The sequence below is a fragment of the Stenotrophomonas nitritireducens genome, from assembly GCF_001431425.1.
Taxonomy (GTDB): domain Bacteria; phylum Pseudomonadota; class Gammaproteobacteria; order Xanthomonadales; family Xanthomonadaceae; genus Stenotrophomonas; species Stenotrophomonas nitritireducens.
In genome coordinates this window covers 1-55,479 of record NZ_LDJG01000021.1, presented here as the reverse complement: position 1 = coordinate 55,479, position 55,479 = coordinate 1, and the positions used below count along the sequence as shown (strand labels likewise).

Below are 55,479 nucleotides of genomic sequence, written 5' to 3'. Positions count from 1 at the left end.
AAGGAGATCAGCACCGCCGGGCCGGCCTTGTCCGCGCCCACGCCGATCAGGGTGTAGATGCCGGTGCCGACGATGGCGCCGATGCCCAGCGCGACCAGGTGGGGCCAGCTCAGCGAAGGTATCAGCCGGCGGCCTTCCTCGTGCTGGGTGAGCTGGTCGATGGATTTGCGCCGGAGCCAGGACTGCATGCGGACCTCGCGGTTCGTGGGTATTCGGGAAAGGGGCCGAGTTTCGCCGAACGCAGCGCAGCAAAGCCAGAAATTCCGCCTGCTTTCATGGGGTTTGGCGATGGGCGGTAGCCCGGATGACGGATCCGGCACAAAAAGCCGCCCGCAGCGGCGTTTGTGCGCACGCTGGCGGCCCGCAGGGGTTCCCGCCATCGAAGGCGGAAACGGAACATGCTGCCCCGCGGCCCCCGCGGACGATGCCGCAGGTAGCTTGCCTAAGGGGTTCGCGGCGATGCCCCGGTGCGGACCAGCCTTGTATCCAGGCGGCAACGGAGGACGCAGGCGTGGGGCTTGCCCCACCCAGGGCCTTCCCGATGAAGCGCCGTGCCTACGCGGCGCGGCGCGGATGCGCCAGCAGGTAGTCGCGCAGGGCCACGGCCTGGTTGTGCCCGGTATCGCGGGCGCCATACACCAGCGTCACCGGCCCGGCCGCCAGCGCGTCGCGCAGCGGCGCCAGCGACCGCGGCTGTGCGGCCAGTTCCCGCCAGTAGCGTTGCCGGAATTCGTCCCAGCGCTCGGCGCGGTGGTCGAACCACTGCCGCAGTTCGTTGCTGGGCGCCACTTCCTTGAGCCATTGCGCCTGCAGGCGCTCGTGGCTGACCCCGCGCGGCCACAGTCGATCGACCAGGAAACGCTGGCCGTCGTCGGCCATGGCGGGTTCGTAAGCGCGTTTGCAGTGGATGAGCATGCCGACCTCCGCAGCGCCGGAGCGTTTCAGCTTTCCAGCCCCAGCCGTATCCCGAACGCGATCAAGCATACGCCCACCGCCCGCCGCAGCCACACGCCCACGCGCGGGTAGCCGGCCAGGCGCCGGGCGATGAACTGGCCGCCGAAGATCAGTACCGAGCACCAGCCCACGCTCAGCACGGCGATCAGGCCCGCCATCAGCGCCAGGGTCAGCGCGCCGCGCTGCGTGGCCGGGTCGATGAACAGCGGGAAGAAGGCCATGTAGAACAGGATCGCCTTGGGATTGAGCACGCCGACCAGCAAGGCCTGCCGGAACCAGCGCCGGCCGTGCTGCAGCGGTGCCGCGGCGCCGGCGGCCGCGGGTTCGCGCAGCAGCTGCACGCCGACCCAGACCACGTAGGCCGCGCCGACATAGCGCAGCCCGGCGAACAGCAGCGGATGCGCCTTCAGCAGGGCGGCCACGCCGGTGGCGGCGATGGCGATCAGGATCTGGTCGCCCAGCATCAGCCCGGCCAGCGTCGCGTAACCGGCGCGCACGCCGCCGCGCGCGGTGGCGGTGAGCAGGGTGAAGGTGCCCGGCCCGGGCAGCATCAGGAACAGGATGACGGCCACCACGAAGGTGCCCAGGTCGTTGATGCCCATCCACGGCATGGCGATCGTCCGGTCCGGCTCAGTGCGCGCGCTGCGCGGCCGGATGTACCAACGCCGGTCCGTCGCGGCGAGCGTCGGCATCGTCGGCAGCGGCACCTGCGGCGAGGGTCCACGAAGTCGCCGCAGCGAACGGCGGCCGGGGCAGGAGACGGGAAGGCGAGGGCTTCATGGCGGAACGGGACACGCGTGGGGAGCACATGATCGCAGAAGCGGCGCAGCCGTTGAGACGCGCGGGGCTACACTTCGTTCCATGCAAACCGAAACCCTGATCCTGGCCGGCCTGCTGCTGGTCGTCATCGCGCTGCAACTGGCGCTGCTGCTGCGTCGTTCCGGCAATGCCGCGCTGGAAAACGCGCTGCGCGAGGAGCAACGCAACGGCCGCGGCGAACTGCGCGAGCAGCTGGAAGGCATGTCGCGCCAGCAGGATGCGCGCATGGACGGCTTCAGCCGCAATCTCACCGACCTGTCCACCCGCACCGACCAGCGCCTGGACCTGCTGCGCGACAGCCTCACCGACGACGCGCGCAAGGGCCGCGAGGAAAACGCCCATGCCCGCCAGCAGATGGCGCAGCTGCTCGATGCGCGCCTGCAGGACGTGCGCGGGCAGCTCGACGCCTTCGGCCAGCAGCAGCAGGCGCGCATGGAACTTTTCGCCAAGCAGCTGGCGGCGCTGCAACAGGCGCTGCTGGAGGAAACGCGCAACGGCCGCCAGGAGAGCGGCGATGCGCAGCAGCGCTTCGGCGAGATGCTGGGCCAGCGCCTGGCCGAGCTTACCCAGCGCAACGAACAGCGTATCGCCGAGATGCGGCAGACGCTGGAAGCGCGGCTCAAGGACCTGCAGGACGGTAACGACGGCAAGCTCGAGCTGATGCGCCAGACCGTGGACGAAAAGCTGCAGAGCACGCTCAACACGCGCCTGGACTCGTCGTTCAAGCTGGTTTCCGAGCGGCTTGAACAGGTGCAGCGCGGGCTGGGCGAGATGCAGCAGCTGGCCACCGGCGTGGGAGACCTCAAGCGCGTGCTGAGCAACGTCAAGAACCGCGGCGGCTGGGGCGAGGTGCAGCTGGACAACATCCTCGAGCAGACCCTCACCGCCGAGCAGTACGCGCGCGGGGTGAAGCTGCGCCCGGACGGCAACGAGATGGTGGATTTCGCGGTGCGCCTGCCCGGCCGCGGCGGCGACGAGGCGCCGGTATGGCTGCCGATCGATTCCAAGTTCCCGCGCGAGGACTACGAGCGCCTGCTCGACGCGCAGGAAGCCGGCGACCAGGAAGCGGTGCGCGCCAACGGCAACCAGCTCGAACGCGCGCTGCGCGTGCAGGCCCGGTCGATCTGCGACAAATACATCGTGCCGCCGCACACCACCGATTTCGCGGTGATGTTCCTGCCTACCGAAGGGCTGTACGCCGAGGCGATCCGCCGCCCGGGGCTGGTGGACGTACTGCAGCGCGAACACCGCGTGGTCATCGCCGGCCCCACCACGGTCACCGCCCTGCTCAACAGCCTGCAGATGGGATTCCGCACCCTGGCCATCGAACAGCGCTCGTCGGAAGTGTGGAGCCTGCTCGGCGCGGTGAAGGGCGAGTTCGGCAAGTTCGCCGGCATCCTCGAGAAGGCCGAGAAGCAGATCAACACCGTCGGCAAGAGCCTGGGCGATGCCAGCCGCAAGACGCGCACCATCGAACGCAAGCTGCGCGGCGTGGAATCGCTGTCCGCCGACGCTTCGCAGGCGCTGCTCGGCGAACTCGGCGGCGATGACGAGGGCGAGGAACAAGGGACCGGGTCCAGCGACGCCTGACCGGCGTGATACCGGTTTATGCTGGCGCTCCCTTCCCCCTCAGGAACCACCATGACTGCTTCCGTGCGCGACATCCCGCTGACCACCATCGACGGCGCCCCGGCCACGCTCGGCGACCATGCCGGCAAGGTGCTGCTGCTGGTCAACGTCGCTTCCAAGTGCGGCCTCACCCCGCAGTACGAGGGGCTGGAGAAGCTCTATCGCGAAAAGAAGGGCGCCGGGCTGGAGGTGCTTGGTTTCCCGGCCAACAACTTCAACGGCCAGGAGCCGGGCAGCGAGGACGAGATCAGGCAGTTCTGCTCGCTCACCTACGACGTGACCTTCCCGATGTTCGCCAAGATCAGCGTCGCCGGCGCCGACGTGCACCCGCTGTACCAGCAGCTGATCGCCGCGCAGCCGGCCGCCAGCGGCGAAGGCCCGATGCGCGAGAAGCTGGCCGGCTTCGGCATCGAACCCAACCCGGCGCCGGGCATCCTGTGGAACTTCGAGAAGTTCCTGGTCGGCAAGGACGGGCAGGTGATCGGCCGGTTCTCGCCGGATACCACGGCCGACGACGCCGGCCTGCGTGCGGCGATTGATGCCGCGCTGGCGGTCTGAGCCCGCTCCGCGCAAAGGCCGGGGATGGAAGCCGCTGCCGCCAGGCAGCAGCGGCCGGTTCCAGGGTGCCACAACGGGCAACAGGCAGAGAGGTGATTGAAGGATGACAACAGGCAATTCCGGTGGATTCGCGGTTGGTTAGTTCACCCTGGCGCTCATCAATGCCGGCCTCGCCCAGGGCAAGGGACGCAGCGGCATGAACTGGGGGCTGCTGTCGCTGATCCTCGGGCCGATCGCCACGCTTCTGCTGGTGCTGCAGCAGCCCAGGCGCCAGGAAGGCGGCTGACCCGCTCCAGACTCCGGCGCCGATCCAGAAAAAGCCCGGGTTTCCCCGGGCTTTTTCCATCTATCGCTGGCAGCGCGCTCAACGCCCCCAGTCGGGCATCGGCATCGCATCGACCGGGATGGTGGTCTGCTCGTCGTCCTCGTGACGGCGGCGGTCGCGGCGCAGATCCTTCTCGATCTGGTAGTTGCGGCGCTGCAGCCAGGCGTCGCGGGTCAACGCGTACTCGTCCACCGCGCTGTCGCGGATGTCGTCCAGCGACAGCAGCTGCACGCGGGTGTCCACCAGCTGCAGGCCCTGCAGGCCGATGCGCAGCTTGTCCATCTCGATGCGCCGCAGCGGCGACAGCGGCGTGTCGCCGGCCAGGCCGAACACGTCGCGCACGGTGCGCGGGCCGAAGAACGGCAGTTCCACGTAGCGCGACTGGCGCCAGCCCCAGGTACCCAGGGTCTGCCCGAAGTCCTCGCTGCGGCGCGGCACCATGGCCTTGCTGGCCGGGTCGAACAGGCCGCCGATGCCGAGGGTGGAGTTCATCAGGAAGCGGCCGAGCGTGTCCCAGGCGTCGTCGGCATGGCCCTGCAGCAGCTGGTTGACCATGGTCAGCGGCGAGCGCAGGTTGCTGAAGAAGTTGCTCACCCCGGTGCGCGCCACGCGCGGCACCACGTGCACGTAGGCGGTGGCCAGCGGGCGGGCGATGCCACGGTCTACCGCCAGGTTGAAGCGGTGCATCTGCCGGTTGTACTTCTCCCACGGATCGTAGGCCGGCGCCGTGCCGTTGCCCGCGCCGGGCTCGGCGGTCGGGCCGCCGTACAACGCGGCGAAGTCGTCTTCGGCGTCGGTGGGCGCGGCGGTGTCTGCGGTGCCGGCATCGGTCGCCTGCACCGGCGCGGGCGTCGCGGTTGCCGCGTCCGTGTTGTCGGCGACCTGCGGCACTTCCGGTACGGGCGCGGCGGGAACCGGCTCCTGCGCGGTCGCGGGCTGTTCCGCGGCGACGTGGGTAGCGGCCGGCGGCGCGGTCCCGCGCACGGGTTTGCCGGCGCAGGCGCCGAGCAGGAGCGCGGCGGCCAGGAGGGGGAGGGTGCGGAGGAGGTTCATGTCAGCGTTCCGCCGGGGGAGGCGTTGAAATCCAGGTCCGGCGACAGCCGGTAGGCCGCCCGCAGTTCGTCCAGCCCCGCAGGCGTGCCGACGATGGTAGCGTCGCCATTGTCGCGCAGGCGTGCAGCCAGTTCGGCCAGCAGCGCCACGCCGGCGCTGTCCACGCGTTCGACGGCCTGCAGGTCGAGCCGGCGCGACTGGCCCGCCTGGCGGACCAGCTGCGGCCACAGCGCCACTACCGCGGCGCGGTCGAGCGTGCCGGCCAGGTGCAGCGCGTCGCCTTCGACGCGCGCGGTGGCGTCACTTGCCACGGGGCGCCGGGCCAGCGTTGGCCTGCATGCTGCCGCTGCGCAGTTCGGCCGCCACGTCCTTGATCGACTTCTGGCGCAGCGGGGCGTCGAACTGGTTCTTGAAGGTCTGCACGTAGGAGATGCCTTCGATCATCACGTCGAAGATCTTCCACTGGCCGCCGACGTCGCGCATCAGGTACTCGACCGGGGTCGGCTCGCTGCCGGCGCGCACCAGTTCGGTGGACACCTTCACGCCGCGGTTGCCCGGCAGCGCGGCCTCGCCCTTGTAGCGGAAGCTCGGCTTGCCCTGGATGTCGAGCAGGGTCGAGCCGTAGCGCGCCATCAGGTTGTCGGCCATCGCGTCGGCGAACAGCTTCACGTCGGCGTCCGCGGCGCCGCGGCCATGCACGCCCAGCACCAGGCGGGCGGCGTAGTCGCGGTCGAAGCCGCGGCTCAGCTCGCTGTCGATGAAGCCGCGCAGCGCGGCCGGATTGGCGCGGAACTCGGCGCGGCGGGTCTCCAGCGCGGACAGGATGCGAGAGCTGGCGTCGAGCACGGTGCGCGCGGCGGCCGAGGGCTGCGCGGCGGTGGCCGCCGGGCGCGCCTGCGCCATGGCCAGCGTCGGGGCCGCGGCCAGCAGGGCCGAGGCGAGCACGGTGGTGAGCAGTCGGGTCTTCATGATTACGGCTCTTCCTTGGAGGGCGTGTCGTGGGTGCCCGGGGCGGGCTCGGAGGCGTTGTTGCCGCCACCGCTGAACATGTACTTGCCGACAAGCTGGATCAGGTCCACCGCCGGCTGGGTGAACACGATTTCGTCGCCGGACTTGAGCACGTCCGGATCGCCGCCGGGCTGCAGGCCGATATAGCTCTCGCCCAGCAGGCCGCTGGTGAAGATGCCGGCCGAGGTGTCGGCGGGCAGGTCCTTGAACTTGCCGTCCAGCGACAGGGTGACGATGGAGTCGTATTTAACGGGGTCCAGCTGAATATCGGCCACTTGGCCGATGGTCACCCCGCCGACCTTCACTGGCGCCTGCTTGCGCAGCTGGCCGATCTGGCTGAAACGCGCCTTCAGTACGTAGTCGCCGCCGCCCATGCCGAAACGCTGGTTGGTGGAAGCCACCGCCAATACCAGCAGCGAGGCCAGCGCCAGCAGCAGGAAGGCGCCGACGGAGAATTCGAGTCGAGGTCCACGGATGGCCATGTTTTTGTCTCACTCCTGATCCAGCAGATGCTTCGTCGGTTCGGGCGAAGCGGGTTGTTCGTCAGATCCCCGCACAAGGATGTGCGGGCTCTTGCGAGGGACTCGCATCAATGAAACATCAGTGCGGAAAGCACGAAGTTGAACATCAGCACCAGCAGCGAGGCGTTCACCACCGCGCGGGTGGTCGCCACCGAGGTGCCTTCGATGGTGGGTTCGGCGTGGAAGCCGACGTAGGCGGCGACCAGCGCCGCGGTGCCGCCGAAGATCGCCGACTTGAGCAGGGCCACGGCGAAGTCGTCCCAGAAGTCGACGCTGCCGCGCAGTCCCGACCAGAACGTGCCGTTGTCCTGGCCCAGCACCTGCACCGCCTCGAACCAGCCGCCGGTGATGGCCAGCGAGCAGAAGATGCCGGTCAGCAGCGGCACGGTCAGCACCGCAGCCCAGAAGCGCGGCGCCACTGCCTTGGCCACCGGGTCGATGGCCATCAGTTCCAGCGCCTTGATCTGGTCGGTGGCGCGCATCAGGCCCAGTTCGGCGGCGATGGAGCTGCCGGCGCGGCCGATGAACAGCAGCGCGGTCAGCACCGGCGCCAGTTCGCGGTACAGCGACAGGCCGAGCAGGGTGGACAGCGCGTCGGCCGCGCCGAACGTGGTCAGGGTGCGGTAACCCTGCAGGGTCAGCACCAGGCCGACGAAGGCACCGCCGACGGCGATGATCGGCAGCGAACGTGCGCCGATCTTGTAGATCTCGCGGGTCAGCTCGGCCAGGAAGTCGCGGGTCGGCAGCGAGCCGCGCAGCACCGTCAGCGAGAACAGGCCGGCGCGGCCCAGCGAGCGGATGGAAGAAGCGAACGGCATCAGGCAACCCTCGCGCGCGGGGCGGCATCGAACGGGATCGGGCCATCGGGCTGGCCGTGCAGGAACTGCCGCACCAGCGGGTCGGTGCTGGCCTGCAACTGTTCCGGCGTGCCGGAGAAGACGATGCCTTCGTTGGCGATGACCAGCGCCTGGTCGCAGATCGGCAGGGTCTCGTGCACGTGGTGGCTGACGATGATGCTGGTCAGGCCGAGGCTGTCATTCAGGCGCTTGATCAGGCTCATGATCACGCCCGAGGCGATGGGGTCCAGCCCGGTCAGCGGCTCGTCGTAGATCATCAGCGGCGGGTCAAGCGCCAGCGCGCGGGCCAGCGCCACGCGCCGCGCCATGCCGCCGGACAGCTCGCGCGGCCACGCGTCGGCCGCGGCCAGCAGGCCCACCGCGTGCAGCTTCATCCGCACCAGCCGCTGCAGCACCGGTTCGGGCAGGCGGGTATGGGTGCGCAGCGGCAGCGCCACGTTCTCGGCGACGGTGAGGTCGGTCAGCAGGCCGTTGCCCTGCAGCAGCACGCCGACGTTGCGGCGCATCTCCAGCAGCGCGCGGCTGCCGTGCGGGATGTCCTGCCCGAACAGGCGCACGTGGCCGGCGACCGGGCGCAGCTCGCCGGTCAGCGCCGCCAGCAGCGTGGACTTGCCGGTGCCCGAGGGGCCGAGCACGGCGGTGATGCTGCCGCGCGGCACGTCCAGCGAAACGTCGCGCAGGATCGTGCGCCCGCCGCGGTCGATGCGGACGTCGGACAACTGCACCAGGGGCGTCCGGGGAGGGGACATGGCGGCCTTTAACGGAAAACCAACGTAGCAGGATTATCGGGTCCGCCTGAACAAAAGAGAACTGGACCGTGCAGTATTGTCGCCGGGCCGGCTCCGCGCGTCAGTGTCCATGGGCGGAACGCCCAGTCCTCCCCATGTCACTCCACGCCGCTCCGGCGCAGGTCGCGCAGCGACCCCGGCTCGTCGGTGAAGGCCACCACGTCGCGCAGGCTGGCATGGATGCGCCGCACGTAGCCCAGGTCGTTGAGCAGCGATCCGGCCTGCAGGCCGTCCAGGTGGTCCTGCTTCACTGCCGCGAACAACCGCTGGCGGAACGCCGCGTCGAACTGCGCGGCCTGGCGGTCGAGGGCTTCGAGCCCCTCCTGCCGCGCCTGGCGCCCTGCGGCGCCCCCGGCCGGCAGCTGCGCGATCCGGCGCAGGCCATGCAGCTGCCCGAACAGGTGCCCGCGCAGTTCCACATAGGCCGCGCGCAGCGGCGAATCGGCATCCTGCAGGCGCTGGCCGAGGTTCTTCTGCAGGTGCTTGGCGTCCTTGACCGCATCGACCATCCGCGCCGCCACCGCCTGGCTGCCCGACCAGAAGCGCTGGTGGTCGGCATCCAGCACTACTTCCAGGCGGCCCATGAAGCGCAGCAGGTCGCCATAGACGCCCTTCACCCGCTGCTGGTACAGCGTCTCGGCATCGCGGCAGCTGCCGTCGGGGCGGGCTTCGAGCAGGGTCGGGTCGGGCGCGCCGGCATCCAGCGCTTCCACGGGCAGGCACAGGGCCTGGCAGATCACCTCCACGCTCAACCCGCCCAGATGCTCCAGCTCCAGAGCGACCGCCGCCGCCGCCGCGTCGGCCGATTCCAGCGCCTGGTCGCTGAGGTGGCGCGCGCGCACGCGCTCGATGCCGCCGCCGGCGATCGTGTCGCTGCGTTCGGGCAACCAGCGCCGCAGCGCCTGCGCGAGCCGGCCCTGCCATGGCCAGAACAGCGCCACCCCGCCGGCATTGAACAGGGTATGGAACAGCGCCAGCTGCAGCAGCGGGTTGCCGCCGAACCCCGCCAGCCCGGCCAGCCCCGCCACCAGCCAGGTCAACGGCACCAGCAGCGCGAACGCCAGCAGCGCGGTGACCATGTTGAACAACACGTGCGCCAGCGCCAGCCGCTGGCCGCTGCGGTTGCCGCCGAGCATGCCGACTGCCGCCGTGCTGACGCTGCTGCCGACATTGGAGCCGATGGCGATGGCCAGGCTCTGCTCCAGCTGCAGCTGCCCCGAGGCCAGCGCGGCCAGGGTCAGCATCAGCGTCGCATGGCTGGACTGCAGCACCACCGTCAGCAACAGGCCGCCGAGCACGAACAGTGCCATCGCGCCCATGCCGCCGCCGCCGCGGGCGGCCAGATCGAAACCGCCGCCGAAGCCGTCGAACCCGGCCTTGATCTGGTCGATGCCCAGGAACACCAGCGCCACGCCCAGCACCACGCGCCCGGCCGCCTTGCCGCGCTCGCCGGCGATCCCGGCCAGCACGCCGAACACCAGCATCGGCAGGGCCAGCGGCGACAGGCTCAGGTTCTGTCCGGCCAGCGCCAGCAGCCAGATGCCGCTGGTCGCGCCGAGGTTGGCGCCGAAGATGATGGCGATGCCGCCGGCCAGCTGGATCAATCCGGAGCTGATGAAGGCGATCGCCAGCAGCGATACCAGCGTGCTCGACTGCAGCGCCGCGGTGCCGGCCACGCCGAACAGCAGGCCGCGCAGCGGCGTGGAGGTGCCGCGTGCCAGCAGCCGTTCCAGGCTGCCGCCGGCCAGCTGCTTCAGCCCTTCCTCCAGTATCTGCATGCCGAACAGGAACACCGCCAGCCCGGCGCACAGCTGCAGCCAGGCGCCGTTGTGCCAGAACGACCAGGCCAACAGCGCGGCGGCGGCCAGGGCCAGGAGGATGCGCAGGTTCACGGTTCGCCGGCTTCCATCGGTGACGGGGCCGCGCATTATCGGCGCGCGGCGGTGCTGGCGCATGCGCGGTCGCGCCGGTTGCGACCGCGCTCCGGCACAATGGCGCGGCCATGCCCGACGCCACCGCGGACTTCCGCCTCTACCACTCCAACGCGCTCGACGTGCTCGCTTCGCTGCTGGCCCATGCGCTGCGCGAGCCTGCGCCCGGGCAGCCGCTGCTGGCCGCCGATACGGTGCTGATCCCGCAGGTGGCGATGCGGCGCTGGCTGCAGTCCACGCTCGCGGCCGAGTACGGCATCGCCGCCAACCTGGAATTCCTCACCCCCGGCGAGTTCGTCGCGCGCGCGCTGAAGGAAAACGTGCCCGGCGAGCAGGACGACCTCGGCGCCGCCGGACTGCACTGGCGGCTGTATGCCGCGCTGAACGACGAGGCGACGATGCGGCTGCCGGCGCTGGCCGGGCTGCGCGCCTGGCTTGATCGCGACGATCCGCTGCGCGCGTGGTCGCTGGCCGCCGAGCTGGGCGGCGTGTTCGAGAAGTACCAGGCCTGGCGCCGCGACTGGCTGCTGCGCTGGGAGGGCGGCGCCGATGCCGACGACCCGCAGGCGATCCTCTGGCGCCGCATTGCCGGTGGCCACCAGCATCGTGCGCGCCGCATCAACGACTACCTGGCGCGCTTCGAGGGCGCCGGCCAGCCGCTGCCGCGCGGCCTGCCGTCGCGGCTGTTCGCCTTCGCCACGCTCAACGTCTCGCCCGACGTGCTGCGGGTGATCGCCACCCAGGCGCGGGTCGGCACGCTGCACTTCTACCTGCCCACGCCCACCCGCGCCTACTGGGGCGACCTGCAGACCCTGTCCGAGCGCCTGCGCGGCGGCATGGACGATCCGTTCGGCAGCGCCGCCGGCGAAAACCCGCTGCTGCAGGCCTGGGGCGCGGCCGGGCGCGATTTCATGGCGGTGCTGGGCAGCTACGAAGTTGTGCACCCGTCCGGCGAGATCGCCGCCTATGCCGACCCGGAACAACGCACCGGCAGGTCACTGGACGAAGGCGGCCTGCGCGACAGCCTGCTGCACCGGCTGCAGGCCGACCTGTTCCACCGCCGCGCGCTGCCGCCGGCGCCGCTGCGCCCAGCGCTGCGGCTGGACGACCCCAGCGTGCAGATCCACGCCTGCCATACCCGCCTGCGCGAGATGCAGGTGCTGCACGACCAGCTGCGCGCGCTGCTGGATGACCCGCGCTTCGACCCGCCGCTGCAGCCGCGCGAGATCGCGGTGCTGGCGCCGGACATCGACCCTTACGTGCCGTACCTGGAATCGGTGTTCGGCGGCCGCGGCGCCGGCGAGGGCCATATCCCGTGGGCGCTGGCCGACGCCAGCCCGCTGCAGGGCGAACCGCTGGCCGAGGTGTTCGTGCAGCTGCTGGGCCTGCCGGTGTCGCGCTTCGGCCTCAACGAGATCCTCGACCTGCTTGCCAGCCCGCCGCTGGCCGCGGCCGCCGGGCTGGACGCGGCCGCGTTCGAGCGCCTGCACGGCTGGCTGCAGGCCGCCGGCGCGCGCTGGGGACTGGATGCCGCGCATCGCGGCCAGCACCAGGCGCCGGCCGACGATGCCTGCACCTGGCAGTTCGCGCTGGACCGGCTGCTGCTCGGCCATGCCAGCGGCAGCGACGACGACCTGGCCGGCGTCGCGCCGTGGCCGGAGCTGGAAGGCAGCGCGCTGGCCGCGCTCGATGCGCTGATCCGCCTGCTGCGGGTGCTCGCCCGCCACCAGAAGACGCTGGCCGAGGCGCTGGCGCCCGCGCAGTGGCGCGAACGCCTGCTCGGGCTGCTGGATGCGCTGCTGCCGGAAACCCCGGCCGAGCCCTCCACCCAGCGCGCGCTGGAGCGCCTGCGCAAGCTCGCCGACGAATTCGCCGAGGAAGCCGGCAAGGCCGGTTTCGACGCGCCGGTGCCGGCCGAGGTGGTGCGCGCGCATTTCGCGACGGTGCTGTCCGAAGCCGATACCCGCGCGCCGCTGCTCACCGGCGGCGTCAGCTTCGGCCGCATGGTGCCGATGCGGCTGCTGCCGTTCCGCGCGATCTGCGTGCTGGGCCTGGACGATGGGGACTTCCCGCGCCGCGACCCGGCCGCGGGGCTGAGCCGGCTCACCGCCGAACTCGGCACCGCGCGCCGCCGCCACGGCGACCGCTCGCTGCGCGAGGACGACCGCTTCCTGTTCCTGCAGCTGCTGGCCTCGGCGCAGGAGGTGTTCTACCTGAGCTATCTCGGCGCCGATGCGCGCGACGGCAGCGTGCGCGAGCCTTCGGTGCTGGTCAGCGAGCTGATCGACGCAGTGGCCGCCTGCCACGCCGATCCGGCGGCCGCGCGCAGGGCCATCGTCGTGCGCCATCCGCTGCAGCCCTTCGCCCCGGCCGCGTTCGGCGGCGACGGCGAGCCGCGGCGGTTCAGCTATCGCCGCCAGTGGCATCCGGCGGCGGGCGCGGTTGGTGGGCAACGCCAGCCGCTGGCGCCGTGGTCGGCCGGCGAACTGGCCGCGCCGCTGCCGGACGTCCTGCAGGAACCGACCCTGTCGCTGGATGCGCTGCGCCGTTTCCTGGCCGACCCGGCCGGGCAGTTCCTGGAACAGCGGCTGGGCCTGCGCCTGGGCGGCGGGATCGAGGCCAGCGACGACATCGAACCGCTGGTGCTGCCCGAACGCGGCCGCGAGCATTCCTCGCTGCAGCAGCAGGTGCTCGCCGCCCTGCTGGAAGGCCGCGGGCAGGGCCTGTACGAGCGCCTTCGCGCGCGCGCGCTGCTGCCCTCCGGTGCGCTCGGCCGGCAGCAGTTCGAGCAGCTGCTGGGGCGTATCCGGCCGTGTGCGGAGACGTTCGCGCACTGGTACGACGGCGCGCCGCTGCAGTCGCAGCGGCTGGAAGTGGCGATCGACGGCATCACCGTGCACGGCCGCATCGCACAGATTCATCCACAGGGCCTGGCGCGCCTGCAGGCCGGTGCGCCGGGCGTGGCCTGGGTGCTGCGCAGCGGGCTGGACTGGCTGCTGGCCAATGCCGCCGGCATGCAGCAGCCGTTGCTGCAGTTCATCGAGGATGGCGATGGCAGCTTCGGCCCGCACGTCCTGCCGCCGCCGCCCGTCGCACAGGCCAAGGACGCCCTGAAAGCCTTGCTGCAGCTGCGTTCGCAGGGGCTGCAGGCGCCGTTGCCATTCGCCCCCTATACCGGCTGGGCGATCTACAACGCCGATCCGGACAAGCGCGAAAAAGCCGCGCGCGAGAAGTGGTACGGCAGCGAACGCAGTTGGGGCGAGCGCGACGGCGAAGCCCTGCAACTGGCCCTGCGCGGCGCCGATCCGTTCGCCGACGCGGCCACTACCAACAGATTTATCCACAACAGCCTGTCGATATTCACCGCGCTGCGCGAGGGCCGGGTACTGGCCCGGACGGAGGTGCAGGCATGAACGCCGCCGCGCCCGTGGCCGACCCGTATCTCGACCTGCCGCTGGACGGCCTGCGCCTGATCGAGGCCAGCGCCGGCACCGGCAAGACCTTCACCCTGGCCACGCTGTTCACCCGGCTGGTGGTCGAACAGGGCCTGCGCATGGGCCAGATCCTGGCGGTCACGTTCACCGACGCGGCGACGCAGGAACTGCGCAAGCGCATCCGCGAGCGCCTGGACCTGGCCGCGCGGCTGGCGGACACCGCGCCGGCCGAAGGCGACAGCCCGGAAGCCGTGCTCACCCGCGCCATCCTGCACCGCCACCTGCAGCAGGGCGCGGAAAGCGCCGCGCAGCTGGCCCGGCGCCTGCGCATCGCCGCCGAGGAAACCGACCTGGCGGCGATCTTCACCATCCACGGCTTCTGCACCCGCGTGCTGGGCGAACACGCGCTGGAGAGCGGCCACAGCTTCGCCGCGCCGGAACTGCTGACCAATACCCGCCAGCTGCATGCCGGACTGGCCGCCGACCTGTGGCGCCTGCATGCCGGTCGCGGCGAGTCGCTGGAAGCGCTGCTGGGCCTGTGGAAAACCCCCGAGGCGCTGGCCGCCGACCTGCCGGTGCTGGTCGCCGACCTGCCGCTGCTGCCGGCATTGCCGCCGGCGCCGCTGGAAGAGGCCCGCCCGCTGCGCGACGCCGCCGCCCGGCGCCTGGCCGAAGGGCTGGCCACGCACGGCGAGGCCTACCTGCAGCAGCTGCGCGCCGCGCTGGAAGGCGGCGTGCTCAACAAGGCCAGCTACAAGGCCGACTGGATCGAGCCGCTGTTCCAGCAGCTGCTGCACTGGGCGCGCCATCCCGATCCGGCCGCCGCGCTGGACGAGCGGCTGGAGCGGCTCACCCTGGAAGCACTCACCGCCAAGACCCTCAAGGCCAGGGCCGGCAGTACCCCGGTCTCGCCGCTGCAGCCGTTGATCGCCGATTACGTGCAGGCATTGGCCCGCTTCCACGCCTGGCGCCGGCAGCAGTCCATCGTCCTGCTGCACCAACTGCGCGACGAAGCCCGCCAGCGCCTGGCGCGGCACAAGCTGCAGTACCGGGTGCAGACCTACGACGACCTGATCGACGGCGTGCACGCCGCGCTGGACGGCGAGGGCGGCGCCACGCTCGCCGCGAGGTTGCGCGCGCAGTACCGCTTCGCCCTGGTGGACGAATTCCAGGACACCGACCCGCGCCAGTGGGACATCTTCCGCCGCGTGTTCGCCGAGCCGGCCGGGGACGCCGCGCTGTTCCTGATCGGCGACCCCAAGCAGGCCATCTACGGTTTCCGTGGCGGCGACGTGCATACCTACCTGCAGGCGCGCGAGCGGGCCGCCGAGGCGCCGCGGCTGGCGCACAACTTCCGTTCGCGCCCGGCGCTGCTGCGCGCGATCGACGCGCTGTACGCCAACGCCGGCGAACAGGCCTTCCTCGACCCGCGCATCCGCTTCGAGCCGGTGCAACCGGGCAGCAAGCGCAGCGACGCCGACTACCTGCTCGACGGCGTCCCGGCCCCGGCGCTGACCCTGCACCTCATCGACGCCGACGACGAAGGCAAGCCGCTCAAGGCCGACGACTCGCGCCACGCCGCCACCCTGGCCTGCGTGGCCGACATCCACCGCGTGCTGTCCGCCGCGCGCGAGGGCAAGGCCTTGATCGGCGGCCGCCCGGTGCGCCCGGGCGACATCGCCGTGCTGGTGCGCTCGCACCGCGAAGCCACGCGCATCCAGCAGGCCCTGGCCGCGGTCGGCATCCCGGCGGTCGCGGCCGGCAAGCACAGCCTGTTCTCCACCGCCGAGGCGCACGAACTGCGCCTGCTGCTGCTGGCCCTGCTGCAGCCGGCCGACGAAGGCCGCCTGCGCGCGGCGCTGGCCACCGTGCTGCTGGGCGAAAGCGCCGCCGCCATCGCCGCGATGGAACACGAAGGCCAGCGCCAGCGCTGGCACCAGGAACGCCTGCTGCAATGGCGCGAACGCTGGCAGCGCGGCGGCGTGCTGGCGATGCTGTCGGACCTGTGCGCCGGACAGGCCGAACGCCTGCTGGCGCTGGTCGACGGCGAGCGCCGCCTGACCAACTACCTGCAGCTGGGCGAACTGCTGCAGGAGGCCGGCACCCGCAGCATCGGCCTGCATGGCCTGCTCGACTGGCTGCAGGCGCGCATCGCCCATGCCGACGACGGCGACGAGACCCAGCTGCTGCGCCTGGAATCGGACGCACACCGGGTCCAGGTCATCACCCTGCACAAGAGCAAGGGCCTGGAATACCCGCTGGTCTACCTGCCCTTCGTCGGCATCGACGGCCGCGCGCCGGACACCGACGCGCACCGGACCGTGCACGACGGCGCGCAGCGCGTGCTGCACTGGAAGATCGACAAGGACGCCGAGGACTGGAAGGCCGTCGGCCAGCAGGCCGCCGCCGAGGACGCCGCCGAGACCGCGCGCCTGCTCTACGTCGGCCTGACCCGCGCCGAGCACGCGCTGTGGATCGCCGGCGGCGCGCTGGCCGGGCTGCCCGGCTCGCGGCTGGGGCCGATGCTCGGCGACATGCAGCGCCTGGCCGCGCACCCCGACATCCGTATCGTCGAAGGCGGCGTGGACGCGCTGCCGGCACGGCTGCCGCCCGAGCGCGACGCGGTGCTGCCGCCGGTGCGCAGCGTGCGCCGCGCGCTGTCGCAGGACTGGTGGGTCTACAGCTTCACCCAGCTCGCCCATGCCGAGGCCGGCCACGACACCTCGGCCGCCGCCACCGAAGACAGCGGCGGCGCCGCCGACGAACCGGCGCAGACCGAAGCAGAAGCCGTGCAGGATCCGGCCGCGGCGCAGGAAGCCTTCGATCCGCGCTTCGCCGGCAGCCGTTTCGGCAACGTGCTGCACGCCGCGCTGGAGAACACCGGTTTCGGCGCCTGGAGCGGCTGGCGGCCCGGCGACGGCGCGCCCGAAGGGCAGGCCGAGGTCATCGCCCGGGCGCTGCGCGCCGAAGGCTATGCCGGGGCCGACATCGACGATGGCGTGGCCGTACTCACCGCGCTTGTCGGCCAGACCCTGACCGTGGCCCTGCCCGAAGGCGGCGCGCTGCATTCGCTGGGCGCCGGCGAGTGCCGCGCCGAAATCGAGTTCCACTTCGCCATGCAGCCCACCGCGGTGCCGGCGCTGCTGCGCGTGCTGCACGCGCACGGCGTGGTGCGCGGCCGCCACGGCTTCGGCGCGCGCGGCCGCCTGGAAGGGCTGATGACCGGCAAGATCGACCTGACCTACGTGCGTGATGGCCGCTGGTACGTGCTCGATTACAAATCCAACCGCCTGCCCGGCTACGCCCCGGCGCAGCTGGAGGCGGCCATGCGCCACAGCGAGTACGACCTGCAGGCGCTTATCTACACCGTGGCGCTGCACCGCTGGCTGCGCTTCCGCGTGGGCGAGGGCTACGACTACGCGCGCGATTTCGGCGGCATCCGCTACCTGTTCTGCCGTGGCCTGGACGCGACCCGCACGCCGTCGCCCGGCCTGTACGCGCATCGCTTCGAGCCGGAACTGGTGCACGCGGTGGACGCGCTGTTCGCCGGCGGCGATGAAGCGCACGCCGCCCTGCTGGCGCGCGTGGGAGGCCGGGCATGAGCCTGCTGGCCGCGCTCACCAAGGCCGGCGCGCTGCGCGCGCTCGACCACGCGCTGGCGCAGAGCCTGCGCCGCCTCGATCCGGAAACGCCCGACGCCGTGCTCGCCGCCGCCGCGCTGGCCTCGCTGGCCGTGGCCCAGGGCCATGCGGGTTTCGACCCGGACCAGCCCGCGCGGCTGGTCGAGACCCCGCTCCCGTGGCCCGAGCCGCAGGCGTGGATCGCGCAGCTGCAGGCCTCGCGCTGGGTCGCTACGCCCGATGACGGCAGCCTTGAGGCCGCACAGGCGCCGCTGGCCTGGGAACACGGCCTGCTGTACCTGCGCCGCTACCGCGAATACGAGCGGCGGCTGGCGCTGGGCCTGCAGCGCATCGGCCGGGCGCCGCTGGAGGCGGGCGATCCGGCGGCGCTGGCGCCGTTGTTCGCGCAGCTGTTCCCCGGCCACGCGGACGCCGCGCCGCACACGCCGGCCGCGCAGGGCGACCTGTTCGCGCAGGCGCCTGCCGCTGCCGCCGCGGATGCTTCCGTCGCCGGCGACCAGCAGGCCCGCGCCGCCGCGCTGGCGCTACGCCACGCGCTGCTGCTGGTGACCGGCGGGCCCGGTACCGGCAAGACCACCACCATCGCGCGCCTGCTGGTGCTGCTGGCTGCGCAGGCCCATGCCGCCGGCCGCGCGCCGCCGCGCGTGGCGCTGGCCGCACCCACCGGCCGCGCCGCCGAGCGCATGGCCGAAAGCCTGCGCAACGCCGTGCAGAAACTGCCGCAGCTGGGCGTGGACGCCGCGCTGTGCGCGCAGCTGCCGACCGCCGGCACCACCCTGCATCGCCTGCTCGGCGTGATCCCGGATTCGCCGCGCTTCCGCCACCACGCCGACAACCCGCTGCCGTACGACACGGTCGTGGTCGACGAGGCGTCGATGATCGACCTGCCGCTGATGGCCAAGCTGGTCGAAGCGGTGGCCAGCGGCACCCGGCTGGTGCTGCTCGGCGATCCGGACCAGTTGCCGTCGGTGGAAGCCGGCGATGTGCTCGGCGCCATCCTGCGCGCCACCGGCGACGGCACGCGCATCGCGTTGGACGACGCGCAGGCATTGCAGGCGCTGCTGGGAGGACTACCGGCGGAGAGCATCGCCATGCCGTCGAGCGGTTTCGCCGGCACCCGCGTGCAGCTGCAGCGGGGTTACCGGCAGAGCGAGGCGCTGCAGCTGGCGCCGCTGGCCGCGGCGATGCGCGAGGGCGATGCCGCACGCGCGCTGTCGCTGCTGCGGGACGGGCACCTGCCCGGCGTGCATTTCCACGAGAACGAGGACGACCCGCTGCAGGCCTGGCGCGAACCGCTGCAACGCTACTGGGACGCGCTGGCCGCCGCGCCGAACCCGGCGCAGGCGCTCGCCCTGGCCGGGCGCCTGCGCCTGCTCACCGCCGTGCGCGAAGGCCCGCAGGGCGCGCGCGGGCTCAACGCGCGCATCGAGGACCTGCTCGGCGGCGCGACCCCGCGCGGCGGCGCCCCGGCCCATTTCCACGGCCGCCTGCTGCTGATCACCGAGAACAGCTACCGTCACCGGCTGTTCAACGGCGACGTCGGCATCTGCCTGCGCGAGGACGACGGCGCTGCGCGCGGCATCACCGCCTGGTTCCCCGGTGACGACCCCGACGATCCGCGCCCGTTCCATCCGGCGGCCCTGCCCGCGCACGAAAGCGCCTTCGCCATGACCGTGCACAAGGCGCAGGGCTCGGAGTTCGACGAGGTCTGGCTGCAGCTGCCGCGCCGCGACAACCGCGTGCTCAGCCGCGAGCTGCTCTACACCGGCATCACCCGCGCCCGCCACGCCCTGCATGTGGCCGGCGATGCGGCGGTGATCGAAGCGGCGCTGTCGCGCCACGCCAGCCGCCTTTCCGGCCTTGCCCAGCGTCTGGGCCATCTGTAGGAGCGCAGTTCACTGAGCGATGAAGCTGTCCCAGCGAAGCCACATCGCGCAGTGGACCGCACTCCTGCAAACGATCATTCGGATTCCGCCACGGTGCATGAGGCACTGCGTTCCGCTCCCCATGACGACCAGCGTTCATCTGCCTGCGAACTGGCAACCGGCAGTGATTTCCTGGCCGAGGCTGGGCGGCGTCATGCCGGCATCTCTACGTCAGGGAAAACAATCCCCTGCGGTGAGATGCGTGGCTATCTGGAGCATCGGATGAAGGGGTATGCCCCCCGCGTCCAGCGGTTCGCAAGCCAGCGAGGCAGGGAGGCGGCGCAACATGCTGAAGCCGCACTCGAACACGGCTCTCAGCTACCGGATCAACAGGAAGTGACGGGGTGAATCGAGCGATGCGCAGGCCGGTTCACCGTCCCAGATACTGCTCGGCATAGAAACCGCGCAGGAAGCTGTCGATGTCCTCCGCGCTCATTCCGCCGCCCTCCCTGCGCACGTCGGCCACGGCCTTGCGGTACTGCCCGGTTTGCCTGAACGCCTGGAACTTCCGCTCGCGCCAGGCACGGAACTGTTCGGCATCCATCGACAGCGCCTCGACCACGCTGCCTTGGGCGATGCGGTAGACGCGGTAGTGCGCGTAGGTGGAGCCGTAGCCCATGTGCACGTAGTCGACCAGGCGCCCGTCGGGAATGATCAGCGCGCCGCTGTACCAGGTGGCGGCCACCGGGGCACCGCCAGGAAACAGTCTGGACAGCAGGTCGACGCTGCTCGATTTCTCGCTTTCACGGTCGTACAGGCGCACCTCGACCTTGCGCAGCAGCAGCCGGTCGCCGTCGATCGCCCAGTGCGCGACATAGCCGCGCCAGTTGGCGGTGCTGCGCGAGACGTTCCCGGGCAGGAAGTCGCGGCGGTCGCGCAGCTGGCTTTCCAGCGGATTGGTGTTGAGCGCGTACTCGCGGCCTTCGATGAGGATGCGGTCCGCTACCTGCGCGGTCGCACCCGCGGTTCCGGCCAGCACCAGCAGCAGGCCCGCCAGCAGCATGCGCATCGCCAGGTTCATCGCTTTCTCCGTGGTCATCGTCACCGTCGAAGTTACCGGTCTGCGTCCGCACCTGTCGCCCATGGCGCGCGTTCGAGGCCTGCAGCAAGGTAGTCGATCAGCGCCTGCACGCGCGCCGGGCGGCGCAGGCCCGGCGGGGTGACGATGTGCAGCGCGATCGGCTCCACCTGCCAGTCGTCCATCGCTGTTTCCAGGCGGCCGTCGCGCAGGTCTTCCCAGACCATGAATTCCGGCTGCAGCGCCAGCCCAAGGCCGTCGCGCAACGCGCCGGCGAACACTTCCGCGTTGTTGGCCTGCAGCTGGCGTGGCACGGTCTGCGCGAACTCGCCGTGGCGATCGTGGCGGAAGCGCCAGGCGTTGCCGCCGCGGGTGTAGCTGTACTGGAAACCGCGATGGCGGGCGAGGTCGCGCGGATGCTTCGGCCTGCCGTGTTCGGCGAAATACGCCGGCGCGCCCACCAGCAGGATGCGCACCTGGCACAGGCGCCGCGCGCGCAGGCTGGAATCGGCCAGGGTGGAAATGCGCAGCGCCATGTCGAAGCGCCCGGCCACCAGGTCCGCCTGCGCGTCGCTGAGCTGGACGTCCAGTTCCACGTCCGGATGCTGGCGCATGAACGCCGGCAGCAGCGGCGCCAGCTGCGCCACCCCGAACGACATCGGCGCGGCCACCCGCACCAGTCCGCGCAGCGTGGTCGAGCGGTCGGCGACCTCGGCCTCCACCGCCTCGCCCTCGTCGAGGATGCGCGCGGCGCGCTCCAGCGCCGACTCGCCCGCCGCGGTCAGCGACATGCGCCGCGAGGTGCGGTGGAACAGCGTGGTGCCGATGCGCGCTTCCAGCCGGGTGATGGCCTTGGACACGGTGGCCTGCGACAGCCCCAGCGCTTCGGCCGCCCGCGCGAAGGAACCGGCCTCGGCGACCTTGGCGAAGATGGCCCAGGCTTCCAGATCGGGCAGTTGGCTCATGGGGAGGGCCGCAGGGGGAGGGGGAGATCATTGCATAAACGGAAAGAATGTCTTTTCAATCCTTCCATTCCGGATGCAAAGGCGCATGCCTAGACTGGCCCCCATCGCAACCACCCACGCAGGAGAACGCCATGATCGAGCGTCGCCCGTTTGCAAGCCTTGGCGGAGCCAACCACGGTTGGCTGGATGCCAGGCACCACTTTTCCTTCGCCGAGTACCGCGACCCGGCGCGCGTCCACTGGGGTGCGCTGCGGGTTTGGAACGACGACACCATCCAGCCCGGCACCGGCTTCCCGCCGCACCCGCACGCCGACATGGAAATCGTCACCTACGTCCGCGAAGGCGCCATCAGCCACCAGGACGACCAGGGCAACAAGGGCCGTACCGAGGCCGGCGACGTGCAGGTGATGAGCGCCGGCACCGGCATCCGCCACGCCGAGTACAACATGGAGCCGGGCGTGACCCGCATCTTCCAGATCTGGATCATTCCGGACGCGCGCGGCGGCGCGCCGGCGTGGGGCACCAAGCCCTTCCCCAAGGGCGAACGTTCCGGTCGCTTCGTCACCCTGGCCAGCGGCATCTCGGGCGATGACGACGCCCTGCCGATCCGTGCCGATGCGCGCGTGCTGGGCGCGTCGCTGAAGGCCGGCGAGAGTGCGGAATACCACTTCAGCGACGCCACCCGCCATGGCTACCTGGTGCCCAACACCGGCAGGGTGGAGGTGAACGGCGTGCTGCTCGATGCCCGCGATGGCGCGGCCATCACCGGCGAAAGCAGCATCACCCTGCGCGCGCTGGAAGACACCGAACTGGTGCTGGTGGATACCGCCGCCTGAGCGGCAGGACTACCTGGGAGTGAATGACACAAAGGCGCGGGCGACCGCGCCTTTGTGGTGTCCGCGGGCGTGGGCCGGGCACGGGAACGGCGCAGGCGTCGGTGGTGTTCCGGCAAAGACCGGACATGCCCCGCGTTGCCGCCATGGATCTACGCCGGGATGCTTCCGGCGCCACGCGGGTGCTCCTTGGCATGATGTGCGGGCACAGATGGACCACCGCGCCCGTTGGCGACGACGGATCGGAAGCGATCAAGCTGCGCAGGGCATTGGAAACCGGAAGAAGCAGCGGGCGATCCCACGATCCGTGCGGGGCGCCACATGCGGCGGCTCCGGTTGCCGCCATACTGCGCGCTGGCCGGCCACGATACCGCGACGACATGCGCGACCTGCTCTACTACTCGCTGCTGCTCCTGCTGGGATTTGCCTGGTACAGGTTCGGGCAGAAGCAGCTGCGGAAAGCGCCATTCGACGAGAACGGCGCACCCACCCAGGGGTTGGTCGGGCCGGTGGGGTTCCTGATGAGCATCGGTGTGGCGGGCGCCTTCCTGTTCGCCATCGTGCGCGCGCTGGCGCGGGGCGAAATAGCCTGCGTCGGCAAGGGCTGCGCCGGGCAGGTATACACCCTGGCCGCCAATGCCAGCGCTTACTGGGCCAATGTCCTCTTCCTGGTGTGGCTGGTGCTGGCGCTGGCCTATGCGCTGTACGTGACGTTGAAGATCTGGTTCCGCAAATGATCCATTGCGTGCCTGCGTTGCAGGAGCTCGAAGGCGCGCGGGCGCGGCCTCCGGAGCCAGCATCCGGGCACGCAGACACCCGAGTGGCGGCACCTGGCGATACGTGCCCGGATTGCCGCTCTTGCCAACCAGGAGCATCGGTCATGCAGGCCAAAGGCGAGTTCGACATCACCCGCGTTCCACAGGAATCACTGGACGTCGGCGGCGGCGCGGACGTCGGCCATGTCCGTTTCGACAAACGCTTCCATGGCGCGCTGAACGCCACCAGCGTGGTGCACATGCTGGCGGCGATGTCGCCGGTGTCCGGCTCCGGCGCCTATGTCGCGCTCGAACGCATCGAGGGCACGCTCGATGGCCGCCGCGGCAGCTTCCACGCCCAGCACAACGGCGTCATGGACCGCGGCACGCCCCGCCTCGACCTCACCGTGGTGCCCGACAGCGGCACCGGCGAGCTGGCCGGCCTGCACGGCCGCCTGGCCATCGACATCGTCGACGGCAGACACCACTACACCTTCGATTACGGCTTCCGCGACACCTGAGGCCGCCGGAAAACCAGGCCCGGCGGGATGCGTGAGGAAGACCGCGGCGACGGCAGACCTTTCCCCCTCAATGCGTCCTGTGCGCCGCATAGGTTCCCGCACCGCGGATCAGGTCGAATCCCGCGATCGTGCCGTCATCGTCCCGCCCGAAGCGGATGCTCATGTCCTGGGCGGTCATGAAAAAGGAATCCCCCGACTCGCGGAACAGCTCCATCCGTCCCGCGCCGAACAGATCGCTCTGGAAGTAGAGGCGTCCGCCCTCGGCGACGACGTGGGCGGGCTGGTCGAGCAGCCGATAGTCACCGGCCAGCAGCCGGTTGGTCGCCGCGTCGGTGGGAATCGCGGTCTTCTCTACCACCTGGAACTCGGGCCAGCCGTACTCGGCCGCGATGCTGCACAGGATCTCGTCGATCAATGCGGCGCCGTTGATGCTGTTGGTCATGACCACGACGCCCTGCCCGGAGCGGGTATAGCCGTAGAGCTGGGAGCGGAACCCCTCGGTGCCCCCGCTGTGGCTGAAGCTGGTGCGGTCGCCCAGGTGCTCGACGAAAAAGCCCAGGCCGTACTCGCCCAGGCCGCGCGTCAGCATGGTCGACACCATGTCGCGCGACAGGATCCTGCCGGGTCCGCCCGCCTCGGCCCGCTGCACTTCCAGGATCACCTGCGCCAGGTCGCTGGGGGTGCTCCACAGGCCAGCGGCGGCGGATTCGGGGTACAGGCGCCAGCGGCCGGCGAGGGCCTGGCCGGCACCGTCATGGGCCGAGGCCGCCTGGCTGGCCGCTCCTTCCGGTAGTGGCACGGCATAGGTGCTGTGCGTCATGCCCAGGGGCTGCAGGACCGCGGTGTCCAGGTACCGCTCGAACGGTTGTCCGCTGGCCTCGGCCACCATCAACTGGACGATGCTGTAGCCGCCACCGGAATAGCGCCAGGCGCTTCCGGGCGCGATATCGACCCGGACCGGCTCCGAGTTCGCCGGTGCGATGCCATCGAGCACCTGCAGCAATGTGGGCAACGGCTGGCCCGGCGCGTAGCCGTTGTAGCCGTGCACCGTCACCCCGGCGCTGTGGTTGAGCAGCCGGCGCAGGTTGATCGTGCCGGCGCGGGTGAACGCGTTCTGCGGAATCTCCCACGACGCCAGCTGGTCGTTCGCATCCGCCTCCAGCGAGAGCCGGCCCTGCTCGACCAGGTGCAGCGCGCCCAGGGCGCTGAGCGGCTTGCTGATGGAGCCGGCCTGGAAGAGCGTGGTGGGGGTGACGGGCCGCTGGTTGGCGGCATCGACCACGCCGTAGGCACGCGCCCACGCGATCCGGCCCTGGTCGATGAGCGCGATGCTGACCGCCGGCACCCGGTGGAAGGCCATGCGTTCTTCCAGCGCCATCTTCCGCTCCGGCGAACCCTTGACCACGATGCGCGTGGAGAGCCCCTGCTCGACCCTGGAAATGCGTGCCTGGAGCGCGGATGCCGGCGTCGCGGCGGACGTGGACGCCGGTGCCGAATGGGCAGCAGCGCACAGGCTCCACAGCAGGAGTGCCGTGCAGGACAGCAACGCAGGGTTCTTCATGGACGTTCTCGCCATCGTGGCAGGCAGGCCGGGGACCGGAAGCAGTATGAAGAACATGCCTCGGGTGATGTGACAACCCGGGACATGGGGGTGGGCAGGCGGCCGCCCTATTTTTTCCTGCGTCCGCCCGTGCGCGCGGGTCTGCGCGGACTGGCCGCGCCATCGGCGTCGCTGCCGGCGGCCGCGCTGCCGCCGAGCTGCTCCAGCCACGACAGCGCATCGGTATAGGCGACGAAGTGCTGCAGGTAGTCCGGGCAGACCTCGCGCATCAGCGCCATTGCGCGGTAGGTGAGCACGCTGGAATGCAGCGGGCCGGCGTCCTCGGGCAGGCCGTCCAGGCATTGGCGCAGCAGGCCATCGATGCGGATGCGGGTCCACAGCTGCTGGAATTCGTCCAGCACCGGCATCGGCGCGGCGAGATCGGCGGCGGGCGTGGCGTCGCCGGTTTCGCGTGGCGGCAGCGTGGCGGCGACCTGTACGGGCGCATCCGGTCGCGGTGCAGTGCCGAACTGGTCCAGCAACGGCTTCAGCAGGCTGTCGCCGGTGCCACGCGGGAGTTCCATCGCCTGCGGGCGCGGCGGCAGCGCGGCATAGGCATCGGCCAGTTCACGCAGGCGCGCTTCCAGGCGTTGCCGCACGGCGCCGTCGTGGCGCGCCGCGCGCTGCGCCAGCGCGGTCATCAGCGCGAAACGCAGCGGATCGATGCGATCGGCGCCGTGCCGGCGCCAGTCCTCGAGCCGCGCGTGGATGTCGCCGGCTTCAGTGGGCATCGGCCTTGCCGCCGGACTTTTCATTGGACGTGTGGCGCGGGATCGGCGCGATCTCCACGCGGCGGTTCCTGGCGCGGCCGGCCTCGTCGTCGTTGGAGCTCACCGGCTGCTCGGCACCGAAGGCGGCGGCGAACACCGACGACGACGGCACGCCGTCGGCGATCAGGGTGCGGGTGACGGTGAGCGCGCGCGCCGCCGACAGCTCCAGGTTGTCGGCGAAGCGGGCGTTGGCCGCGCGCACCGGCTGGTTGTCGGTGAAGCCGCTGACCATCAGGATCTCATCGCGCGCGGACAGGTAGTCGCGCAGCGGCCCGGCGATGCTCTGCAGCAGCTCGCGGCCCTCGGGCTGCAGCTGGTCGGAGTTGAGCGCGAACAGCACGTTGCCGCTGATGCCGATGCGGCCGTCGATCACGGTCACGCGGCCGGCGGCCAGCGGCGCGGCCAGCGCCTGTTCCAGTGTCTTCAGCCGCGCGGCCTCGGCCTGGCGCTGCTTCACCTCCTCGTCCAGGCGGTTGTGCAGCAGCAGCTGGATGCCGATGACGCTGGCCAGGATCAGCACGAACGCGCCCAGCAGCACCGACATCAGGTCGCCGAACGCGGCCCAGGTGGTGGCGCTGGATTCGGCGTCGAACTCGATCTCGTCGCTCATGCGGCGCCGGCTCCGTCGCGCGCGCCGGCCAGCTGCTGCAGTTCGCCGATGATCTGCTTCTGCGACAGCATGCTCAGCTCGATCACCTCGCGCGCCTGCGCCACGTAGTAGGCGAGCTGCTCGTCGCTGCGCGCCAGCGATTTCTCCAGCGCCGATTCGATGCCCTGCAGGCGTTCGTTCAAGGTCTCGGTGGACTGGCCGAACGCCTGCACCGCGCCGCCGAACGCCTCGCCCAGGCTCGCCACTTCCAGCGCGCTGCCGGTGACGTGCGCGGCGGCGTCGTCGAGCTTGCCGGCCTCGCTTTCGACCTGCGCGGTGAAGCGGCTGCCGACGCGCTCCAGCAGTTCGGCCGAGGTGGAGACCAGCGCGTCGATGGCGCCGCGCTGCTCGGTGGATGCATGGTTGACCGCGTCGAGCAGGGTCTGCACGGTTTCCAGCAGGCGCCCGCGTTCTTCCAGGGTGGCGGTGTCGCGCACCATGCTGTCGGACAGTTTCTGGCGCAGCTCGGCGACCACTTCGGCCGCGGCGCGCGGCGCCTCGGACGCGGTGGCGACCAGCCGTTCGATCTCGGCCAGGGTGTCGCGGGCCTGCGCCTGTGCCTGCGCGTGGATCGCCTGCGTGGTCTGCGCCAGGGTGTCGCAGACCTGCTGCTGCTGCGCGGCGACCTGTGCGCTGCTGTGCTCCCAGCGCTGGCCGAACTCGCCGGTCAGCTGGGCGAAGGCATCGCGCCACTGCGCCAGGCGCTCGGCATCACGCGCCTGCAGGGCGTCCTGCAGCTCGCCGTGCGTGCGGTGCAGCGCTTCGATCATCGCGTCGCTGCGCTGGGCGAAGGTCGCGGCCGCTTCGGTCAAGGCCTGCGCGTTGCCGGCGATGCCGTCCAGCGCGCCGCCGGCCGCGGCCTGCAGCTGCGCCGCGACGTCGCCCGCGGTGCGGGCCAGCGCGTCGCAGACCTGCTGCTGCTGCTGCGCGACCTGCGCGCCGTTGCGCTGCCAGCTTTCGTCCAACGTGGCGAGCATGGCCGCCAGCGACTGCGACCACTGCGCCAGCCGCTGCTCGTCGCGCGCGGCCAGCGCCGACTGCAGTTCGCCATGCGACTGCTGCAGGGTATCGACCAGGGTGCGTGCGTGCTGGTCGAAACGGGCGGAGGCGGCGACCAGCGCCAGCTCGTTGCGCTGGGCCAGCGCCTCGTGCGCTTCGTGCTGGCGGACCAGCGCGCTGTTCCAGGTCTCGGCGGTGCGGGCGGTGCTGTCCTCCAGCCGCGCCGCCACGCCATCGACCAGCGCGGCCGAGCGCTGCTCGAAGGTGCCGGCGAACTGCTGCAGCGCCTGCTGCAGACCATCGGCCAGCGCGGTATTGCCGCGCTGCTGTTCGGCGACGGCGGCATTCCAGCTGTCGCGGGCGGCGCTGGCCGCACCCTGCACGGCGCTGTCCAGGCCGTCGAGCTGCGTGCGTACCGCCTGCTCGATGGCGGCCTGCAGTTGCGCGGATTTCCCGGCCAGCCCGGCCATGGTGGTGTCCACCACCGGCTGCAGGGCGGCGCCGACGGCATTGGCCTGCTGGGCGATGCCCTCGCGCAGCGCCTGCTGCAGCGAGGCGGCCAGCTGCGTCCACGCGGCTTCGCTGCGCTGGTGGAATTCCTGCTGGCTGGATTGCAGGCGTTGGCCGGCATCGTGCTGCTGGCGTTCCAGCGTCCCGGCCAGGGCCTGCAGGCGATCGACCAGCGCCGGCATCAGCGCGTTCTGTTCCTGCAGCAGGCGGAAGGTTTCGCGCTGCTGCGCCGACGGCGACAGGTGCCCCAGCTGCGCGGCGATGCCCGCGTCCAGCTGCTGCACGGCCTGCGCGCGTTCGCGGCGCAGCAGCGCCGACAGCAGGCCCAGCGCCGCCGAGGTGGCGACGCCGGCGATCGAAGTGCCGAAGGCAAAGCTCAAGCCCTTGACCGGCGCGGCCAGCGAGCTGCGGATGGCGTCCAGGTCGCTGGCGCTTTCCAGCGCCAGGCCGGTGCCGCGCAGGGTCGCCATCATGCCGAGCAGGGTGCCGAGCATGCCCAGCAGCACCAGCAGGCCGACCAGGTACGGCGTCAGCGCGGGCGCGGGCAGGCCGACGCGCTCACCGATGATGCGCAGGCGCACGCCGCTGCGCAGGCCCGGCTGCAGCCGCGACAGCCAGCCGTCGAGGTTGCCGGCGGCTTCGCCCAGCGACGGCAGCGCCTGCACCAGCGTGGCGGTGGCCTGCCGGTAGCGCAGCAGTTCGACGGCGCCGACCAGGTAGCAGGTGGCGATCAGCGCGGCGACGGCGGCGGCCAGCGGGTGGCTGCCGAGGTAGCCGATGCCGATCCAGCACACGGCCAGCAGGCCGGCAAGGAACACGACGGGAGCGATGAAGGTTCTGGACATGGAGATGCGGTTACCGGGTGCGCAGCGCTGCGAGCAGGCCGTCGATGGGGTGGAAGCGGACGTCCAGTTCGGCCAGCAGCGCGATGCGCATGTCCTGGCGGAACCGTGCCAGCCAGGGGCCGGTGGCGGGAGCCGCGGAGGTGTCGTCCGGCGTATCGGCGCCGGTGGGATCGTTGGTGTTCGGGGCGCCGGCATCGCGCAGGCGCTGGTAGTGCAGGCCGAGCAGGCCGGGGACCACGGCCAGCAGCGCCTGTTCGCGCGGGCTGAGCGTGGCTTCCATCACCGCATCGACCTCGGCCAGCCGCGCCTTGGTGGGCGACTGCAGCGCCAGCATGTCGCGCAGGCGGCCGCGCAGCAGGCCGGTGGTCGCCTGCATCGCGCGCTGCGCGGCCAGACAGTGCTGGCGGTAGGGCAGGTAGCCGGGGTCGATGCCGGCGGCGCTGGCATCCTTGCGCCTGGGCGCGGACAGGTCGATGTCGGCCTCGATCGTGTCCAGCAGCGCCTGCCGCAGGCGCGCGCATTCGGCGTCCTGGGCGTCGTCGAAGCCGGCGCCCGCTTCGGCCCCGGGCAGGCGGTTGTCCAGCGCGCGCGACAGGGTGATGGCGCGGTTCCAGTCAAACCACTGCGCCAGCCGCTCGGTCAGCACCGGCGGCGTGCGCGGGAGATCGGCGGCGCTGAAGCGGGCCAGCAGGCGAATGAACGCCGGGCCCAGGACGGGCGCCCGTGTTGAAGCTTTCGCCATGGGTCCTGACTGGGAAAAACCGCGGATTTTACACGGCAACGGATGCCGGGGCCGGCACGCGATGGCATGCGGCATGTTGTCGCAGTATTGTTAATCATTCGCATTTGTTACAATTCGGCGCGTCAGCCGCTGCGACAGCAGTCAGCCAACTCCTTCTCCCACGATCCAGGTTGGCTGCATGTCCTCTCATCTCCCCCGTTCCGTCTGGCGGCCGGCTTCGCTGCCGCTGGCCATCGTTCTGTCCCTGGCCTCGTCCGCCGCGCTCGCCGACGAGGCGCCCGCCGCCGATGACGCGCGCACGCTGGATGCGGTGCAGGTCAATGCCTACCGCGTCACCACGCATACCTCGGGCGCCACCAAGACCGATACGCCCATCGCCGAAACCGCCAAGTCGGTGTCGGTGATCGCCCGCGAGGAGCTGGATGCGCGTGGCGTGGTCAACCTCAACGAAGCGATGCGCTATGTCGCCGGCGTGGTGCTGGAAAGCTCCGGCTCGGACAACCGCTACGACGACTTCCGTATCCGCGGCTTCAACGCCGGCAGCGAAAGCGGGCAGATGACCGTGGACGGCCTGCGCGCTCCGCCGCCGGGCAGCGCATGGAACCGCGGCAAGATCGACACCTGGAACATCGAGCGCGTCGAAGTGCTGAAGGGCCCGTCGGCGGTGATGTACGGCCAGGTCGCTCCCGGCGGCATGGTCAACCAGGTCAGCAAGACCCCGGAGCCGGGCCAGCGCCAGGTGCTGCAGCTGGGCGTGGACGGCCACGGCACCTGGAGCAGCGCGTTCGACGTGGGCGCGGGCACGGAGGACGGCCGCCACCTGGCCCGCCTGGTCGGCCGCTACGCCGACGGCGACACCCAGATCGACACGGTCAAGCAGAAGCACTGGTTCCTGGCGCCCAGCTACACCTTCCAGGTCGCCGACAAGACCCGCCTGACCCTGCTGGGCTACTACCAGAAGGACGAGGGCGGCAGCACCTACCAGTTCCTGCCGATGGACGGCACCCTGATCCCGACCCGGTACGGCTACATGAAGAACACCACCTTCATCGGCGAGCCGGAGTTCGACACCTGGAATGCCACCGTCTGGCACGCCGGCTGGCTGTTCGAGCATGCCTTCAACGAGCACTGGACCTTCAACCAGAGCGCGCGCCACATGCACGTGGACTCGCTGTACCGCGGCATCGTCACCAATGGTGCGCTCAATGCCGATGGCCGCACCCAAGCGCGCCGCCAGGCCTCCGGCCTGGGCGATGCCGATACCGACGGCATCGACAACCGCCTCGTCGGCAAGTTCAGCACCGGTGCGGCCGAGCACACCCTGCTGCTCGGTGCCGACTGGCGCCACGGCGACCAGACCGGCAGCCGCCTGCAGGGGCCGCGCGCGACGCCCACCGACCCGCGCAACCCCAAGCCGATCGACATCTTCAACCCGGTCCATACCGGCCTGCCGGCGGGCTTCCCCGACAGCATCGGCCTGAGCGGCGGCAAGACCTCCCAGACCGGCGTGTATGTGCAGGACCAGATCGCGCTGGACAAGTGGCGCCTGGCCTTCGGAGGCCGCTATGACTGGTTCAAGGACGAGTCCTGGAGCCAGTCCTGCACCGGTGCCGGCACCTGCCAGCCACGTTCGGCCACGACCAGGCTGAAGAACGAAGCGTTCAGCGGCAACGCCGGCGTGCTGTATGCCTTCGACAGCGGTTTCTCGCCGTACCTGAGCTATGCGGAGTCGTTCGAGCCTTCGACCCGCACCGCGCTGGACAGCTTCGACGGCAAGGCCTTCGACCCGACCCGCGGCAAGCAATGGGAAGTGGGCGTGAAGTACCAGCCGGCCAGCTTCGACGGCCTGTTCACCCTGGCCGCCTACGACCTGCGCAAGAAGGACGACACCATCCCCGATACCGACCACGGCAACGTCTGCGGTGCCGGCGGCATCACCGCCTGCTACATCAGCGCCGGCGAAACCAGGGTGCGCGGCGTCGAACTGGAAGCACGCATCACTCCGCTGGAAGGCTTCAGCGTGATCGGCGCGCTGTCGCGGATGGATTCGGAGCTGGTCAAGAGCGGCACCGTGTGGGAAGGCAAGGACCTGGCGATGGTGCCGGACTGGATGGGTTCGCTGTGGGGTGACTACACCTTCCAGTCGGGCGCCCTGGAGGGCTTCAGCCTCGCCACCGGTCTGCGCTATTACGGCCCGACCCTGATCGTCGGCAGCAGCCTGGGCACCATCACCTCCGGCTATCCGGAAAACATCCCCTCCTACACCCTGTGGGATGCGGCGATCCGCTTCGACCTGTCGCGGGTGACCGACGCCAACGTGATGCTGTCGCTGAACATCGGCAACATCGCCGACAAGCGCTACGTCACCACCTGTACCGGCACCTCGTCGTGCTGGTACGGCACCGGCCGCACCATCACCGCCAACGCCCGCTGGTACTGGTAAGGCAATGCCGGTGCCACGCGTGCCATCACGGCACCGCTGGCACCGGCGCGCCATGACGGAGATCGCGCCATGACCCTCCTGCTCGCCATTCTGGCGGCTGCTTCCGGCACCGCCGCGGCGCTGCTGGCCTATCTCGCCTCGCCACAGCAGCAGTGGCGGGCGGCGGGGCCCTGGCCGTCGCGCCGCCGCGGGTGGCCCGGTGCGGCCTGCGCGCTGGCGTCGCTGCTGGCGATGCTGCGCGTGCTGGCGCCGATGGAGGCCGTCTTCGCCTGGGCGGTGCTGCTGATGTTCGTCTGGTCGCTGGCGCCCTTCCTGGGCGCGTGGCGGGCGCGCACGCGCGCACGGGGGCCGGCATGAGCGGCACGCGGACGCGGCTGCAGAGCCGGCACTGGTTCGGCAAGACCACGGCGGGCGTGGTGCTGGGCTATGCGCTGTCGGTCGCGCTGAGCGGGGTGATCGCCCTGCTCACGCCGGGCGGCCTCGCCGGCGAGGGCAAGCTGCAGTTCAACATGTGGATGATCGCGCCGCTGTGGGCCACGGTGCTCGGTTTTGTATTCCTGTTCCGCGACGGCCGGCGCGCCTGGTCGTGGCTGGGTGCGGCGACGCTGGCGGCCTCCGGCCTGCTGGCGTTGCTGAAGGCGTGGTTGGGGTGAGGCGGGCATGAAGATCGGCAGCGACATCATCAAGGTCTACAAGGATGTGCACATCTGGATCGGCATCGTCTGCGGGCTGATGCTGTTCATCGCGTTCTACGCCGGCGCGATCACCATGTTCGAGAAGCCGCTGGAGCGCTGGGCCACGCCGCCCTCGGGCCTGGCCGCCGCACCGCCGCTGCGCGATGCCGAGACGCTGCTGGCCGCGGTGCTGGCCGTACATCCGCAGGCCGCCCGGCGCCATTCGATCATCATCGAGCCCTCGCCCGACCAGCCGGCGCGGGTGATCTGGGCCGAGCGCGGGAAGCGGCCGCGCGAGCTGATCGAGTACGGGGCCAGCTTCGCTCCCGACGGCAGCCTGCAGACGGAGAAGCTGCGCAAGGCGAGCGCGGCCGGCCTGGTCGACCGCATGCATCAGTTCGTCGGCCTGCCGCTGCCCGATGCCGTGGCCCGCATCGTCATGGGCGCGGTGGCGCTGGCCTATGCGGTGGCGCTGCTGTCCGGGCTGGTCGTACTGCTGCCGACGCTGGCCAAGGACGTGTTCGCGTTGCGCATCGGCAAGAACATCAAGCGCATGTGGCTGGACGCGCACAATGCCTTGGGCATCTTCAGCCTGCCGTTCCACCTGGTGATCGCGCTCACCAGCGTCGGCTTCGCCCTGCATACGCCGTTCTACGCTACCCAGGCCAAGGTGCTGTACGGCGGCCAGCTCGACTGGGGCGAGCATGCGCCGCCGCCGGCCGGCGATGCGCCGCTGCCCGCGCAGGAGTTGCTGGCTCGCGTCCAGGCGCAGCTGCCGGGCTTCGACGTGCATGCCTTCACCTTCCAGGAAAACCGCCAGGGCCAGGCCGAGGCCAGCGTCGTCGGTCTGGACGTGCGCCGCGGCGCGCGCGGGCGCACCTGGATGCAGGCCGGGCTGGACCCGTACAGCGGCACCGTGGACACCCACGACCTGCCCGGCCACATGGACGGATGGAGCGAGGCGGTCAATGCCTTCTTCGCCCTGCACTTCGGCAGCTACGGCGGCAACGCGGTGCGCTGGCTGTACGTGCTGATGGGGCTGGCGGGCGCGGCGCTGTTCCATACCGGCAACGTGCTGTGGATCGAATCGCGGCGCCGGAAGCAACGCGGCGTGGAAACGGTGCCGCAGAAGCGTTCGGCATGGGCGCTGGGCTGCCTGACCAGCGGCGTGACCCTGGGAAGCGTGGCTGGCATCTCGGCCACGCTCGCCGCGGCCAAATGGTTGCCGGCGCAGGTGCAGGACCTGGCCGGGTGGCACCAGGCCATCTACTACGCGGTGTTCTCCGCCTCGGTGGCCTGGGCCTTCCTGCGCGGACCGTCGCGCGCCGCGGTGGAACTGCTGTGGGCGGGCGCGGCCTTCACCCTGGCCATTCCGCTGTCGAGCCTGGCGGGCCTGTGGGGCATCGGCGGTACGTGGAGCCACCCGGGCAGCTGGCCCGTGGACGCGACCGCGCTCGCCGCCGTGCCGGTGATGCTGCATATCGCCCATCGCACCCGACTGCGGATGGAGCGGGGCCACACCGACAGCGTGTGGGCGCGGGCGGCAATGGAGCCGGCACGCACGGTTTGAACGGAACGGCATGGCCGCGCGGACCGGCGCCGGTCCCGCGGCGTTCCGTCATCGCGCGTGGCGCTTGAGCAGTTCCAGCAGCACCGCTGCCTCGCCCGCCCGCCTGGCCGGATCCTTCTCGGCGACGACGTGGTCGCTGAGGTGGCCGGCCATCACCTCCAGCATCAGCCCGTGCATGGCGCCCTTGGCAGCGGCGATCTGCACCAGCACCGCGTCGCAGTCGTCGCCGGCCTCCAGCGCGTGTTCCAGCGCGGCCACCTGGCCGGCGATGCGGCGGACGCGGGTGAGCAGCTTCTTCCTGTCGCGCTGGATATGTGCCATGCCATGGATCGTATACCCTATGGGGGTATACGAAAAGATCGCCGCGATGAACCTTGAAGCCCTTGCCCGTTCCCGCCGGCACCGCCACGCCTTCAGCGAAGGCAATCCGATGGCGGAGAAGAACACCCGCCGCGCCATGACCCTGACCGTGCTGATGATGGGGGTGGAGATCGCCGGCGGCTGGTGGTTCAACTCGATGGCGGTGCTGGCCGACGGCTGGCACATGAGCTCGCATGCGCTGGCGCTGGGGCTGGCCGCCTTCGCCTACGCCTGCGCGCGGCGCTACCGCGACGACCCGCGCTTCGCCTTCGGCACCTGGAAGATCGAGATCCTGGCCGGCTACACCAGCGCGATCCTGCTGCTGGGCGTGGCCGCGATCATGGCCTTCGAATCGATCGCGCGCGTGTTCAAGCCCAGCCCCATCCACTACCCGCAGGCCATCGCCATCGCCGTGGTGGGGTTGGCGGTGAACCTGTTGTGCGCGTGGTGGCTGCGCGACCAGCACGATCACCACCATGGCCATGGCCACGACCACGACCATCATCACGGCCATCATCACCACGACCTCAACCAGCGCTCGGCCTACCTTCACGTGCTGGCCGATGCGGCCACTTCGGTGCTGGCGATCGTCGCCCTGCTCGGTGGCCTGTATTTCAACGCGTCCTGGATGGACCCGGTGATGGGCATCGTCGGCGCGGTGCTGGTGTCGGTGTGGGCCTGGGGCCTGATCCGCCAGACCGGCCGCGTGCTGCTGGATGCGGAGATGGACACGCCGGTGGTGGCGGAGATCCGCGAAGCGGTCGAGCAGGGCGAGGTGCCGGCGCGCATCAGCGACCTGCACGTCTGGCAGGTCGGCCGCGGCCGCTTCGCCTGTTCGATGGAGGTGGCGACCGTGCCGGGCGTGGGCGCCGAGGTATTCCACCGCGCGCTGTCGATCCACGAGGAGATCGTGCACGTCACCGTGGAAGTGCGCAGTACCGCCCTTCCAGCCGTCCCGTAGGAACGGATCCAGTCGCGACCGGCCGCCGCTGGCAAGGCCGGTGCCGGCCGAAGGCGCCCCTGCGACGGTCGGCCAAGGTGTTCAGATGATGCGCAGGGTGATCGCCTTGAGTACCGCGCGGGTGCGGTCGCGGGTGTCCAGCTTGTCGAGGATGGCCGAGACGTAGTTCTTCACCGTGCCCTCGGCCAGGAACAGGCTGCCGGCAATCTCGCGGTTGCTGTAGCCGCCGGCCATCAAGCGCAGCACGGCCACCTCCTTCTGGCTGAACAGCTCCCTGGGCGCATCGTCGGCGTGGTAGCGATAGCGCTGCCGCACTGCTTCGGTACTGACCGGCTGCAGCAGGGTGTGGCCGGCGACGATGCGCACGATGGCATCGCGCAGGTCTTCCGGCGCGGCGTCCTTGAGCAGGAAGCCCTGCGCGCCGGCTTCGGTGGCGCGCAGCAGCAGGTCGCTCTCGTCGAAGGTGGTCAGGAACAGGCAGGGCGTGCTGTCGCCGCGTTCGCGCAGCGCCTGCAATGCCTGGATGCCGTCCATGCCCGGCATGCGGATGTCGGAGACGATCAGCTGCACCGGCTGCTGCTGCAGCTGTGCCAGCAGAGCCTCGCCGCTGTCGGCCTCGAATGCGATCTCGATGCCCTGCTGCAGCAGCAGGGCGCGCAGGCCGGCGCGGATCAGGGCCTGGTCGTCGACCAGGGCGATGCGTGGGGCGCCGCTCATGCCGCGAACTCCGCCTGGATGTGCAGCGCGCCGGACGCGCCGCGCCGCAGCTGCAGCCTGCCGCCGTGCTCGGCGACGCGTTCGCGCATGCCGGTCAGGCCGTTGCCTTCGCGCAGTTCGCCGCGCAGCCGGCCATCGTCGTGCATGTCCAGCCGCAGGCGGCCATCGTGCTGGCGCAGGGCCACGTGCAGTACCTGCGCATCGCCGTGGCGCGCGCTGTTGGTCAGGGCTTCCTGCACGCAGCGCAGCAGCGCCTCGGCCAGGCCGGTGTCGCGCAGCTGCACGTTGTCGTCCAGCCGCAGCTGCAGCCGTGGTCGCGGCAGGGGCGCGGCCAGCGCGTGCAGGGCGGTGGCGATGTCGAGCTCGCCGCTGTCGCGCAGCGACTGCACCACCGCGCGGATGTCGCCGAGCAGCTCGGCGGAAAGCTGTTCGCACAACGCCAGCCCGGCCGGTGCGTCGGCGCGTCCTGCCAGCGCGCGCAGCTGCAGGCGCAGCGCGGTGAGTTTGTGTCCGGCGACATCGTGCAGGTCGCGTGCGAGCCGCAGGCGCTCGGCATCGCGCGAGCTTTCCGCCAGCAGCGCGCGGGTGGCGAGCAGGTCGGCATTGACCAGCGCCAGCCGGTCGCGCGCCTGCTCGGCGCTGCGCGCATAGTGCGTGGTGAGCATGGCGAAGGCCTGGAAGCCGGCGAAGATCAGCACCACCACGCCGGCATGCGCGTTGACCCCGCGCAGCACGAAGTACATGCCCAGGTTCAAGGCGGCGACGGCGAGCAGGGCGACGCGCAGCGGCCAGGTGGCGGCAACCTGCGCGGCCAGCATCACCAGCAGCGCGGGCGCCACGCCGCTGTAATGGGCCAGCCGCACCAGCGCCAATGCGGCGACGGCTTCGACCAGCAGCAGCGTCGCCCGTTGCCAGGACGCCTGCGGCAGCGCCGTGGCCACCAGGAAGGCGGCCAGGAACAGCAGGGCGCAGGCCCAGCGCCACGGCTGCAACGCGGCGTCGCCATAGGACAGGGTGAAGGCCACGGCGCACCAGGTGAGCAGGCCGGCCAGGTTGAGGGGATGAAGTAGTCCGCGCCAGCGCGACTGCGAGCCGATTTCCATGCGCGCATGCTGGTGGGCGCGGCCGCCGCCGGCAAGGGGGGCGGTGCAGAAAGTGACTTCCGGCAGGGTCCGGTGGTGACCGTGGCGACTGCCGTGACTGGCACCGCTCCGCGAACCTGTGCATGGCCGCCGCATTCCGCCGGCCGTCACCGGAGGAACCGTCATGCCTGGATATTCGTTGTTCGTCGCGCTGCACGTACTGGCCGGCGTGGTCGCGCTGGTGGGCTTCTGGTCGGCGGCGCTGATGAAGAAAGGTTCGCCGCGGCATCGCGCGCTGGGCAAGGTGTACCTGGTGGCGATGGCGGTAATCGTGGCCACCGCGTTGCCGATCACCGTGCAGTACGCCTTCTTCCGCCAGCAGCCGCTGTCGGCGCTGTTCCTGGCCTACCTGATGGCCATCACCGGCAATGCCGCCTGGCTGGCGTGGCGCGCGGTCACCGACAAGCGCGACTGGAAGCGGCTGGTAGGGCGGATCGGCTGGAAACTGGCGCTGTGGCCGATGCTGCTGCTGGCGCTGGCCACGCTGCTGGTGGGCATCGGCAAGGGCCAGATACTGTTCCTGGGGTTCTCGATGATCGGCCTGTGGACAGGCTGGCGCATGCGGACATTCGCCCGCCGCGGCCCCTCGCGCCCGGACTGGGCGCTGCGCCAGCACTACCAGTCCATGCTGGGCGCGGGCATCGCCACCCACGTCGCCTTCCTCGGCATCGGCATGCGCCCGGTGTGGCAGTGGCTGCAGGCGCACGCCACGGTGCCGCCGCTGCTGGTCGAACTGTTCCCGTGGACGGCGCCGGTGGTGGTCGCGGTGATCGTCGGCATCCGCCTGGACCGCAGGTACGGTGGCCGCCGGGCCGCGATGGCGCAGGCGCCAAGGTGAGGCTTTAGGGGTAGGAGCGGCTTCAGCCGCGAAAGGGCTTTCCCGACAAAAGCCCCCTCGCGGCTGAAGCCGCTCCTACGGGCGTGGGCTCAGACGTCGCCGCCGTCGGCCCAGCCTTCGCCGCTGCCGCGCTGGAACACCCGGTCGCCGTCCTGCACGTCGCCGGCCGGGAAATGCGCCTGCTCGGCCAGCCGCGCGTAGAGCGGGGTGAAGTCCGGCTCGGTCGCCGCCATCAGCTGCTCGAAGCTGTCGATGACGAAATAGGTCTTCTGGAAGGTGTCGATGCGGTAGCGGGTGCGCATGATCCGCTCCAGGTCGAAGCCAATCCGGTTCGGCGCCCCCGATTCCAGCGAGTACAGCGATTCGCCCTTGGACGAGACGATGCCGGCGCCGTAGATGCGCAGGCCCTCGGCGGTGTCGATCAGGCCGAACTCCACCGTGTACCAGTACAGGCGGGTCAGGTTCTGCAGCGCCTCCGGGCCGATGGCGTGCGCCTTGACCCCGCCGCGGCCGTAGGCGGCCATGTAGTCGGCGAACACCGGGTTCATCAGCAGCGGCACATGGCCGAACAGGTCATGGAACAGATCGGGTTCTGCGATGTAGTCGATCTGGTCGGGGCGGCGGATCCACCAGGTCACCGGGAAGCGGCGGTTGGCCAGGTGCTCGAAGAAGTCCAGTTCCGGCAGCAGGCCTTCCACGCCGACCAGGGTCCAGCCGGTGGCCGCGCCCAGCACTTCGTTGAGCTGGTCGAAGCGCGGGATCATGTGCTCGCTCATGCCCATCTCGTCCTGGGCATCGAGGAATTCGCGGCAGGCGCGGCCGACCAGCAGTTCGCGCTGGCGCCGGTACAGCGTGCTCCAGGTGGCATGGTCGTCGGCGCTGTAGCCGTCCCACGGCTGCTCCACCACGGCAGTGGTATAGACCGGCACGTATCCCTTGTCGGTCTGTTGGTGCTCTACGCGGCGCGGGGAAGTGTCCATGGCGGTATTCCGGGAAAGTCGATCACCGGAATGGTAGAAAGCCGGCCGCGCAACAGGTGTGCGAAATTGCGCAGGATGCATGACATGGCGCAACATTGTTGCGTCGATTCTATGTTGCGGAGCAACAAATGAATGCCGTCTCCCTCGATCGCACCGATCTGCGCCTGCTGGCGGAAATCCAGCAGCATGGCCGCGCCACCAACGCCGAACTGGCCACGCGGGTGAACCTGTCGCCTTCGGCCTGCCTGCGCCGCGTGCAGCGGCTGGAAGCCGAAGGCGTGATCGCCGGCTACGGCGCGCGCCTGGAACCGCGCGCCATCGGCCTGGGCCTGCAGGCCTTCGTGCGCGTGCAGCTGTCCAAGCACGGGCAGGCGGCGATCGGCCACTTCGTCGAGGCGGTGCAGCTGTGGGACGAGGTGGTGGCCTGCCACGCGCTCACCGGCGACATGGACTACCTGCTGCACATCTACGTGCGCGACCTGGACCACTTCTCCGCGTTCCTGCTCGACAAGCTGCTCGATGCCACCGGCGTGGCCGACGTCAATTCCAGCTTCGTGCTGCGCACGGTCAAGGAGTTCCGCGCGCTGCCGCTGTCGCAGCTTGGCCGCGGCTGATGCAGGCCGGCGCGGAAGCGCGCGGGGCAGCCGCACATTGGATCAGGATGCGATCGACGCCGGCTTGATCCGCGTCATGGTGGCCGTGGGAGCGGGCGCGGAGGATGGCGCCACCCCACACGAGAGCCCGCCATGTCGATCCGCCTCTTCCACGCCTTGCCCCTGCTGCTGGCCGCCGCGCCGGCGCTGGCGGCCGATGCCGGCGGCGCGCCGCTGCTGGACCTGCGCTACCGCTACGAGCATGTCGCGCAGGACGGTTTCGCCCGCGACGCCGATGCCCACACCGCACGCCTGCGGCTGGGCTACCGCACCGCGCGCTGGCACGGCTGGTCGGCATTGGGCGAAGTCGACGGCGTGGCGCACCTGGGCGGCGAGCGCTTCAACGACACCCGCAACGGCCGCACCCAGTACCCGACGGTGGCCGACCCGGATTACGCCGAACTCAACCAGGCGCTGCTGCGCTATGACGGCGCGCGCGGCAATGTGCAGTTCGGCCGGCAGCGCATCAACCTGGGCAACCAGCGCTTCGTCGGCGGCGTGGGCTGGCGCCAGAACGAGCAGACCTACGACGGCGCGATGGCCGAATGGGCGCCGGATGCGCGCTGGAAACTGACCTACGCCTACGTGGGCAACATCAACACCGTGTTCGGTCCGGACGAACCGGCCGCGCCCAGCCTCACCGCGCCGGCCAACATCCACGGCGACAGCCACCTGCTGCAGGCGCGGTTCGCGCCGAGTGCGGCGCTGGCGCTCACCGGCTATCACTACCGGCTGGACCTGGAGAACGTGGCGGTGGCGGCGGGCGCGCCACGCGGCACGCTGTCGAGCGACACCACCGGCCTGCGCCTGCAGGGCAGCCACGGCGCCGTCGGCTACGTGCTGGAACATGCGCGGCAGGTCGATGGCCGGGACAATCCCTGGTCGCTGGACAGCCGCTACTGGCTGGGCGAAGCCAGCCATGCCGCCGGGAACGTGAAGAGCACGCTCGGCTATGAAGTGCTCGGCGCCGGCCATGGCGGCCCCGGCAACCGCGCCTTCCAGACGCCGCTGGCGACCAAGCACGCGTTCCAGGGCTGGGCCGACCAGTTCCTGACCACCCCGGCCGACGGCCTGCGCGACGCCTATGCCGGTGTGGCGCTGCCACTGGCCGGCGGCAAGGCGCAGGCCTGGTACCACGACTTCCGCAGCGACCGCGGCGGTTACCGCTATGGCCGCGAGTTCGACCTGTCGTGGGAGCGCGCCATTCCGCAGCTCAAAGGCCTGAGCGTGCTGCTCAAGACCGCGCGCTACCGTAGCAGCGACGCGCTGCGCACGCGCGACGCCGACAAATTCTGGGTGCAGGTGCAGTACACCCGGTTGTAGCCCGCACGACCCGCAAATACCGCAAAGGCTCTGTAGAGCGGGGCAACGCCCCGCTGGGGGCATTTCCGAGCAAGCCCCGCCCAGCGCTAGAAGCCACCGCGCTCCGCCTTTTGTAGAGCGGGGCAACGCCCCGCTGGGGCATTCCCAAGCAAGCCCCGCCGGGCCCTGCCCGGCGCTACAAGGCGCTGTGTTTTCCTTGGCGCCCTGCAGGGACGCAACGCTCTGGTTGATTGAAACGCCGGCCGCCGCTTCAGTGCGCCGGCGCGATGCAGTCCCCGTTCTTGCCGCGCAGCTTGTCCAGCCGCGAGCGGCCATCCAGGCAGCGCTGGTAGGCCTCGGCCGCCGCCGCGCTGGCGCGCGCGTCGGCGTTGCGCGCGCTGGTTGTATGCGCCTGCTGCAGGCGGGCGATGCCGGCGCGGATCTGCGGCATGGCCGCCATCGCCGCCTTCTCGCCTTCGAGGATGGCGCGACCGCGCTGCTCGAAGTCGGCCGCGCCGATGTCCAGCACCTGCGGGCGGATCACCACGTCGGCGCGCGCCAGTTCCTGTTCGCCCAGGCGCTGGCCCATGATCGCGATGGACTGGTTCACCGTACCCAGCAGGCTGCCCGGGCGCTGCCCGCTGGCCTTGCTGGAAATGTCCACGGCGATGACGAACTCGGCGCCGAGCTGGCGCGCGGCGTCCACCGGCACCGGGCTGACCACGCCGCCGTCGACGAAGGTCTTGCCGCCGATGGCGACCGGTTCGAACACGCCCGGCACCGAGCTGGACGCGCGCACCGCCTGGCCGACATTGCCGCGCACGAACACCGCGCGCTCGCCGGTCTCCAGCTGGGTGGCCACCGCCGCGAACGGCTTCTTCAGCTGCTCGGCCGGCTTGTTGCCGACCTGCGCGTTGACGTAGTCCTGCAGCTTCTGGCCCTGGATCAGGCCACCGGAGAACAGGCGCACGTCGCGGATGCTGGCCTGGTCCAGCGACACCGCCTTCTGCTGCATGTCGAAGGCATTCATGCCGCTGGCGTACAGCGCGCCGACCACGCTGCCGGCACTGGTGCCGGACACCACCACCGGCTCGAAGCCGTTGGCCTCCAGCATCTTGATCACGCCGATATGGGCGAAGCCCTTGGCCGCGCCGCCGCCCAGGGCCACGCCGATCTTCACCGGCTTGGCCGGCGTGCCGGGCACCGCCGCCTGCGCCGGCGCGGACGGCCGCGTGTTCTCGCCGCCGCAGGCAGCCAGCAGGCCAAACAGCGAAAGGGACAGCAGCAGGCGGGCGTTGCGCGGCTTCATGATGAATGGGTATGCGGGAAAGGGCGCAAGCATAGCGGCAAGCGGCCAAACGGCGGGCCAACGGTCAGGCACGGGTCAGAACCGGTTGTCCCCGTCCAGGATGCGCCCCAGCCCGCCCAGCACCGAGCCTTCGCCGCGGCTCTGGCCGCCGCCCTGCGGCGCGGCCGCGTACATGCGCCCGGCCAGGCGCGAGAACGGCAGCGACTGCAGCCACACCTTGCCGGGCCCGGTGAGGGTGGCCAGGAACACGCCCTCGCCGCCGAAGAACATGCTCTTGAGCCCAGCCACGCGGCGCACGTCCATGTCCACGCCGGCGTGGTAGGCGACCACGCAGCCGGTGTCCACGTCGATGCGTTCGCCGGCAGCCAGCTCGCGTTCGACCACGCAGCCGCCGGCATGCACGAACACCCAGCCGTCGCCCTCGAGTTTCTGCATGATGAAACCCTCGCCGCCGAACAGGCCGGTCATCACCTTGCGCTGGAAGTGCACGCCGATCTGCGCGCCGCGCGCGCCGGCCAGGAAGCTGTCTTTCTGGCAGATCAGCTTGCCTCCGTGCTCGTCGAGCTTCATCGGCAGCACGGTGCCGGGGTAGGGCGCGGCGAAGGCGACCCTGGCCTTGTCCTGGCCGGTATGCGTGTAGAGCGTGGCGAACAGGCTCTCGCCGGTGATCACGCGCTTGCCGGCCGCCATCAGCTTGTCCATGAGCCCGGCGCCCTGGCCTTGGTGGCGGCCGTCGCCGAACACGGTCTCCATCCGTACCGCGGCGTCCTTGAACATGAGCGCACCGGCCTCGGCGATGGCGCTCTCGCCCGGGTCCAGCTCGATCTCCACGAACTGCATCTCATGGCCGACGATGCGGAAGTCGATGTCGTCGGCGCGGTTGCGGCGCCCGCCCACCGGTGGTGGCATCGGTGGCGGCGCTGCCTGGCCACCGAACTCGGGCAGCGCCGCGGCCGGTTGCCAGCCCTGCATGCCCTCGCGCCAGGCCAGGGCATCGCGGTGCAACTGCACGTGGCGGCGGGCGGTCTCGTGGTCGAGCGGACCGGTGCGGTCGGGCTGTCCGGGGGTGTGGAAATACCACTGGCTCATGGGCGGACCTGGCGGGTAATGGCGGTCGCCCAGTCTATGCCGCGGCGGTTGCCGCGCCGCGCGGGTCAGCGGGCTTCGTGCAGTGCCTTGTGCAGCGTGTCCAGCAGCTGGCCATCGTCCAGCCGGTGTTCCCAGTACATGATGCCGCCGAGTTTGTTGCGCCTGACGTATGCGGCCTTGATCGCCAGCGACTGCGGGTCGTCGTAGGTGATCAGCTGGCGGGTGGCGGGATTCCACAGCCAGGGTACCTGCGCCTGCGCGTCCCAGTGGCGTTCCCAGCCCGGCGCGCCGAGGCGGGTATGCACGATCTCGCTCCAGGTGATGAAGCCGCCATCGCTGGCGAACTTCCGGTAAAGGCCATGGTCGACGGGTTCGACGTCGCCGAAGCTGCGGCCATAGAAGGGCACGCCGACATTGATCTTGTCCGCCGGCACGCCGGCATCGAGGAAGTAGCGCACCGCGCCTTCGGTGGTGCGTCCGTCCGCCGGGGCCAGCGCCGAACGCGCCAGCCCGCTGTGGTGGCCGGTGGTCGGGGTCAGGCTGCCATGGAAGTCGTAGGTCATCAGGTTGATCCAGTCCAGCGACCGGGCGATGCGCGGCAGTTCCAGGCCTTCGGCGAAACGGCCTTCGGCCGCAGCGATGGTCAGCAGGTAAGGGCGCTTGCCGCCTTCGCGGTCCAGGCGCGCGCGCAGCGCTTCCAGCAGCAGGGTGAAATTGCGGCGGTCGTCCGGGCTGTGGCTGATGTCGGCATCGCCCAGGGTCGGGTATTCCCAGTCGATGTCCAGGCCGTCGAGGTCGAAGCGGTGCAGCAGGGCGACGCCGCTGTCGATGAAACGCGCGCGCGCCGCCGCGGTGGCGGCCGCCTCGGAAAAGTTGCCGGCGCCCCAGCCGCCGATGGACAGCACGATCTTCAGCGCGGGGTTGACGGTGCGGTGGGCGACGAGCGCATGCACCTGCGCCGGATCGACCGTGTCGGGCAGGTACACGCTGCCGTCCGGCGCGACCCGGGCGAAGGCGAAATTGACCACGTCCAGCTGCGCGGCTGGCAGGCGCAGGGGCGCCGGGCCGTCGGTCACGTAGCCGATCAGGCGGAAGGACTGCGCCTGCGTGGCGGCGGCGAATGCGAGCAGCGCGGCCGCCAGCAGGACGCGCAGGCGGCGGTGGGGTGTGGACATGGGAGGCCCTGGCGTGGACGAACGCCCCACTCTAGCCGCAATGAGGGGAGCCACCCTGCGAGGTAACGCCTGAAACCGCTGGCCACCGGACCCGCAGGAGCGACGGAAGCCGCTCCTGCGAAAAGCGGCTCAACGCGCTTCTGGCAGATCGGTTGCCAGCACCGCGTCTTCGGCGGCGCAGTCGCGCGGCATCGGCAACGCCTGTGCGGGCGTGGCGGCGATCTCGCGCCGCGCCGCGGCGAGGTCGGCGCGGAACTCGGCGTTGTCGTGCAGACGCGCGACCACGGCCGCGCCCATCGCCTGGCCCTGCTGCACGTCGCTGTACCAGTGCACGTTGCACACCAGCCGGCTGTGGCCGTAGTTGCGGCCGCGCTCGAGCAGGGCGGTGGCGCGCTCCGGGGCGATTTCCGACAGGATCAGCGCCCAGGCCCAGCCGATCGCGGTGTGGCCGGACGGATAGGAGCCGCTGCCGCGCAGGTGCGGCTCGTCGTCGGGCGTGCAGGTCGGCTCGCCATTGACCATGAACGGGCGCGGCCGCTTGTAGTGATTCTTGGCCGCGCGGGTCGCCGCGCTGGCGTCGATCAGGCTGCGCTGCAGCAGGCGGTACAGGGCCGGCGTGCGTGCGGCATCGACAGGAACCCCGAGTGCGCAGCTGAACTGCCCGGCGCCGGTGGGGAAGCGCAGGTCGGCATCGGTATGGGCCTGGCGGAAGCGCGCGCTGTCGCGCAGCGCGAGGGCCTGGCGGGCGACGGCGTCGTCCAGCGCGGCCCAGGCCGAACCCGGCGCCGGTGGTGGCGGGCTCAGCGCCAGGCTGTCGGGGATCGCGGCCCCCTGCAGGTAGCCGGTCGGCGCCGGTGCGGTGGCCTGGCCATGGCCGGCGGAAACGGTGGCGGGCGTGCCGGCGCAGGCGCCGAGCGCGGCGGCCAGGACGAAGGCCGCGCCCAGGCGCAGCGGAAACGGGGAACGGGACATCGCGGCGGCATGGATCGGTGGAACGGGCCGGCATCATCGCACCGATGCCGCCGCCCACCTATACGGCGCGGGCCCAGGCGGTCAGCCGGCCGTCTTCTTCCTGCACGTCGATCGGGCCGCCGAACACCTCCGACAACGGGCCGGCGCGCAGCAGTTCGCCGCGCCGGCCGTCGGCGAAGATGCGCCCGCCCTTCATCAGCACCACCCGCTGGATTTCCGGAATCACTTCCTCGATGTGGTGGGTGACCAGCACCAGGGTGATGCCCTGCCCGGCGAGGTGGCGCATGGTGTCGACCAGGTGCTGGCGCGAGACCAGGTCCAGCCCGGTGGAGGGCTCGTCCAGCAGCAGCGCGCGCGGCTGGTTCACCAGCGCGCGGGCGATCAGCACGCGGCGGGTCTCGCCGGCGGACAGCTCGGCGTAGCTGCGGCCCAGCAGCGACGAGGCGCGGGCCAGTTCCAGCGCGTGGCGCGCGCGGTCGCGCATGGCGTCGGTGACGTCGCGGTGCGCCGGCACCACGTAGCTGGCGAAGAAGCCGGAGATCACCGCGTCCTCCACCCCCAGCCCGGGCATGTCGGACAGGTTGCTGGACAGGTCGCCGGTGACGATGCCCAGCTGCGAGCGCAGCCGGTCCACCTGCCAGCGGGTCTGGCCCAGCACCTTGACCGGCACGTGCCCGTCGGCGCGCGCCAGCGGGTACAGCTCGCGCGTGATCAGCTTGATGAAGGAGGACTTGCCGCAGCCGTTGGGGCCGAGGATGGCGGTGTGCTGGCCCTGTTCGATGCGCAGGTCGAGTTCGTGCAGGACCCGGACCTGGCCGCGGATGACGCAGGCATGGTCCAGCTCGATCAGGGGGGCCGCGACGGCGGCGGGTGCGGTGGGCATCATTCAGGCAAGGTCGGGCGGTGGCGGGGCAGCTGAAGGATTGGACCAAAGTTGACGCTCGGGGTGATGAAGTTTGCCGCGGCAGGCCCCATCATGTGTATCCACGGTTTCATCCGTCACCGAAACAGCTCTGGAGTTCCGCGATGTCCGACACCCTCCTCGACTTCCTCACCGGCGGCATCGCCGGCCTGGGCTGGTGGGGCATGCTGGCGGTGCTGCTGGTGTTCACCCAGCTCACCATCTTCGCGGTGACCCTGTACCTGCACCGCAGCCAGGCCCATCGCGGCGTGGACTTCCACCCGCTGGTCTCGCATATCTTCCGCTTCTGGACCTGGCTGACCACCTCGATGATCACCCGCGAGTGGGTCGCCATCCACCGCAAGCACCACGCCAAGGTCGAGACCGACGAGGACCCGCACAGCCCGGTGACCAAGGGCATCGGCCGCGTGTTCTGGCGCGGCGTGGAGCTGTACCGCGAGGCGCGCACGATGCGCGCGGACATCGAGCAGTACGGCCGCGGCGCGCCGGAAGACTGGATCGAGCGCCACCTCTACACCCCGCACGCCAACCTCGGCCCGGTGTTCCTGTTCGCGCTGAACTTCGCGCTGTTCGGCCTGCCGGGCATCGCCCTGTGGGCGATCCAGATGGCGTGGATCCCGTTCTGGGCCGCCGGCGTGGTCAACGGCCTGGGCCACTGGTGGGGCTACCGCAACTTCGAATCGGCCGATACCTCGACCAACCTGACGCCGTGGGCGTTCTGGATCGGCGGCGAGGAACTGCACAACAACCACCATGCCTTCCCCAGCTCGGCGCGCTTCTCTATGCGCCGCTGGGAGTTCGACATCGGCTGGCAGGCGATCCGCCTGCTGCAGGCGCTGGGCCTGGCCAAGGTGCTGCGCGTGGCGCCGACCATGGACATCCGCCCCAACATCGCCGTGCCCGACGCCGACACGCTCAAGGCGCTGCTCTCGCACCGCTTCCAGGCGATGACCGACTACCAGCGCAACGTGTTCGCCCCGGCCCTGCGCGAAGAGGCGGCCGCCGCTGGTGCCAAGCTGCGCAAGCTGCTGCCGCGGCGCATGCGCAAGGGCCTGGTCAACGACGGCCGCTGGCTCAAGCCGGCCTGTCGCGAACAGCTGCAGCAGTGGGTGAGCCAGCGCCCGAACATCCAGGTGCTGGTCGAGCACCGCGCGCGCCTGGCCGCGCTGCTGGAAGCGCGCACCCACGACGCCGCCGAGCGTCTCCGGCACCTGCAGCAGTGGTGCCACGAGGCCGAGGCCAGCGGCGTGGCCGCCCTGCAGGCCTACGCGGCGCGGCTGAAGGGTTATTCGCTCAGCGCGGCATGACCAACCGCGCCTCCGGTTCTGCACATGGACGCCGCCTCGTGCGGCGTCTGTCGTTGCTGCTGGCGGCGACGCTGCCGTGGGCCGCGCTGGCGGCGCAGGTGCAGGACACCACCGACTACCTGCGGCGCATGGACCTGGACGGCGACGGCCGGGTAAGCCCGGACGAATACCTGCAGTGGATGCTCTACGCCTTCGACCGCATGGACCGCAACGGCAACGGCGTGCTGGAGCCGGAAGAGCAACCCGGCGGCCGCGGCAGACCGATCACCCGCGAGCAGCAGAAGCAGGTGATCCTCGAGCGCTTCCACAAACAGGACGCCGACGGCGACGGTTACCTGAGCGCGCGCGAACTGATGGCGCCACCGCGCTGACCGCGATTCCCCATCTGTAGATGCGCGGCTCGCCCCGCACCTGTGATGTGTCTGGAGAAAGCCCCCTGAGTCAGGGGGCGCGCCAAAGGCGCGGGGTGTGGCAAGTGAGAGACGGGGCCCGCGGTTTGCGAGGCAAACCGTGGGGCGACAGCGCGCAGCGATGGCGTGTTCCCCCTGAGTCAGGGGGCGCGCCGAAGGCGCGGGGTGTGGCAAGCGAGAGACGGGGCCCGCGGTTTGCGAGGCAAACCGTGGGGCGACAGCGCGCAGCGATGGCGTGTTCCCCCTGGGTCGGGGGGCGCGCCGAAGGCGCGGGGGTGTAGCAAGCGAAAGACGGGGCCCGCGGTTTGCAGCGCAGACCGGCAGCACGCAGCGATGGTGTATCCCGGCACTACAATCGCCCCATGCCAGAACTCCCAGAAGTCGAAACCACCCGCCGCGGCCTGGAGCCGCACCTGCAGGGGCGGCGCATCCATGGCGTGATCCTGCGCCGGCCGGACCTGCGCTGGCCGATTCCGGCGGAGATCGAGCGCGAGCTGCCCGGCCAGCGCATCGCCGCGATCCGCCGCCGCGCCAAGTACCTGCTGCTGGATACCGATGCCGGCAGCGCACTGCTGCACCTGGGCATGTCCGGCAGCCTGCGCGTGCTGCCCGGCGACACGCCGGTGCGCGCGCACGACCACGTGGACATCAGCCTGGAGGATGGGCGCCTGCTGCGCTTCAACGACCCGCGCCGGTTCGGCTGCCTGCTGTGGCAGCCGGCGGGCGAAACCCACGAACTGTTGCGCGCGCTCGGCCCGGAACCGCTGGACGACGCGTTCGACGGCGACTACCTGTTCGCGCGCAGCCGCGGCCGCAGCGCGCCGGTCAAGACCTTCCTGATGGACCAGCGCATCGTCGTCGGCGTCGGCAACATCTATGCCGCCGAAAGCCTGTTCATGGCCGGCATCAATCCGCTGCGCGAGGCCGGCAAGGTCTCGCGCGAACGTTACCGGCGCCTCGCCACGGCGGCAAAGGAGATCCTCGGCCACGCCATCACTCGCGGCGGTACCACCCTGCGCGATTTCATCAGCCCGGATGGTGCGCCCGGTTACTTCGAGCAGGAGCTGTCGGTGTACGGCCGCGAAGGCGAGGCCTGCGTGCGCTGTGGGCGCGCACTGCGCCATGCCAGCATCGGCCAGCGCGCCAGCGTCTGGTGCGCTCACTGCCAGCGGTGAAGGAGGCCGGTGGACCTGGCCGGATGGGCAGGCTCCAGCTTTCACCCGCTGCTTACCTTCATTCACCCGCGCCTGCCTATCATCCGCACACCCCTTTCCGGACGAACGCATGGATCGACGCGACTTCCTCCAGCGCGCCTCGCTGGCCCTGGCCGCTTTCGGCCTGCCTGCGCTGCCGGCCTGCGCCGCCGCCGACAGGCAGCTCGGCCTGCGCCGCATCGGCCAGCCGCAGCCGTTCGACTTCGCCGCGCTGAAGGGCCAGGCGCGCGCGCTGGCGCAGGCACCGTACCGCAGCCACAAGCGCAGCCTGCCGCCGGAAGTGGACGCGCTGGACTGGGACCAGTACCAGTCGATCCGCTACCGCCAGGACCACGCGCTGTGGGCCGACCAGCCCGGGAAATTCCAGGCCAAGTTCTTCCATCTCGGCCTGTATTTCCATTCGCCGGTGCGCATGTTCGACGTGGTCGATGGCAAGGCCCAGGAACTGGCCTACGACCCGGCCGCGTTCGATTACGGCAAGAGCGGCATCCATGGCAGCCGGCTGCCGGCGGACCTCGGCTTCGCCGGTTTCCGCCTCAACACCCGCGCCGATACCGACCGCGACTTCGCCGCGTTCCTGGGCGCCAGCTATTTCCGTGCGGTGGGCAAGGAAGGCCAATACGGCCAGTCCGCGCGCGGCCTGGCGATCGACACCGGCATGGGCAGGCCCGAGGAATTCCCCGACTTCATCGCCTATTACCTGGAACAGCCGGCAGCCGGCTCGGACACACTGGTGGTCCATGGCCTGCTCGACTCGCCCAGCGTGGCCGGTGCCTACCGCTTCGCCATCACCAATGGCGACGTGCTGCTGATGGACATCGACAGCGCCTTGTATCCGCGCCGGGAGATCGAGCGGCTCGGCATCGCGCCGTGCACCAGCATGTACCAGGTCGGCGAGAACGACCGCCGCATGGGCTGGGACTGGCGCCCTGAGATCCACGACACCGACGGCCTGTCGATGTGGAACGGCGCCGGCGAGTGGATCTGGCGCCCGCTGTGCAATCCGGCGCAGCTGCGCTTCAACATGTTCGTGGACGACAATCCGCGCGGCTTCGGCCTGCTGCAGCGCGACCGCGATTTCGACCACTACCAGGACGACGGCGTGTTCTACGAGAAGCGTCCCTGCCTGTGGGTGGAACCGAAGGGACAATGGGGCGAGGGCTCGGTGCAGCTGGTGGAGATTCCCACCGTCGACGAGACCTTCGATAACATCGTCGCGTTCTGGAATCCGAAGCAGAAGCCGCAGCCGGGTGAGGAACTGCTGGTCGGTTACCGGCTGTACTGGGGCGCGCAGCTGCCGGCACGGCCGCCGTTGGCGCACTGCGTGGCCAGCCGCACCGGACTGGGCGGCATCATCGGCAAGAAGCGCGAGTATTTCTCCTGGCGTTTCGCGGTGGATTTCGAGGGCGGAGACCTGGCCGGCCTGATCGACAAGGCCGAGGTCGAAGCGGTGGTGGAAACCAGCCGCGGCCGCGTGGAAGTCGTCTCCGCCCGTCCGCTGCGCGAGATCAACGGCTACCGCGCCATGTTCGACCTGGTGCCGCCCGAAGGCAGTTACGACCAGATCGACATCCGCCTGTACCTGCGCAGCGGTGGCAAGACCCTCACCGAAACCTGGTTGTACCAGTACAGCCCGCCCCCGGCCGGTGCGCCGGAGCGGACGTTGTATTGATCAGATACGGGGCAGGCGCCGTGGTGCCAGGCTCGGCGCCTGTGCCTCCGTCTGCTGCGGTGATCCGTGCACCCGCATCAAAACCCACCCCTGACGCCTGAACTGTGGCCGCGTGGCGTCACGTTTGCGCTTCGGGCTTCTGCTTCAGCGCCAGAGCATGTGGCTGCCTGCTTGGGCATAGAAGCACAGGGCCCGGGTGCGGCTGTACAAATACGCAGACTAGGCCAGGCCAGGCCGCGTTGAAACGTTCCTGCGCATTACTGGCGGGCTTCGCTTCCCCAATCAGCTCATATGTTCCCGATGATCCCCGCGATCATTGCCCATTCGGGCGGTGAAGAAAGCATCCGCAGCGTATTGCGGGAGGTGATGCCGGAGTTCATCGCAGTGGATCTTCTGCTGCCGATAAAAGATTCACTGCAGCAGGAGGGGGCTTCAGCTCCAACGAGGATCCTGCCTGCCTTGCGAGATCGGGGGCGGTATCTCCTTCAGCTTTTCAAGCCGCTTTGAACCATCTTGAACCAGGCGCGCTGTCGTTCGCTGGGTGATTGCAATCCGGAGCGCCCTTGAGCCAAGGGCGCGCTCCGGCAGGCCCGGGAATGCGGGAGATGATGAGCTGGGGCCGCATGGTCTGCGGCGCACACCCTGGAGTAAATACGCGAATGCGTGTTTACAGCGGCAACGGCGCCTGCATCGGCTCGATGCGGCCCTCGCCGCGGGTGATCTTCTTGAACTCGGCGCGGCTGACCGATACGTAGCGGTCGTTGCCGCCGATCTCCACCTGCGGACCGTCCTGCACGGCGAAGCCGTTCCCGTCCACGCGCACGGTCATCGTCGCCTTCTTGCCGCTGTGGCAGATGGTCTTGATCTCCTGCATCTCGTCGGCCCAAGCCAGCAGGTACTGGCTGCCCTCGAACAGCTCGCCGCGGAAATCGGTGCGCAGGCCGTAGCACAGCACCGGGATGCGCAGCTGGTCCACCACCTCGCTCAGCTGCCACACCTGCGCCTTGGTCAGGAACTGCGCCTCGTCCACCAGCACGCAGCCTAGCCGCCCATGCGCGGCCATGTCGCGTTCGACCAGCTGCTGCAGGTCGGTGTCGTGGTCGAAGGCGGTGGCCTCGGCCTGCAGCCCGATCCGCGAGGCGACCACGCCGCTGCCGGCGCGGTGGTCCAGGCGCGGGGTCAGGATCGACACGCGCATGCCGCGCTCGCGGTAGTTGTGCGCCGACTGCAGCAGGGTGGTGGTCTTCCCGGCGTTCATCGCCGAGTAGTAGAAGTAGAGCTTGGCCATGGGGCATTTTAGCGTGCGCCGGCCGCCACGGCCGATGGCTTACACTGCCGCCCTGCGACAGACCCTATCCCATGCTGGACTCCCTCAATCCCCCCCAACGCGCGGCGGTGCTGCACACCGAAGGCCCCCTGCTGGTGCTGGCCGGCGCCGGCAGCGGCAAGACCCGCGTGATCGTGGAGAAGATCGCCCACCTGATCGGCAGCGGCCGCTACAGCGCCCGCCGCATCGCCGCGATCACCTTCACCAACAAGTCGGCCAAGGAAATGCGCGAGCGCGTGGCCAAGCGCCTGCGTGGTGGCCAGGCCGAAGATGTGACCATCTGCACCTTCCACGCGCTGGGGCTGAAGTTCATGCAGATCGAACATGCCGCGGTGGGCCTGAAGCGCGGCTTCTCGATCTTCGACGCCGACGACGCGGCGGCGCAGGTCAAGGACCTGCTTGGCGGCAGCAATGCCAAGCCCGACGACATCGAGGACATGAAGAACCTGATCTCGCGCGCCAAGAACGCCGGCCTGTCGCCGGAGCAGGCGATGGCGGCCGCGCGCAGCAACCGCGAGAAGGACGCGGCGATGGTCTACGAGCTGTACCAGGCGCGGCTGACCGCCTTCAACGCGGTCGACTTCGACGACCTGATCCGCCTGCCGGTGCAGGTGCTGGAAGAGAACCCGGACATCGCGCTGGCCTGGCGCGAGCGCATCGGCTACCTGCTGGTGGACGAATGCCAGGACACCAACGACGCCCAGTACCGCCTGCTCAAGCAGCTGGCCGGGCCGGCCGGCAACTTCACCTGCGTGGGCGACGACGACCAGAGCATCTACGCCTGGCGCGGCGCCAATCCGGAGAACCTGCAGAACATGGCGGTGGAGTACCCGTCGCTGCAGATCGTCAAGCTGGAGCAGAACTACCGCTGCTCCAACCGCGTGCTGCGCGCGGCCAACGCGCTGATCGCGCACAACCCGCACGAACACCTGAAGACGCTGTGGTCCGACCAGGCCGACGGCGAGCGCATCCGCGTGTGGGAGTGCCGCAACAGCGAGCACGAGGCGGAGAAGGTGGCCGCCGAGATCCAGTTCATCGCCACCAGCCGGCGCGTGCCGTGGAGCGATTTCTGCATCCTGTTCCGCGGCAACTTCCAGAGCCGGCCGCTGGAGAAGGCGATGCAGCTGGTCGGCGTGCCGTACCACCTGACCGGCGGCACGGTGTTCCTGGAACGGCAGGAAGTGAAGGACACCCTGGCCTGGCTGCGGCTGCTGGTGAACCCGGACGACGACACCGCCTTCATGCGCGCGGTGCAGGCGCCCAAGCGCGACGTCGGCGCCGGCACCCTGGCCAAGCTGGCCGAACTGGCCTCGGAGAAGGGCATGTCCATGGCGCAGGCCGCCGAGGCGATGGGCGCGCTGGCACAACTGCCGCCGCGCGCGGCCAACAGCCTGAGCCGGTTCACCGACATCCTGCGCGCGCTGCGCATGGACATGCGGCAGATGTCCTCCGGCGACCTGGTGCGCCGGGTGTCCAAGGACTCGGGGATGCTGGCCGAACTGCGCCACCAGGCCAAGGACACCGCCGGCTACGAGCGCCGCGCCGGCAATCTGGAGGAACTGGCCTCGTGGTTCGAGAACGGCCCGCGCGGCGCCAGTGCCGCCGACATGGCCGCGCAGCTGGCGCTGATCTCGCGCAACGACAAGGACGATGGCGGCAACCAGGTGCGGATGATGACCCTGCATGCCTCCAAGGGCCTGGAGTTCCCGTATGTGTTCATCGTCGGCTGCGAGGACGGCGTGCTGCCGCACCAGGTCAGTCTCGACGAGGGCAACCTGCAGGAGGAGCGGCGCCTGCTGTACGTGGGCATCACTCGCGCCAAGATCCAGCTGTGGATGAGCTACAGCCGCCTGACCCGCAAGTTCGGGGAGCACGTGCGGCTCAAGCCCAGCCGCTTCTTCGGCGAACTGCCGGCGGCGGAGATGCAGCGCGACGGCGCCGACCCGGTGGCCGACGCGGCGAACAAGAAAGAGCGCGCGCAGGCCGGACTGGCGGCGATCCAGGCGTTGTTCGACTAGGTGCCATGCGGCTCTTGCGCATGTCCGCGACCGGAGCGACGCTGCATGGCAACGACCGGGGACAAGGGCTGGCATGCTGATCGAAACCGAACGACTGCGGTTGCGCCTGCTGCGCGACGACGATGCCGATGCCGCCGCGATGCTGGAACTGCTCAACGACCCGGGATTCCACCGCTACATCGGCGACCGTGGAATCCGCACGCTGGAGCAGGCGCGCGACTGTGTCCGTGACGGCCCGCTGGCGAGCTACTCGCGGCATGGCTACGGCATGTACGCGGTCGAACGGCGCAGCGATGGCGTATGGCTGGGCAATGCCGGGCTGGTACACCGCGCCGCATTGCCCCATCCCGACATCGGCTATGCCCTGCTGGAACGGCACGCCGGCCAGGGTTACGCGCTGGAGGCCGCGCGGGCGGTGCTGGGACATGCGCGCGGCAGCCTGGGACTGGGCGCGTTGTGCGCGATCGTGGCGCAGGGCAACGCGCGTTCGGTCGCGTTGCTGGAAAAGCTCGGTTTCCGGGCCGCCGGCACGACCCGCCTGCCAGGCAAGGAGGAGGAACTGTTGTTGTTCTTCAACGAGCCCGGCGATTGCGGGTGAGGCGCGGGAGCATTGCCGGAAGTGCCCCAGCGGGGCGGCGCCCCGCTCTACAGGGCGGCGGGGTTCCGTAGCGCCGGGCAACGCCCGGCGGGGCTTGGCCGGGAATGCCCCAGCGGGGCGTTGCCCCGCTCTACAAGGCGGCTGGGTTCCGTAGCGCCGGGCAGCGCCCGGCGGGG

The 55,479-nt window shown here is 70.5% G+C and carries 50 protein-coding genes (1 of these 50 only partly in view); 23 read left to right on the top strand and 27 right to left on the bottom strand.

Going from position 1 to position 55,479, the window contains the following annotated elements:
* From ABB22_RS13625 to leuE, 3 genes are all read right to left on the bottom strand, one after another.
* On the bottom strand, positions 1-188 hold the start of the coding sequence (locus ABB22_RS13625) for an amino acid permease (protein ID WP_055768725.1). 1,252 nt of this gene lie to the left of the window's left edge; the window shows 188 of its 1,440 coding nt (coding positions 1-188); it begins with the start codon at positions 186-188; the stop codon falls past the left edge of the window.
* Positions 189-555: 367 nt separating this feature from the next.
* Complete coding sequence (locus tag ABB22_RS13620) at positions 556-915, bottom strand: DUF488 domain-containing protein (protein WP_055768728.1); 360 nt, start codon at positions 913-915, stop codon at positions 556-558.
* A 26-nt stretch (positions 916-941) separates the two neighbouring features.
* Positions 942-1,565 carry a leucine efflux protein LeuE gene (leuE, locus tag ABB22_RS13615; RefSeq protein ID WP_055770229.1) on the bottom strand — a complete coding sequence of 208 codons (624 nt, stop codon included), beginning with the start codon at positions 1,563-1,565 and terminating at the stop codon, positions 942-944.
* A 250-nt stretch (positions 1,566-1,815) separates the two neighbouring features.
* Here leuE and ABB22_RS13610 point away from each other — a divergent pair, with 250 nt between their 5' ends.
* Together ABB22_RS13610 and ABB22_RS13605 are read left to right on the top strand one after the other, a co-directional pair.
* Complete coding sequence (locus ABB22_RS13610) at positions 1,816-3,363, top strand: DNA recombination protein RmuC (RefSeq protein ID WP_055768730.1); 1,548 nt, start codon at positions 1,816-1,818, stop codon at positions 3,361-3,363.
* 51 nt (positions 3,364-3,414) lie between these two features.
* Entirely contained in the window at positions 3,415-3,960 is a 546-nt protein-coding gene (locus ABB22_RS13605; RefSeq protein ID WP_055768733.1) for a glutathione peroxidase, read from the top strand.
* Between the two features lie 364 nt (positions 3,961-4,324).
* Here ABB22_RS13605 and ABB22_RS13600 read toward each other — a convergent pair whose 3' ends face one another.
* The 7 genes from ABB22_RS13600 to ABB22_RS13570 form a co-directional block, all read right to left on the bottom strand.
* Positions 4,325-5,338: an MlaA family lipoprotein gene (locus ABB22_RS13600; protein WP_055768735.1), complete on the bottom strand. Its 1,014-nt coding sequence runs from the start codon at positions 5,336-5,338 to the stop codon at positions 4,325-4,327.
* Positions 5,335-5,649 carry an STAS domain-containing protein gene (locus tag ABB22_RS13595; protein WP_055768738.1) on the bottom strand — a complete coding sequence of 105 codons (315 nt, stop codon included), beginning with the start codon at positions 5,647-5,649 and terminating at the stop codon, positions 5,335-5,337. The genes ABB22_RS13600 and ABB22_RS13595 overlap by 4 nt, the downstream gene beginning before the upstream one ends.
* Positions 5,639-6,307 carry an MlaC/ttg2D family ABC transporter substrate-binding protein gene (locus ABB22_RS13590; RefSeq protein WP_055768741.1) on the bottom strand — a complete coding sequence of 223 codons (669 nt, stop codon included), beginning with the start codon at positions 6,305-6,307 and terminating at the stop codon, positions 5,639-5,641. Before ABB22_RS13590 ends, ABB22_RS13595 begins: the two co-directional genes overlap by 11 nt.
* A gap of 2 nt (positions 6,308-6,309) precedes the next feature.
* Positions 6,310-6,828 carry an outer membrane lipid asymmetry maintenance protein MlaD gene (gene mlaD / locus ABB22_RS13585; protein ID WP_055768744.1) on the bottom strand — a complete coding sequence of 173 codons (519 nt, stop codon included), beginning with the start codon at positions 6,826-6,828 and terminating at the stop codon, positions 6,310-6,312.
* 107 nt (positions 6,829-6,935) lie between these two features.
* The gene (locus ABB22_RS13580) at positions 6,936-7,685 is read right to left on the bottom strand and encodes an MlaE family lipid ABC transporter permease subunit (RefSeq protein ID WP_055768747.1); all 750 of its coding nucleotides are present in this window, start codon (positions 7,683-7,685) and stop codon (positions 6,936-6,938) included.
* The gene (locus ABB22_RS13575) at positions 7,685-8,473 is read right to left on the bottom strand and encodes an ABC transporter ATP-binding protein (RefSeq protein ID WP_055768750.1); all 789 of its coding nucleotides are present in this window, start codon (positions 8,471-8,473) and stop codon (positions 7,685-7,687) included. The genes ABB22_RS13580 and ABB22_RS13575 overlap by 1 nt, the downstream gene beginning before the upstream one ends.
* Positions 8,474-8,610: 137 nt before the next feature.
* On the bottom strand, positions 8,611-10,404 hold the full coding sequence (locus ABB22_RS13570; RefSeq protein ID WP_235504288.1) for a Na/Pi cotransporter family protein: 1,794 nt from the start codon (positions 10,402-10,404) through the stop codon (positions 8,611-8,613).
* Between the two features lie 110 nt (positions 10,405-10,514).
* Here ABB22_RS13570 and recC point away from each other — a divergent pair, with 110 nt between their 5' ends.
* Genes recC through recD form a run of 3 tightly spaced genes read left to right on the top strand, consistent with a single transcriptional unit; the run spans position 10,515 to position 19,404 of the window.
* On the top strand, positions 10,515-13,856 hold the full coding sequence (gene recC, locus ABB22_RS13565; protein WP_055768753.1) for an exodeoxyribonuclease V subunit gamma: 3,342 nt from the start codon (positions 10,515-10,517) through the stop codon (positions 13,854-13,856).
* Complete coding sequence (locus ABB22_RS13560; RefSeq protein ID WP_055768756.1) at positions 13,853-17,479, top strand: UvrD-helicase domain-containing protein; 3,627 nt, start codon at positions 13,853-13,855, stop codon at positions 17,477-17,479. The genes recC and ABB22_RS13560 overlap by 4 nt, the downstream gene beginning before the upstream one ends.
* Positions 17,476-19,404 carry an exodeoxyribonuclease V subunit alpha gene (gene recD / locus ABB22_RS13555; RefSeq protein WP_055768759.1) on the top strand — a complete coding sequence of 643 codons (1,929 nt, stop codon included), beginning with the start codon at positions 17,476-17,478 and terminating at the stop codon, positions 19,402-19,404. Before ABB22_RS13560 ends, recD begins: the two co-directional genes overlap by 4 nt.
* Positions 19,405-19,813: 409 nt before the next feature.
* Here the strand turns inward: recD and ABB22_RS13550 are convergent, their stop codons facing one another.
* Entirely contained in the window at positions 19,814-20,482 is a 669-nt protein-coding gene (locus tag ABB22_RS13550) for a hypothetical protein (protein WP_152984180.1), read from the bottom strand.
* 14 nt (positions 20,483-20,496) lie between these two features.
* Positions 20,497-21,426, bottom strand: a complete 930-nt coding sequence (locus tag ABB22_RS13545; protein WP_055768766.1) for a LysR family transcriptional regulator — start codon at positions 21,424-21,426, stop codon at positions 20,497-20,499.
* Between the two features lie 131 nt (positions 21,427-21,557).
* On the opposite strand from ABB22_RS13545, the gene ABB22_RS13540 reads away from it, so the two are divergent.
* The 3 genes from ABB22_RS13540 to ABB22_RS13530 all read left to right on the top strand — a co-directional run bounded on the left by ABB22_RS13540 (position 21,558) and on the right by ABB22_RS13530 (position 23,535).
* On the top strand, positions 21,558-22,262 hold the full coding sequence (locus ABB22_RS13540; protein WP_055768768.1) for a pirin family protein: 705 nt from the start codon (positions 21,558-21,560) through the stop codon (positions 22,260-22,262).
* Between the two features lie 377 nt (positions 22,263-22,639).
* A complete protein-coding gene (locus tag ABB22_RS13535; protein ID WP_055768771.1) occupies positions 22,640-22,996 on the top strand; it encodes a hypothetical protein in 357 nt (118 codons plus the stop codon).
* 143 nt (positions 22,997-23,139) lie between these two features.
* Positions 23,140-23,535: a DUF3224 domain-containing protein gene (locus ABB22_RS13530; protein WP_055768774.1), complete on the top strand. Its 396-nt coding sequence runs from the start codon at positions 23,140-23,142 to the stop codon at positions 23,533-23,535.
* Positions 23,536-23,602: 67 nt separating this feature from the next.
* On the opposite strand, the gene ABB22_RS13525 is transcribed toward ABB22_RS13530, so the two are convergent.
* The 5 genes from ABB22_RS13525 to ABB22_RS13505 all read right to left on the bottom strand — a co-directional run bounded on the left by ABB22_RS13525 (position 23,603) and on the right by ABB22_RS13505 (position 29,650).
* Complete coding sequence (locus ABB22_RS13525; protein ID WP_082443590.1) at positions 23,603-25,096, bottom strand: serine hydrolase domain-containing protein; 1,494 nt, start codon at positions 25,094-25,096, stop codon at positions 23,603-23,605.
* 107 nt (positions 25,097-25,203) lie between these two features.
* Positions 25,204-25,866 (bottom strand): DUF2894 domain-containing protein, encoded by a 663-nt coding sequence (locus ABB22_RS13520; RefSeq protein WP_055768778.1) that lies wholly within the window; start codon positions 25,864-25,866, stop codon positions 25,204-25,206.
* A complete protein-coding gene (locus ABB22_RS13515; RefSeq protein ID WP_055768781.1) occupies positions 25,856-26,515 on the bottom strand; it encodes an OmpA family protein in 660 nt (219 codons plus the stop codon). The genes ABB22_RS13520 and ABB22_RS13515 overlap by 11 nt, the downstream gene beginning before the upstream one ends.
* Positions 26,512-28,908, bottom strand: coding sequence for a DUF802 domain-containing protein (locus ABB22_RS13510; RefSeq protein ID WP_055768783.1), 2,397 nt, complete (start codon positions 28,906-28,908; stop codon positions 26,512-26,514). The genes ABB22_RS13515 and ABB22_RS13510 overlap by 4 nt, the downstream gene beginning before the upstream one ends.
* Before the next feature lie 10 nt (positions 28,909-28,918).
* The gene (locus ABB22_RS13505; protein ID WP_055768786.1) at positions 28,919-29,650 is read right to left on the bottom strand and encodes a DUF3348 domain-containing protein; all 732 of its coding nucleotides are present in this window, start codon (positions 29,648-29,650) and stop codon (positions 28,919-28,921) included.
* A 178-nt stretch (positions 29,651-29,828) separates the two neighbouring features.
* Here ABB22_RS13505 and ABB22_RS13500 point away from each other — a divergent pair, with 178 nt between their 5' ends.
* From ABB22_RS13500 to ABB22_RS13485, 4 genes are all read left to right on the top strand, one after another.
* On the top strand, positions 29,829-32,093 hold the full coding sequence (locus tag ABB22_RS13500) for a TonB-dependent siderophore receptor (protein ID WP_055768788.1): 2,265 nt from the start codon (positions 29,829-29,831) through the stop codon (positions 32,091-32,093).
* 69 nt (positions 32,094-32,162) lie between these two features.
* Positions 32,163-32,450: a hypothetical protein gene (locus tag ABB22_RS13495; protein ID WP_055768791.1), complete on the top strand. Its 288-nt coding sequence runs from the start codon at positions 32,163-32,165 to the stop codon at positions 32,448-32,450.
* Positions 32,447-32,746, top strand: coding sequence for a hypothetical protein (locus ABB22_RS13490; protein ID WP_055770239.1), 300 nt, complete (start codon positions 32,447-32,449; stop codon positions 32,744-32,746). Before ABB22_RS13495 ends, ABB22_RS13490 begins: the two co-directional genes overlap by 4 nt.
* A gap of 7 nt (positions 32,747-32,753) precedes the next feature.
* Positions 32,754-34,337 carry a PepSY-associated TM helix domain-containing protein gene (locus tag ABB22_RS13485; protein ID WP_055768793.1) on the top strand — a complete coding sequence of 528 codons (1,584 nt, stop codon included), beginning with the start codon at positions 32,754-32,756 and terminating at the stop codon, positions 34,335-34,337.
* Between the two features lie 48 nt (positions 34,338-34,385).
* On the opposite strand, the gene ABB22_RS13480 is transcribed toward ABB22_RS13485, so the two are convergent.
* A complete protein-coding gene (locus ABB22_RS13480; RefSeq protein ID WP_055768797.1) occupies positions 34,386-34,658 on the bottom strand; it encodes a metal/formaldehyde-sensitive transcriptional repressor in 273 nt (90 codons plus the stop codon).
* 46 nt (positions 34,659-34,704) lie between these two features.
* Between ABB22_RS13480 and dmeF the strand changes: the two genes are divergently transcribed.
* Positions 34,705-35,658: a CDF family Co(II)/Ni(II) efflux transporter DmeF gene (dmeF, locus tag ABB22_RS13475; protein WP_055770242.1), complete on the top strand. Its 954-nt coding sequence runs from the start codon at positions 34,705-34,707 to the stop codon at positions 35,656-35,658.
* Positions 35,659-35,739: 81 nt separating this feature from the next.
* On the opposite strand, the gene ABB22_RS13470 is transcribed toward dmeF, so the two are convergent.
* Both ABB22_RS13470 and ABB22_RS13465 read right to left on the bottom strand, forming a co-directional pair.
* Positions 35,740-36,375, bottom strand: coding sequence for a response regulator transcription factor (locus ABB22_RS13470; RefSeq protein ID WP_055768800.1), 636 nt, complete (start codon positions 36,373-36,375; stop codon positions 35,740-35,742).
* Positions 36,372-37,613 carry a sensor histidine kinase gene (locus ABB22_RS13465; RefSeq protein ID WP_082443591.1) on the bottom strand — a complete coding sequence of 414 codons (1,242 nt, stop codon included), beginning with the start codon at positions 37,611-37,613 and terminating at the stop codon, positions 36,372-36,374. The genes ABB22_RS13470 and ABB22_RS13465 overlap by 4 nt, the downstream gene beginning before the upstream one ends.
* 28 nt (positions 37,614-37,641) lie before the next feature.
* Between ABB22_RS13465 and ABB22_RS13460 the strand changes: the two genes are divergently transcribed.
* Positions 37,642-38,355, top strand: a complete 714-nt coding sequence (locus ABB22_RS13460) for a DUF2306 domain-containing protein (protein ID WP_152984179.1) — start codon at positions 37,642-37,644, stop codon at positions 38,353-38,355.
* Between the two features lie 89 nt (positions 38,356-38,444).
* Here the strand turns inward: ABB22_RS13460 and phhA are convergent, their stop codons facing one another.
* Entirely contained in the window at positions 38,445-39,335 is an 891-nt protein-coding gene (gene phhA, locus ABB22_RS13455; protein WP_055768809.1) for a phenylalanine 4-monooxygenase, read from the bottom strand.
* Positions 39,336-39,463: 128 nt separating this feature from the next.
* Between phhA and ABB22_RS13450 the strand changes: the two genes are divergently transcribed.
* Together ABB22_RS13450 and ABB22_RS13445 are read left to right on the top strand one after the other, a co-directional pair.
* Positions 39,464-39,949: an Lrp/AsnC family transcriptional regulator gene (locus ABB22_RS13450; RefSeq protein ID WP_055768812.1), complete on the top strand. Its 486-nt coding sequence runs from the start codon at positions 39,464-39,466 to the stop codon at positions 39,947-39,949.
* A gap of 132 nt (positions 39,950-40,081) precedes the next feature.
* Complete coding sequence (locus ABB22_RS13445) at positions 40,082-41,311, top strand: alginate export family protein (RefSeq protein ID WP_082443592.1); 1,230 nt, start codon at positions 40,082-40,084, stop codon at positions 41,309-41,311.
* A 250-nt stretch (positions 41,312-41,561) separates the two neighbouring features.
* On the opposite strand, the gene ABB22_RS13440 is transcribed toward ABB22_RS13445, so the two are convergent.
* From ABB22_RS13440 to ABB22_RS13420, 5 genes are all read right to left on the bottom strand, one after another.
* A complete protein-coding gene (locus ABB22_RS13440; RefSeq protein ID WP_055768813.1) occupies positions 41,562-42,599 on the bottom strand; it encodes a patatin-like phospholipase family protein in 1,038 nt (345 codons plus the stop codon).
* Positions 42,600-42,674: 75 nt separating this feature from the next.
* A complete protein-coding gene (locus ABB22_RS13435) occupies positions 42,675-43,688 on the bottom strand; it encodes a TIGR00266 family protein (RefSeq protein ID WP_055768816.1) in 1,014 nt (337 codons plus the stop codon).
* A 65-nt stretch (positions 43,689-43,753) separates the two neighbouring features.
* Positions 43,754-44,863, bottom strand: coding sequence for a glycoside hydrolase family 18 protein (locus ABB22_RS13430; RefSeq protein ID WP_055768819.1), 1,110 nt, complete (start codon positions 44,861-44,863; stop codon positions 43,754-43,756).
* A 129-nt stretch (positions 44,864-44,992) separates the two neighbouring features.
* Positions 44,993-45,835 carry an acid phosphatase gene (locus ABB22_RS13425; RefSeq protein ID WP_055768821.1) on the bottom strand — a complete coding sequence of 281 codons (843 nt, stop codon included), beginning with the start codon at positions 45,833-45,835 and terminating at the stop codon, positions 44,993-44,995.
* A 58-nt stretch (positions 45,836-45,893) separates the two neighbouring features.
* Entirely contained in the window at positions 45,894-46,721 is an 828-nt protein-coding gene (locus tag ABB22_RS13420) for an ABC transporter ATP-binding protein (protein ID WP_055768824.1), read from the bottom strand.
* A 140-nt stretch (positions 46,722-46,861) separates the two neighbouring features.
* On the opposite strand from ABB22_RS13420, the gene ABB22_RS13415 reads away from it, so the two are divergent.
* The 5 genes from ABB22_RS13415 to ABB22_RS13395 all read left to right on the top strand — a co-directional run bounded on the left by ABB22_RS13415 (position 46,862) and on the right by ABB22_RS13395 (position 51,867).
* Positions 46,862-48,064, top strand: a complete 1,203-nt coding sequence (locus ABB22_RS13415; RefSeq protein WP_055768826.1) for a DesA family fatty acid desaturase — start codon at positions 46,862-46,864, stop codon at positions 48,062-48,064.
* Positions 48,061-48,435, top strand: a complete 375-nt coding sequence (locus ABB22_RS13410) for an EF-hand domain-containing protein (RefSeq protein ID WP_055768828.1) — start codon at positions 48,061-48,063, stop codon at positions 48,433-48,435. The genes ABB22_RS13415 and ABB22_RS13410 overlap by 4 nt, the downstream gene beginning before the upstream one ends.
* Positions 48,436-48,836: 401 nt before the next feature.
* Entirely contained in the window at positions 48,837-49,649 is an 813-nt protein-coding gene (gene mutM / locus ABB22_RS13405; protein WP_055768830.1) for a bifunctional DNA-formamidopyrimidine glycosylase/DNA-(apurinic or apyrimidinic site) lyase, read from the top strand.
* 109 nt (positions 49,650-49,758) lie between these two features.
* On the top strand, positions 49,759-51,360 hold the full coding sequence (locus ABB22_RS13400) for an OpgD/OpgG family glucan biosynthesis protein (protein ID WP_055768834.1): 1,602 nt from the start codon (positions 49,759-49,761) through the stop codon (positions 51,358-51,360).
* A gap of 291 nt (positions 51,361-51,651) precedes the next feature.
* Entirely contained in the window at positions 51,652-51,867 is a 216-nt protein-coding gene (locus tag ABB22_RS13395; RefSeq protein ID WP_055768837.1) for a hypothetical protein, read from the top strand.
* A 160-nt stretch (positions 51,868-52,027) separates the two neighbouring features.
* Here the strand turns inward: ABB22_RS13395 and ABB22_RS13390 are convergent, their stop codons facing one another.
* Positions 52,028-52,648 (bottom strand): thymidine kinase, encoded by a 621-nt coding sequence (locus ABB22_RS13390; RefSeq protein ID WP_055768840.1) that lies wholly within the window; start codon positions 52,646-52,648, stop codon positions 52,028-52,030.
* Between the two features lie 74 nt (positions 52,649-52,722).
* Between ABB22_RS13390 and ABB22_RS13385 the strand changes: the two genes are divergently transcribed.
* Both ABB22_RS13385 and ABB22_RS13380 read left to right on the top strand, forming a co-directional pair.
* A complete protein-coding gene (locus tag ABB22_RS13385; RefSeq protein WP_152984182.1) occupies positions 52,723-54,705 on the top strand; it encodes a UvrD-helicase domain-containing protein in 1,983 nt (660 codons plus the stop codon).
* A 73-nt stretch (positions 54,706-54,778) separates the two neighbouring features.
* The gene (locus tag ABB22_RS13380; protein WP_055768845.1) at positions 54,779-55,303 is read left to right on the top strand and encodes a GNAT family N-acetyltransferase; all 525 of its coding nucleotides are present in this window, start codon (positions 54,779-54,781) and stop codon (positions 55,301-55,303) included.
* Positions 55,304-55,479 lie beyond the last annotated feature (176 nt).

Excerpts from the sequence above, each read along its gene's own strand:
- ABB22_RS13620 (WP_055768728.1), bottom strand. The coding sequence starts at position 915 with ATGCTCATCCACTGCAAACGCGCTTACGAACCCGCCATGGCCGACGAC.
- leuE (WP_055770229.1), bottom strand. The coding sequence starts at position 1,565 with ATGCCGTGGATGGGCATCAACGACCTGGGCACCTTCGTGGTGGCCGTC.
- ABB22_RS13610 (WP_055768730.1), top strand. The coding sequence starts at position 1,816 with ATGCAAACCGAAACCCTGATCCTGGCCGGCCTGCTGCTGGTCGTCATC.
- ABB22_RS13605 (WP_055768733.1), top strand. The coding sequence starts at position 3,415 with ATGACTGCTTCCGTGCGCGACATCCCGCTGACCACCATCGACGGCGCC.
- ABB22_RS13600 (WP_055768735.1), bottom strand. The coding sequence starts at position 5,338 with ATGAACCTCCTCCGCACCCTCCCCCTCCTGGCCGCCGCGCTCCTGCTC.
- ABB22_RS13590 (WP_055768741.1), bottom strand. The coding sequence starts at position 6,307 with ATGAAGACCCGACTGCTCACCACCGTGCTCGCCTCGGCCCTGCTGGCC.
- mlaD (WP_055768744.1), bottom strand. The coding sequence starts at position 6,828 with ATGGCCATCCGTGGACCTCGACTCGAATTCTCCGTCGGCGCCTTCCTG.
- ABB22_RS13580 (WP_055768747.1), bottom strand. The coding sequence starts at position 7,685 with ATGCCGTTCGCTTCTTCCATCCGCTCGCTGGGCCGCGCCGGCCTGTTC.
- ABB22_RS13575 (WP_055768750.1), bottom strand. The coding sequence starts at position 8,473 with ATGTCCCCTCCCCGGACGCCCCTGGTGCAGTTGTCCGACGTCCGCATC.
- recC (WP_055768753.1), top strand. The coding sequence starts at position 10,515 with ATGCCCGACGCCACCGCGGACTTCCGCCTCTACCACTCCAACGCGCTC.
- ABB22_RS13560 (WP_055768756.1), top strand. The coding sequence starts at position 13,853 with ATGAACGCCGCCGCGCCCGTGGCCGACCCGTATCTCGACCTGCCGCTG.
- recD (WP_055768759.1), top strand. The coding sequence starts at position 17,476 with ATGAGCCTGCTGGCCGCGCTCACCAAGGCCGGCGCGCTGCGCGCGCTC.
- ABB22_RS13550 (WP_152984180.1), bottom strand. The coding sequence starts at position 20,482 with ATGACCACGGAGAAAGCGATGAACCTGGCGATGCGCATGCTGCTGGCG.
- ABB22_RS13545 (WP_055768766.1), bottom strand. The coding sequence starts at position 21,426 with ATGAGCCAACTGCCCGATCTGGAAGCCTGGGCCATCTTCGCCAAGGTC.
- ABB22_RS13540 (WP_055768768.1), top strand. The coding sequence starts at position 21,558 with ATGATCGAGCGTCGCCCGTTTGCAAGCCTTGGCGGAGCCAACCACGGT.
- ABB22_RS13535 (WP_055768771.1), top strand. The coding sequence starts at position 22,640 with ATGCGCGACCTGCTCTACTACTCGCTGCTGCTCCTGCTGGGATTTGCC.
- ABB22_RS13530 (WP_055768774.1), top strand. The coding sequence starts at position 23,140 with ATGCAGGCCAAAGGCGAGTTCGACATCACCCGCGTTCCACAGGAATCA.
- ABB22_RS13525 (WP_082443590.1), bottom strand. The coding sequence starts at position 25,096 with ATGAAGAACCCTGCGTTGCTGTCCTGCACGGCACTCCTGCTGTGGAGC.
- ABB22_RS13520 (WP_055768778.1), bottom strand. The coding sequence starts at position 25,866 with ATGCCCACTGAAGCCGGCGACATCCACGCGCGGCTCGAGGACTGGCGC.
- ABB22_RS13515 (WP_055768781.1), bottom strand. The coding sequence starts at position 26,515 with ATGAGCGACGAGATCGAGTTCGACGCCGAATCCAGCGCCACCACCTGG.
- ABB22_RS13510 (WP_055768783.1), bottom strand. The coding sequence starts at position 28,908 with ATGTCCAGAACCTTCATCGCTCCCGTCGTGTTCCTTGCCGGCCTGCTG.
- ABB22_RS13505 (WP_055768786.1), bottom strand. The coding sequence starts at position 29,650 with ATGGCGAAAGCTTCAACACGGGCGCCCGTCCTGGGCCCGGCGTTCATT.
- ABB22_RS13500 (WP_055768788.1), top strand. The coding sequence starts at position 29,829 with ATGTCCTCTCATCTCCCCCGTTCCGTCTGGCGGCCGGCTTCGCTGCCG.
- ABB22_RS13495 (WP_055768791.1), top strand. The coding sequence starts at position 32,163 with ATGACCCTCCTGCTCGCCATTCTGGCGGCTGCTTCCGGCACCGCCGCG.
- ABB22_RS13490 (WP_055770239.1), top strand. The coding sequence starts at position 32,447 with ATGAGCGGCACGCGGACGCGGCTGCAGAGCCGGCACTGGTTCGGCAAG.
- ABB22_RS13485 (WP_055768793.1), top strand. The coding sequence starts at position 32,754 with ATGAAGATCGGCAGCGACATCATCAAGGTCTACAAGGATGTGCACATC.
- ABB22_RS13480 (WP_055768797.1), bottom strand. The coding sequence starts at position 34,658 with ATGGCACATATCCAGCGCGACAGGAAGAAGCTGCTCACCCGCGTCCGC.
- dmeF (WP_055770242.1), top strand. The coding sequence starts at position 34,705 with ATGAACCTTGAAGCCCTTGCCCGTTCCCGCCGGCACCGCCACGCCTTC.
- ABB22_RS13470 (WP_055768800.1), bottom strand. The coding sequence starts at position 36,375 with ATGAGCGGCGCCCCACGCATCGCCCTGGTCGACGACCAGGCCCTGATC.
- ABB22_RS13465 (WP_082443591.1), bottom strand. The coding sequence starts at position 37,613 with ATGCGGCGGCCATGCACAGGTTCGCGGAGCGGTGCCAGTCACGGCAGT.
- ABB22_RS13460 (WP_152984179.1), top strand. The coding sequence starts at position 37,642 with ATGCCTGGATATTCGTTGTTCGTCGCGCTGCACGTACTGGCCGGCGTG.
- phhA (WP_055768809.1), bottom strand. The coding sequence starts at position 39,335 with ATGGACACTTCCCCGCGCCGCGTAGAGCACCAACAGACCGACAAGGGA.
- ABB22_RS13450 (WP_055768812.1), top strand. The coding sequence starts at position 39,464 with ATGAATGCCGTCTCCCTCGATCGCACCGATCTGCGCCTGCTGGCGGAA.
- ABB22_RS13445 (WP_082443592.1), top strand. The coding sequence starts at position 40,082 with ATGTCGATCCGCCTCTTCCACGCCTTGCCCCTGCTGCTGGCCGCCGCG.
- ABB22_RS13440 (WP_055768813.1), bottom strand. The coding sequence starts at position 42,599 with ATGAAGCCGCGCAACGCCCGCCTGCTGCTGTCCCTTTCGCTGTTTGGC.
- ABB22_RS13435 (WP_055768816.1), bottom strand. The coding sequence starts at position 43,688 with ATGAGCCAGTGGTATTTCCACACCCCCGGACAGCCCGACCGCACCGGT.
- ABB22_RS13430 (WP_055768819.1), bottom strand. The coding sequence starts at position 44,863 with ATGTCCACACCCCACCGCCGCCTGCGCGTCCTGCTGGCGGCCGCGCTG.
- ABB22_RS13425 (WP_055768821.1), bottom strand. The coding sequence starts at position 45,835 with ATGTCCCGTTCCCCGTTTCCGCTGCGCCTGGGCGCGGCCTTCGTCCTG.
- ABB22_RS13420 (WP_055768824.1), bottom strand. The coding sequence starts at position 46,721 with ATGATGCCCACCGCACCCGCCGCCGTCGCGGCCCCCCTGATCGAGCTG.
- ABB22_RS13415 (WP_055768826.1), top strand. The coding sequence starts at position 46,862 with ATGTCCGACACCCTCCTCGACTTCCTCACCGGCGGCATCGCCGGCCTG.
- ABB22_RS13410 (WP_055768828.1), top strand. The coding sequence starts at position 48,061 with ATGACCAACCGCGCCTCCGGTTCTGCACATGGACGCCGCCTCGTGCGG.
- mutM (WP_055768830.1), top strand. The coding sequence starts at position 48,837 with ATGCCAGAACTCCCAGAAGTCGAAACCACCCGCCGCGGCCTGGAGCCG.
- ABB22_RS13400 (WP_055768834.1), top strand. The coding sequence starts at position 49,759 with ATGGATCGACGCGACTTCCTCCAGCGCGCCTCGCTGGCCCTGGCCGCT.
- ABB22_RS13395 (WP_055768837.1), top strand. The coding sequence starts at position 51,652 with ATGTTCCCGATGATCCCCGCGATCATTGCCCATTCGGGCGGTGAAGAA.
- ABB22_RS13390 (WP_055768840.1), bottom strand. The coding sequence starts at position 52,648 with ATGGCCAAGCTCTACTTCTACTACTCGGCGATGAACGCCGGGAAGACC.
- ABB22_RS13380 (WP_055768845.1), top strand. The coding sequence starts at position 54,779 with ATGCTGATCGAAACCGAACGACTGCGGTTGCGCCTGCTGCGCGACGAC.